This window comes from Prosthecobacter sp. GW821-HT29F12 (genome assembly GCF_058803405.1).
Genome location: NZ_CM179517.1, coordinates 4530057 through 4584817, shown reverse-complemented (window position 1 = coordinate 4584817; position 54761 = coordinate 4530057). Strand labels below are relative to the sequence as shown.

The window sequence follows — 54761 nt, the reverse complement described above, 5'->3', positions numbered from 1 at the left end:
GCGAGTGGAACGCGGAGATTTACACTTGGGAAGGTACGCTGGGCAAAGGCCGTTTCTGGGTGGCCAAGGATTTCCCGAAACACGCTGAGATCAGCGCCATCAGTGACAAGCTCGGCAAGGTGATGGGCGGCGCGGTTTCCGGCATTTCACCGCAGGCTTCGGATTTCGACGGCATGGTGGTGAAATCCGAGATGACGATGATGGGCAAGAGTGTGGTCTCTCACCTGGTCTCAGCCAAAGAGGAGACGGTGGCTGCGGAGGAGTTTGTGCCGCCTGCCGGCTACAACGAAATGAAAATGCCCGGCGCGCCGAAATGAGCTACGGCGTCAGCACACACGCGTAGGCGGCGGTGTTGGAGCCGGGCATGGAGATGACCACGGGCTGCTGTGTCTGCCGCACGGCCAGAGTTCCAAGGACAAGCTGCAGGGCGCTGCTGGCCCCCATGCTTTCACCGAGGACGTACTTCGGACTGAGCACGGCGTCCCAAGTCCGCCCGGACCAGGCCGCGATCTCTGTGTGGTCCAGTTTCGAGATCCCGGTGCGGTCATTGATGAGCGTGGCCGGGCCTTGGCAATGCACCAGTGTTTGCGCAGCAAGTTCCGGCAGCAGGTCGCCGCGCTCCTGCCAGGAAAGGTAGCCCAGCGGGCCAATGATCTCGCTGACGCGTGGCCCGCCGCCACTGGCGGAGAGCAGGAGTGCTCCTGCACCTTCGGAGCCGATGAGCTTGGGGTGATAGTAGGTGAGCGCCTCAGCACTGAGCCAGTCGCATTCTTCCGCGGCGATGAGCAGGCAGTCCTCCACGATGCCGCTGCCGATCCAGAACGCGGCGGTGTCGAGTGCTTCCATGATGGAGTTTGGACTGCCTAGCAGCGTGCTGACCGCGCCATCAACTCCGAGGAAGGAGGCGACATGCGAGGCGGGCGCGTTGAACACGGTTTCAGGAAAGATCAACGGGCTGGCTTGGGCGGGATTTTGCAGCACCTCGTCGTAAAAGCGGCCGGTGTAGTTCACGCAGCCATTCATCATGACAAAGAGAATGCCCAGGCCGGGGGGCGGCGCAGAGGGGTCGTGTCCGGCATCTGCGAGTGCCTCCAGAGCCGCAGCCACAGAGTATCGGGTGATGGCGCTGGAGCGGCGCAGGCGCGGATGGCGCGCGACTTTTTCCGGCGGGGCAGGGGGGGCAAAGCGGGATTCGCAGGGCCAGTTCCGAACATCGCCGGGACGGGCGCAGGAGCGGGAGGGCAGCGGTGTTCCCGCCAGCACGGCCGCGTGCATGGCGGCGGCACTCCAGCCGGCAGAGCTGACGGCGCCGACACCACGAATGCGGATATTACGCGCGTTCATGCGGACCTCCTTTGCAGCACAAGTGTTGCATTGGTGCCGCCGAAACCGAAGGAATTCGTCAGCGCATAGTCGAGCGAAGCGCGCCGGAACTGGCGCACCAGATCAAAGTGAACAGCGGGATCGATCTCGCGCACGTTCAGGCTCCCGGGCAGCCACTGCCCCTGCAGGGCCATGAGGCAGATCACGGCTTCAACCGCTCCAGCGCCGCCGAGCAGATGACCCATGGAGGACTTGGTGGAGCTGACGGGAATCTTGGACACGGCATCACCCGCCCAGGCGGCGATGGCCGAGGCTTCAGCCACGTCGTTGAACGGCGTGCCGGTGCCGTGGGAGTTGATGTAGCCGATTTGAGCGGGTGAAACACCGGCCTGGGCGCAGGCCGTGGTCATGGTGCGGATGGCGGCTTTGCCAGCGGGATCCGGCTGCGTGAGGTGATGTAAGTCGGTGGCGGTGGCATAGCCGGAGACGTTTCCCAGGGCCGCGCTTTGGCGGACTTCTTCGGCTTCCAGCAGCATGACGGCGGCGCCCTCACCGAGTGCGAGGCCATCCCGCTGGGCATCAAAGGGGCGCGGGATGCCGCTGGGTGCGAGGGCGTGCAGGGTGTCAAACCCGGCAAACACGAGCTTCGCGAGCGCATCGTAGCCGCCTGCGAGCACGCGTTTGGCGCGGCCGGAGCGGATCATGTCCGCCGCCCAGCCGATGGCGTTGGCACCGGAGGCGCAGGCATTGGAAACGATGATGACCGGGCCGCGCCAGCCAAACTCGGCGGCGATGCTGCTCATCTGGCGCTGCGGCTGGTAATACTCGGCACGCGAAAGCTGGGTGGGGACGCGCGCGGCATCCTGATGCGCGTGTTCGAAATAGGCCTCTCCCAGAGGCATGGCCCCGGCGGAGGTGCCGATGACCATGGCGTCGATGCCTTCCATGTTCTCCCGGCCTGCCTGTGCCAGCGCCTCGCGGATGGCCATGAGCAGCATGCGCGTGCCGCGATCAAAGTAGGTCTGTTTGTGGGCGGGGATGCGGTGGAAGAGACTTTCTGCGGGCAGATCCACCACTCCGGCGGTTTTGGCGATGAATTCGCGGGTGTCGAAGAGATCGACCGGTTTGAAGGCGGTTCGGTCCGCTGCCAGCGCCTCTTCATTGGCCTGCCAGCCCATGCCCAAGGGTGAAACTATCCCCGCTCCGGTGATGGCGATGTTCTGACTTAAAGGTGGAGGCACTAGGGAAGACAGGATGAGATTCGTGGTGTGGAGGGTTGAACTGCTAACGCAAGTGTTCATTCTACCGCACGGCGCGGCCTATGGTTTACGCTTCGCCGCAAGGACTGCAAATGTTTGGTGAACGCTGGGATCGTATTGTGGCTGAGCGCGGCGCGCAGGCGGCTTTGTATCTTGCTGACGGACGTGCCACCACGTTTCGCGAGCTGGATGCCGAGGCGCGTGCCTTGAAGCCGACCGGTGATTACGTCTTGGTTCAGGGCGAGGTGCCACAAATTTTGCGCCTGCTGCTGGCGGGGTTTTTGTATGGTGTCCCGGTGCAGCTGGTGGAAAAAGACCGCTCCCGCCGCATTCCCGCCAGCCCGCCGCCTGCGGGTACGGCCCTGATCAAGCAGGCCGTGGGTGGCTCGGGGGTGCGCCGCTGCCAGTTTTTCACGTTTGATCAAATCGCCGCGGATGTGGACCGGCTGCATGCGGCGCTGGATCTCGGCTCACGCGGCACGGGGGTGGCGGCGATTTCCTGTGCGCATTCCTTTGGTCTGACGACGACGGTGCTGCAAACGCTGCTCAACGGGGTGCCCACCTGCTATGCGCCGCAGCCGTTTGCGCAGCCCTTGACGGAGGCGATGAAGCACCACCGGCGGGTGTTTCTGCCAGGAGTTCCAGCTTTGTGGAAGGCCTGGCTCAGGGGCGATGTCTGCTTTGACAACATCAGTCTGGCGATCTCCGCCGGATCTCCGCTCACGCTCGATCTGGAGCGCATGGCGCTGGAGCAGCATGGACTGAAGATTCACAATCTCTATGGGACGAGCGAGTGCGGTGCGGTGTCTTGGGATGAGACGCTCGATTTGCGTGAGGATGGTCGTGATATCGGAGCCCCCCTGCCGGGTGTGCAGACGCAGACCGATGCCGGGGGGCGTCTGGTGGTGACCAGCAGCTCCGTGGGGCTGGGGTATGATGACCAGCTGCCGCAGGAGAACTATGGGGCCGGGGTTTTCACCACCAGCGATCTGGTGGAGCGGGAGGGAGACCGCCTGCGCTTTGAGCGATGCACGGGTGCAGGCATCAATGTGGCGGGCCGGAAGCTCAGCCCCCTCGAGATTGCTGAAAAAATCATGCGGGCATCGAAGCTGGACCAGGTGACCATTTACGGCGCACAGAGCCGCGATCCCGAGCGCTGTCAGGACATCGTGGCGGAAGTCTGCCTGCCTCAGGCGGAGATTGATCCCGCTTTTAAAATCACGGCCTGTTCATTGCTCGCACCTTGGGAAGTCCCGCGTAAATGGATCGGCAGACCATGAACACCCGTTTACCATCCAGTGCCCTAAGGCGCATCACCCGGCTTTGCGCCAGGCGCCATGAGCGTTTTTATTCGGTGGTAAAGCTGCGTTCTGATCCCGTTTATGCCGCAGTCACCCAAGAACTGCTGGGCTCGCCGCTGCCGGTGCTCGATATTGGCTGCGGCATCGGCCTGCTGGCGTTTTATCTGCGTGAGTCAGGGTTTGCGCCTGCCATCGCCGGATTTGATTACGATGCGGAAAAAATCTCCTGTGCTCATGGCATGGTCTCGCTCAGCGACTGTGAAGGGCTCAGCTTTATGACCGGGGATGCACGCGCCGGACTTCCGGAATGCAGCGGGCATGTGGTGATCTTGGACATCCTGCAGTTTTTCACGCGGCAGGAGCAGGAGGCGCTGCTCAAAGTGGCGGCATCGCGCGTGGCGCAGGGGGGGAAGCTGATCATCCGCACCTGCCTGCAGAACGAGTCCCTGCGCTTCCGCATCACCGTGGCGGGAGACTGGCTGGCCAAGCTGACCTTTTGGATGAAGGACGCACCGGTGTGCTACCCGGACCGTGCGTTATTTGAGTCCGTGCTGGGCGCCGCCGGACTGCAGGTGCGGGTGCAGCCGCTATGGGGCGGCACGCCGTTCAACAACCATCTCGTCGTCGCTGAACGCGACTGAGGCCGGCGGCACGCAGGGAAGGCCGCTCGCAGCCATCATGGAAGCGACGGCCTCGGCCACTTCGACAGCCACGGGGGTTCCTTCATGGATCAGAACGATGGCACCTGCTTTCAAGCGGTGGGCGATGCGGCGGGTGATGGTGGGCACGTCTGTCAGCACGCCGTCAAATCCCCGCGCGTTCCACAGCATCATGCGCAGGCCCAGGGACTGGGCGATCAGTGCGGTGAAAAGGTTGTGATGGCCTGCGGGCGGGCGGAAAAAGCGCGGCGGCTGACCCGGGCAGAGGGCGGCCAGCGTCTCCTGGCAGCCTGCGATCTCGCGCCACAACCTGGCGGGGCGGAGCATCCAAAAGGTGGTGGCAGGATGCGTCTGCGTGTGGTTGCCGATTTCGTGGCCGCGCATGAGGATTTCGCGCACGAGCTGCGGATGTTCTGCGGCACGTTCGCCGACAAGAAAGAACAGCGCCTTGATGCGGTGACGGTCGAGGATGTCGAGAATCGCCGGGGTGTGCTTGGGGTGCGGACCGTCATCGATGGTGAGCAGCACCGGGTTTCCAGCCGGAGGCAGTTGTTTGATCATGCGGCCGAACAAGGCGCAGCGTGGCACCAGGGTGCCGATCATCATGGTGGTCAGGACGGTGCAAAACAGCAGCGCCGCCGCCAGAGGCTGCCCGCGCCCGATCAGCCAGATCACCACCGGTACAGGTCCGAGGGCCAAGGCGAAGCGAAAGTACGCACGCCGCAGGGCGCTGGCACGGACGGCCGCATTCATGCCGGATCGCGGGTGACGAGCGGTTCAAAGACAAACCATTGGTCCCAGTGCTGCAGAAGAAACTTATGCATCACCGGGAGCCAGGCGGCGCTGATCTCGGCGGCCTTGGCCTTGCGCCCGCCTTCGAAGAAAGGTTTGCCAATCTCAATGCGGTAGGCAAGCCGCCCCCTTCGGGTGAGGAAGACCGGGTAACAGGGCACGCCGGTCACCTCTGCGAGCACGAGAGGTCCACGCGGGATTTTAAAGGTCACGCCATCAATGTGGGCCAGTGAGGGGGTCACCTCACCCAGGACACGGTCGCCCTGCACGCAGACGACTTCACCTGCGAGGAGCAGCCGGCACAGCTCCATGCCGAGATGGCCGCCGGGTTCGTTGTAATGAACGTGGAGATTCGGCTCGCGGCCTTCTTCGTCACACAGCTCCTTGCTGCGCAGCTTTTTCAGCGAGTCCGAGGCCTCCGGCATGCGGACGGTATGGACGGGCCGGGTGAATTTGCGTGCGAAGAGGCTGGCACCGATGTCGTAGTTGCCGGAATGCACGGTGAAGATCAGGGCGCCTCCCGGGTGTTTTTCCAGATCCTCGAAGTCGCCTTCGCCAATGATCTCCCAGTCGATCTTGCGCTGGAAATGCAAATACCAAAGGCGGTCAAGATAGGTCAGCGAAAACTGGAGGAAGACCTGAAATCCTGCCAGACAGCTGGAGCCTTTGCCGGGAATGAGGGCGCTGAGATTGGCACGTATGGCCTCCCGCGGCTCCACCGCCAGGATGTAAGCGATCAAGGAGATGGGATAGGCGAACAGCGTGAAGACCGGTGCAGGCACCCAGCGCATGAGAGACAAGATCGCCTGGGTCCAGCATGCATCATGCAGACCCATGCGCGGGGGAGGGGGAGGCGCGGTCGGCTCGTGAGTTGCAGATTCGGCGGATGGCATTATTTAGAGGCGTACCATGGATGGGATGAAACGTTCTGTTTCGACTGTCACACCCGCTCCGACAACTGACTTTTTCAGCACTTGCACGCATGAATTCCTCCAACACCGATTACGACGTGGTCATCATGGGCGGTGCTTTCTCCGGCGCGTCGGCGGGAATGATGCTGAAACGCGAGCATCCGGAGATGAGAATCCTCATCGTAGAGCGCACGGTGCAGTTTGACCGCAAAGTGGGGGAAAGCACTTCCGAAGTGGCGGGCTGCTTCCTCACCCGCGTGCTGCATCAGGGACACCATCTGAGCGCGCATCACTACCAAAAGCACGGTCTGCGCATGTGGTTTTGCAAGACGCCTGAGGATGATGTGGGCTGCCTCACCGAGGTCGGGCCGCGCTATCAGTCACGGCTGCCCACTTTCCAGCTGGACCGTGCCATCCTTGACGAGCATCTGCTGAAGGAGGCCTGTGATTTCGGCTGCGAGCTGCTGCGCCCGGCCACGATCAAAACCATCACGCTTTCGGAAGACGAGGCGCCGCACACGCTGGAAATCATGCCGCAGGAAGGGCAGATGCGCACGGTGACCACGCGCTGGCTGATCGATGCCTCCGGCAAGGCTGCTGTGCTTTCCAGGAAACTCGGGCTGCATCAATCCTTGGAAAGCGAGCACCCGACCTCCTCCATCTGGTGCCGTTTTCGCAATGTGAACGGGCTCGACAGCTTCAAGAGCCGAAAGATGCATCCATCGCTGATGAAGGATGTCAGCCAGCTCCGCACCACGGCTACGAATCATCTCATGGGTCATGGCTGGTGGTGCTGGATCATCCCGTTGTCCGATGGCAGCTTCAGCGCCGGAGTCACGTGGGACCGGCGGTTTTTCACACTGCCGGAGGGGCCTTCGCTGCTGGCGCGCCTGCAGGCGCATTTGATGACGCACCCGATTGGCCGGCTGATGTTTGAAAACGCCGTGCCGGATGCCGATGACACCTTTTACTACAAGAACCTTGCGTACCGCTCCGAGCGCATCGCGGGAAACCGCTGGGTGATGGTGGGTGATGCGGCCGGATTCATGGATCCGCTCTACAGTCATGGGCTCGACTTCTGCGGCCACACGGTGTCTGCGGCGGTGGATCTGGTGCAGAAGAATCTGGCGGGTGAAAACACGCAGGCGATCACCGATTACTTGAACACGGCCTACCCGCGCAGCTACCGCATGTGGTTCAACTCCCTCTACAAGGACAAGTACTCCTACATGGGCGACGCGGAGCTGATCAATGCGACGTTTCTGCTGGACCTCTCCGCGTATTTCCTCGGCCCGGTGCGGGGGGTGTATGACAATCCGGATGATGAATGGATTCACATGCCGTACGAAGGGAAGGCGGGTGCATTTTTTGCCGGCTTCATGGCATTCTACAACCGCCGCTTCGTGCACCTCGGGCAGGAGCGGCGCCGCAAGGGCATCTATGGCCGCGCCAACAACGGGCACGTCTGGATGCCGTTCATGAGCCTGTCGCCAGACCACACCGCCGCGCGGTTGCTGTGGGCTGGGATCAAGGTCTGGATCAAGGCGGAGATCACCACCTGGCTGGCACCCACTGCGGCCAGAGAGCCGGTGATGGTGATGGAGAAGAAGCCGGTGGAGGCGTGACCCTCACTCCGCCACGAAAAACATCCCCGCGAACGTGTTGGGGGTGAACTTGGCGTCTGGTTTGGGATCCACGAGCATGTTGGAGATGTCGCCGTCGAGGTAGAGGGCATCTTCGCAGCCGAGGTGCTGAAAGAAGCGGGTGAATTGGTGAAACGTCACGCGGCCTTTCACGGCGTCTTCGCGATCGCTCATCACGAAGAGGATCTGGCCGTCTTTCCTGCGCACGCCCACGGCATTGCGCAGGCGTTTGTTGGGGGAGTTCACCTGGAAGGCGGGGTGGATCACGCCTTGGCGCAGCATGAGCGGGCCGGACTGCGTGGCGAGGCGCGGTTTGAGTCCGCTTTTGGCAAATTCCGCCGCTTCCATCACGCCTGGGCCGGTCTGGTCGTCGAGGTAGAAGACGCCGTTGGGCTTGAGGAAGAAGTTGCCCTCGCCTGCGTTCAGATTCAGCGGCACCAGCTCTTTGCCGGCGCAGATGGTGAGGCCGCAGGGTTTCGGGCCGCGTTCGTAGATACCAGCGTTGGTGGCGAAGATGATCTGTTTGTTGCGCGCGGCGAGCTGCCGGCGCAGGCCGTTGAAATCTCCCAACGGCTGGCCGTTGTCACCCAGCCAGGCGAGTTGAAGGCGCGACCAGTCGGCCTTGTCCACGCGGTAGAGGTGATAGCGCCCGCCTTCGTAATCCACCGTCTCAGCGCCGTGCAGGTGGGATGTGAGGGTGGCACAGCCGAAAAGGGTGAGGAGCCAGCGGGGAAAGATCATGCGACAGGATGCTGAATTCAGGCCATCGCACAACCATCTTGAACCCGGGGCGTATTGCCCCATGATGCCCCTCACATGTCCAGCAGTCTAGGCACCCTTTTCCACATCAGCACCTGGGGCGAATCCCATGGCATCGGCGTCGGCGTCGTCATTGACGGCTGCCCGCCACGCATCCCCCTCACCGTGGAGGACATCCAGGCGGAACTCGACCGCCGCCGGCCCGGTCAGAGCAAGATCGTCACGCCGCGCAAAGAGGACGACAAGGCGGAGATCCTTTCCGGCGTGCTGGATGGCCTCACGCTAGGCACGCCCATCGGCATTCTGGTGCGCAACACAGATCAGCGCCCCTCGGCCTACACGGAGATGCAGCAGGCCTACCGCCCCAGCCACGCTGATTACACCTACGACGCCAAGTATGGCATCCGCGCCGTGTCCGGCGGCGGACGTTCCAGCGCACGCGAGACAATCGGCCGCGTGGCTGCCGGTGCCATCGCGCGCAAGGTGCTGCAGCATTCGCTCAAGGGTTACGAATGCCTGGCTTACGTGAAGACGGTGCAACACATTGAAGCGAAAGTGCCCGTGGGCGCGGAGCTCACTTCGGCAGTGATCGAATCCAACATCGTCCGCACTTGTGACCCTGTGGCGGCGGAGCAGATGATCGAGCTCATTGAGAAGATCCGCAGCGAAGGCAACAGCGTGGGCGGCATCATTGAGTGCGTCGTGCGCGGCGTGCCGACGGGGCTTGGAGAGCCGGTGTTCGACAAGCTGGAGGCGGATCTCGCGAAGGCGATGATGAGCCTGCCTGCGACCAAGGGATTTGAAATCGGCAGCGGCTTTGGCGGCACGACGATGACGGGCCTGGAGCACAACGACGAATTCTACATGGACGGTGACAAGGTCCGCACTCGCACGAATCGCAGCGGCGGCATTCAGGGCGGCATCAGCAATGGCGAGGAGATCGTCTTCCGCGTGGCCTTCAAGCCTACGGCCACCGTGCTGCGCGAGCAGAAGACCGTGACCAACACTGGCGAGGACACGACCCTCTCCGCACGCGGCCGCCACGATGCCTGCGTGCTGCCACGCGCTGTGCCGATGGTGGAGGCCATGGTGCATCTGGTGCTGGCCGATCATTTCCTGCGCCAGCGCGCGATGAGGGGGTGATGGGATGCGATGGCTTGCCTGGCTCTTCACCGGCACGACGTGCCTGGCTGGCTATGGCGGGCCGTTGCCGGAAATCGCGGTGGGAACCGGCGGGCGGGAACTGGTGATCCAGAGTGTGCCGAGGCTCCCTGAAAAGGGAGATTCTCAGACGTTTCTGGTCGGCACGGTCACGGAGGTGGCTGCGGAGGAAGACCGCCAGCCGCAGCAGACCCGGCTCGCGGAGTCCTGCATGCTGCGAGTGGATTCCGCCTATGGGTATCTGGACCAAATCGCGGGCGTTGAAACGGCGGTGCTTCAGGCCAGCTACGAGCAATCACCTTACGTTCCAATTGATGAAGACTGGGGCAGGTTGTGGCATTTCAAGAAGGGGCAGAGGCTGATTGTGATTCTTCACCGGAGTGAAGGGTCGCCGTGCTTTGATGTGCAGGAGCTGATGGTTCTCGATGAGCGCACGGCTACGCTGCCGGAGATCCTGCGGCGGACTGCGATGTTACCGGAGGAGTTTACGGATGATGATCTGGAGGTGCTCAAGGTGGCTTCGCCCTTGTTGCATCGGCGATTTTTTGCCGAGAGTGCCGGAGCGCGTGCGATGCGTACCGAAGGGGCAAGGCGGATGCGTGATTGGATGATGGCAGCCGCAGGCATTTTCGCGCTGGTCGGGCTGGGGGCCTGGGGCATTCGCAAAAAGAGGAAGTGATCTGGGCAAGGCGGCGTTGGCGGAGCCATCCTGATGCAGGGCAGGCTGTGTGGGTGTGTCTGGCGCGTGATGGTTCCGCGTCATCCAGAGTCCGCGACGCCAAACGAGCTACTCTGGAGTGCAAAGGGCCATGGGCGTTGCCGTACGCTGGTGGATGGGCTGTCGCCACACCCAACCTGCTATGAGGGCTCTGTCAAAGATGTGTTGTTGTTTTCTTTGTCTTTCGTTTTTTTGGGACCTCTGCGGCGAGTGATTCGCCTCGTGTCGGGGGTGGGTTGTTGATGGGATTGGTGACGGCTTCCTCCAGCTAGGGCGCCTGGACTCAAGCGCTTTCCATCCTGCTATCCGCACGTGATCTCTGCGGATCAGTGCATGTTACTTCATTCGTTTGCGGCTGGAGGAACGGGCGGCGGCTCCATCTACGAGCCGGTCAGTTTCCACTGACCAGGTTGGGTGTCGAGCGCGCCGCGCCGTTCCAAAGGGTTGTCTCGGGGGAAAGGGGTGTCTGTGTTGGCGAGGGCTGTGTCTTGGGGCTTGATGTCGCGATGGGTTCACTCGGGTTTGGGGATGAGTCACTTCGCGTGCTCACCAGCACCGCGTCATGCGGCCGTCTTTGCTGCGATGAGTCCAAGGGCCTCCAGCGTGCTGCGTCCGGTGTTGAGCCGCCAGAGGTCCACGGCAAGCTCGCGCGCCAGGGCCACGGCGATCTTTTTCTTGCTGGCCGGAGCTCTGCCGCCATCGCCCTTCAGGCGCTCCACCACTTTGAGCAGCCGCTTCCATCCGGGCTGCAGCCGGATGAACCGCCACACCGATTCCACCAGCGCATGCCGCAGCCGGGGATTGCCATGTTTATTAATGCCGCCCTGCCTGCGTTTGCCGCCGCTGCTGTGCTCGCTGGGACACAGCCCGGTGTAGCTGCTGACCTGCCGCCGGTTGTTGAACCGGGTCCAGTCGAGCACTTCGTTTTCGATGATGCGTTCGGTGAGCGCTCCGAGCCCCTTGGGCCGCGACGTCGCCGCCGTGGCCCGCGCTTCGATCTCTGCTTCGCGCTGCGCGATGAGTTCATCAAGCTTCACGAGCACCTGGACAAGCGGCTCAAGCAGATCTTTGAGATGCTGCGGCAGCCGTTTGCTCAGCGCACTCCACGCGCCCTTGCGCCACCAGCGGCCGCTGACCTCATGCCCCTGGCTCATGCCATGGCTGCGGCCCATCGCGCCGAGGCGGCGCACCTCCCGCACAAAGCCTTCGCGCTGCCGTGTGATCAGCCGCCGCTGCTCCTGCTCCACCTCCGGCACGCGCACAATGGCCAGCGCGTGCTTGTTGCCGGCTTCATACCGGGCGAGGGCTTCGGCAAGTTCGCGCGCATCACGGCTGTCGGTCTTCACCCGCTCACCGTGCCGGTCCCAGTCCTGCGGGCGCACCACATGGCAGGTGATGCCCTGCGCCGCGAGCTGCCGCTGCAGCGTGTAGCCAAAGGGTCCGGCCTCGTAGCAGCACACGATGCGTTTGGCCTGGCTCTTCTGCTTGACCACCCAGGCCACCAGTTCCTGCGGCTTCATGCGCTGGGCGGGCTGCACGGTGGCGGCGTCGGTCTTGCGGCAGACCACGTGCTGGCGCAGATGCACGTCGATGCCGGAATGAATGATCTCGGGCAGCGGCGCAGACTGCGCGGCCGATGTCTCTGGCTTCACAGCGATGCTTGCGCCAGCCGGTTCCTTGCGGCTCAACGTCGTCTTCGCCGCTTTGCCGCTCTTGTTTGTCTTGATGCTTTGGGTAGTTTGCTTGGCCATGTGGGTGGTGTGTTCAGGGTTGCTTAACACTTCCTTCTTATCACCGATCCGCTTCGGTGACTCCGCCCACATGGTATCTACAGCAGAGGCTGCTTGATCCGCTCTCTCTTCAGCCACCGCTCCGCGACAAACGCCAGAAAAGCCCCGATGAACCCACCGCACAAATCAGCCGTCCAGTCCCACGCATCACCGCCGCTGCGACCCGGGGTGTAGGTTTGATGCCACTCGTCAAAGCCGCCGATGGCGCCGCAGAACAGCACCGAGGCGAGAATGGCGACCGTCGTGGCTCTGGCACGCCCCGCGAGGCGCAGGCTGAGCAGGAAGCACATGCCGCCGGCAGAGAAAAAGATCGTGTGTTCCAGCTTGTCCACGCCTTCAAAACTCGCAGGGGATGGCAGATGCGTTTGGGAGGACAGCCAGAACAGCAACCCGAACCACAGCACGACCAAAAAACGCCACAGGGCGGGAGAAGAGAGGAAGCGGGGCAGTGGCATTGTGCGCGGTGTATAGCAGACTTAGCACCCATTTCCATTTCAAGAAGATCACGATCTTGCTCCGCACATGCCTTCGATGGCGCCTCCATCCCTGCCCCACCTCCCACTCTTTGCGAGAGCGACCCATCCTTCCGCCTCCTGCAAAGCGATAGACAACCCCGGGGCTGCGCGTTAAACCTCGCCCGACCACTACAACCATCCTTCATGAAACTGCACCTCGCTCTCGCCGCCTTGTTCGCCGCCCTTTCCTTCGCCAGCGCGGAAGAAAAAGAAATCTTCAACGGCAAGGACCTCACCGGCTGGGAAGGCAACAAGGACCTCTGGAGCGTGCAGGACGGCACCATCACCGGCAAGACGCCGGCAGCTCCTGCGGATCCGGCAAAGCCCGACGCTCCGGTCAAGAGCATCCTCAAGCACAACACCTTCCTGGTCTGGAAAGGCGGCACCGTGAGCGATTTCGAGCTGACGTTTCAATACCGCATCGAAAAGGGCAATTCCGGCGTGCAGTACCGCAGCAAGGAGCTCAATGCCGGAGAAAACGGCCCCATCATCAGCGGCTACCAGGCTGACTTCGAGGCCGGCAAGACCTACAGCGGCATCCTCTACGAAGAGCGCGGCCGTGGCATCCTGGCCAAGCGCGGTGAAAAGACCGTGATCAAGCCCGCCGCCGACGGTAGCAAGAAGGCCGTGGTGGAAGTGACCGGCAGCGTGGGAGACAGCGCCGCCATCCAGGCCAGCATCAAGTCCGAAGACTGGAACGAGTACCGCATCGTGGCCAAGGGCAACCATGTGCAGCATTTCATCAACGGTCAGCAGACCATCGACGTGACGGATGAAGACACCGCCAACGCGCCAAAGGAAGGCCTCCTGGCCCTGCAGATCCACGCCGGCCCGCCGATGGTCGTGCAGTTCAAGAACTTCAAGCTCGTCGAAACGAAGTAGTCGTGCTTTGTTAGCCCCATCATGACCCGCCTGCTTTTCTCCGCGCTTCTCCTGCTCACCAGCGGCCTTGTCACCAAGGCCGCTGCAGACACCGAATACCTCGTCGTCAGCGGAGGGCCTGCGTCACGCGGGTTTGAGGATTTGCGCCGGCCCGGAGAGCAGCACGACCGCTGGTGGGGCAACTTCATCCGCACCGCCCGCGTGCGCATGCAGGAGATCCACAAGACCGTCCCTGCCAACACGCGCATCACCTGGCTGGTGTACCGGGACGCCTACGTGCGCCGCGCCGCCGCCGAGCACCAGCCGCTGACGCAGAACGTGGAATCCGTGACCAAGGCCTACCCCTACATCCATCTCGTATGGTTCCGCAGCACGCAGGAATTGATCAACTACATCAACAACGGCCAGTCCGGCCGCGGTAATCTCAAGATCTCCGGCTTCGAGTACTTCGGCCACTCGAACAAGTACAGCTTCATGTTTGACTACAGCTCGGACGTGTACGCCACCTCCACCGCGTGGCTGCATGAGAACGATCTGCGCAAGATCAGCCGCTGGGCCTTCAGCGGCAAAGCCTACTGCCAGAGCTGGGGCTGCCACACCGCCGAGAGCTTCAGCAAAGCCTGGAGACGCGCCACCGGCACCACCATGATCGGCGCCCAGGGCAAGACCGACTACTCCGACATGCACCTCCGCGACTGGCACGTAGGCCTCTCCAGCGGCGCACGCTGGGTGCGGTAACCACGAAGGACATCAATCCATCATGGTCCAAGCGTGTGCTTCAACGCATCAGGGATGGTAGGGAGGCGTTGTGCGCGTCCGTAGAATCCTTCGTCCCAGCGTGGGCTGCCACCTCATCGCTCCCCCCTTTTCAAACGCCTCCGCCTTGTGCTGTCGGAGGGTTTCAGGATGGCGCATCTTTTTGATCACCTGCGAAGCGACAGACCCGAAATCACGGACCCGCGCAGCGGTTCCCTACCCGCTCTGCGGCACACGCTGTTCTGGATGGCAGGGATGCGCTGTGCGCGTCCCTAGAAGACTTCGTCCCAGCTTGGGCTGCTGTCTCATCGCATGCGCCCTTTGAAAAGCTCCCGCCCGCCGTTGGCGCTGATGATTTGCACGACTTGTAGCGTTCGCACGCTCAACTCCGAAGCCTTATCAAACTCACCCCTACTACTACACACCCCACACAAACGTCACCGGCTTGTCGATGTCCGGGTGCACGCTGTGGTGCACGGGGCAGCCGAGGGCGGTGGCTTCGAGGAGCTTGCGGTCGGGGTGGTCTTCCGGCAGCGGGATCTGGATGGTGATGGGCAGGCGCACGATGCGGCGCGGGCTGTCCTCGCTCATGTGCTTTTCCACGCTGACCTTCATGCCGACGATGTCGTAGCCCTTCTGCTGGGCCTTGATGCCGATGACGGTGGCCATGCACGTGGCCAGCGCCGTGGCCACGAGGTCGGTGGGGCTGAAGGACTCGCCTTTGCCGTGGTTGTCCACCGGCGCATCGGTGATGAACTGGTTTTGCGATGGGCCATGCGTGGCCCGGCAGCGCAGGCCGCCTTCGTAATCGACGCTGATGGAGACGGCCATGGCGGGGGACGGTGAAAAATTACTGCGCGGTGAGGACGCCGTTCATGATGGCGACGTGTCCTGGGAAGGTGCAGAAGTAGGGGTAGTCACCGGCGGCAGGCACGGTGAACTCGATGGTCTCGCTGCTGCCGGGCTGAAGCAGCTTGGTGTGGGCGAGGATGTCCGGGGAGTCCGGGATGTAGCCTTTGTCCACCAGCGTCATGGCGCCCATGGCGATGCCCATCATCTTGTCCTTGGTGCCGAGCTTGCCGATCACGATGTTGTGCGGCTGAGGCAGGGTGGGGTGGGTGTTGGTGAAGGTCAGCTTGATCTTCTGGCCGGCCTTGGCGCTGATGGTCTTGGTGTCATAGGCCAGCGGGTTGGAGGGGTCCGGCTTGATGGTGATTTCAAGCACAGGCAGGTCAGCGGCGGCAGCAGCAGCAGCAGGAGCCGGAGCGGCGGCGGTACCAGCAGCAGGGGCAGGAGCAGCGCCGGGGGCGGCTGGAGCAGCGGCAGCCGGAGCAGCAGTCGCGGCTTTCGCTTTCGGACGCAGAGAGCCCAGGCCGTCAAAAATAAAGGCCAGCACCCACAGCAAAACAGCCCCGCCGAGAACTGATCCGATGATCAGATTGATAACAGACCAGATGGAGGAGGATTTTTCCGAAGTAGAGGAGGGCGCGGACATGGGCTAGTGGGTGGGGATTGAGCCCCCATCAGAGCACAGCAGCGCCTGAAAGCAACCGCCGTGTGCCTTACGGCTTCGCGCCCGCCGTCACCTCCGCCATCGCCCGACCGATCTGGGGTGAAATCAGGTCCAGCAGGTCATTGTGATGCCCGCCGGGAACGGCGTAAAAAGTCACCGCCTGCGGGTGGGCCGCCGCCAGCTCCGCCCCCATGCGCACGGGGATCACCTCATCCTCCGCGCCGTGAAAAATCACGAACCGCGCCCCGGCACCGGAGGCCACGTGGCGCAACGATGCGCGGTTGTTGAAGCGGTGCTGGTTCAGGTAGCACAGCGGCCAGCCGAGCACGATGCGGCCCATGTCCGTCATCGTGGTGAAGGGGGACATCAGCACCCCGCGCCGGATGTCCAGATCATCCGCCGCCATCAGGGCCGCCGCAGAGCCTAGGGAATGGCCCAGTACCGCCAGACGGGGCTGCAGTTCGGCCTGGGTGGTGTGCAGGTGCCTGGCCAGCGCCTCCACCGCCGCCTTGCCGCTCTCCCGGATTCGCGCCGGGCTCGGGGTGCCCTCGCACTCGCCATAGCTGGGATAATCGACCAGCAAATACGCAAAGCGGTCATCCCACGCGTTCGTGTCATAGAGCCAGTCGAGCGCCAGCGAGCCATTCCCGGCAAAGCACAGCCAGAGCGTCTGCGGCAGGCCGCTGGCAGGTCTGATCGGTGGGATGTAAAAAGCCGTCTGATGCCCCTGAGACGTCTCAAAGTGCACGCGCTCTCCTTTGTTGGCTTGCAGCATGCTCTCATACTCCGCCCGGTAAGGATTCGGGTGGTAGATCAGGCTGGACTGGCAGCTGAGCAGAAAGATCACCGGTGTGAGGATGAGTATGGCGACGAGGCGCAGCAGGCGTTTCCAGAGAGGCATGGGGATTCAGTCCGGGGAATAGGTTTTAGACTTCACCTTCCCGTTCTCGAAAACCAAAAAAATACCCTCGCAATTCGGTTCCGCTGAATGTTCCGGATGCATGAAAAACGTCAGGCTTTTCTCTTCATCAATGATGATCTGCGGCTTTTGGCGGGGGCCGCCTTCCGGGTAAAACTGCGTCTGCAGGGCCATGACCTCCTCCCGTGTCATGCCCAGCCGGATGCCTTCGTAGAAGCCTTTGTAGCTGCGGTAGCGGGCGTCCATCCACTCCGGATGCATGGCATACACCACCAGCCCGGCCGGGGCCAGCGTCATCAGGGCGATAAGCACCAGCAGCACCTTCAGCCCCCAGCTGCGCACCCGGAACACGGTGATCAGCATGATCACCGTGGCCACGGCACCGAGCACAGCCAGAATAACGATGGGATGGGTGGAGGAACTCATGCGCCTGGCATGCTGAGTGATGCAGCAGGGAAAGGCGATCAAAAAAATAGTCCCTCCCCTTCCCGCTTCAGCCCGATTTCAGTACCACCGAAACAAGATCGCATGGCGATGTACTCGTGAGCCATGCAACCTGCCGATTCCGCCACCACGTTTGAAGCCGCCGTCACCGACGCCGGGATGACGGTGCAGGGCCTAAATGCAGCCACCGCGCTGGCGCAGATGGAGGCCTTTTACCGCGATGTGCGGGCGGAGAACTGCATTCTGGATGAAGAGGGCGACACCCTGCACTGCCAGTGGGGTGTGAACGGGCAGGGCACTGAAAAAACCTTCCAGCTCGAGTTTTCCCGCCATTTCATCGAACCTGGAGACGAAGATGAGGACGGCATGAGCGAGCTCTCGCTGACCCTGACCTACGCTGCTGACCCAGACCTGATGGGTCTGGAGCCCGGCACCTGCCAGTGCAGCCTGCCCTCAGAGCTGCCGGAGTTTGAAAAATCCATCCGCGCCAGCCCGCCTTTCCAGACCCTGGCCACGCTCAAACCGCAGCAGACGGCGCTGGCATGGTGGTTGACGTGACACCTGCGGCAGGCCCCATCTGCTGCTGATAGCCCCGCCCGGATGCGGGGCGGGATTCGTATCCATAATGGGACGCGCACCAACCACCTCCCCTCAAGCCATGAAAACCATTCTCGCACTCATTGATTTTTCCGATGTCAGCCCTCAAGTCCTCGAGCAAGCCGAAGAGCACGCGAGAGCGTTCGGAGGGAATGTGGTTCTCGTCCACGTCGTGCCGCCGGAACCGCTGGTGGTGGATTTTGAGCCGCCCGCTGTCCCGCCGGACGTGTTCAAATCACGCCAGCAGCAGTTGTTCCTCATGCGCGACACCTTGATCGATCACGGGGTGCAGGCCACGGCGCAGGTGTTTGGCGGCCTGCTGCTGGAAACCGTGCTGGACCAGATCGCAAGCATCGCCCCCGACATCATCCTCATGGGCTCCCATGGCCATGGCGCGCTGTACCATCTGTTCGCCGGCAGCGTCACCACCGGCGTCATCCAGCATGCCAGCCGCCCCGTGCTGGTCATCCCGAGCGTGCCCGCCCCGGAGACCCATCTGGTGAAAATGGCCGCCAAGAAAGCCCAGCTCGCGCGGGTGGGCCCGCTGGGCGGAGTTCCTGCGCCGATTTGATGCAGGACTAAAAGGAGGATTGTTTGCTATCATCCCCCGCCGCCGCCCACCATGCCTGCATCCGGCGTGGTCATTCTGGCAGGATCCAGCGCCTCGTTCAGCTCCGCCTCTGTGATGCCCAGCTCTGCAAGCTGTTGCAGGCAGAGCTCGCGCACCGGTGTCCCCGTTTTGGCGCTCTGCTTCGCGATTTCAGCGGCCTTGTCATAGCCGATCTTGGAATTCAAACCGGTCACCATCGCGAGGCTGTGCTCGATGAAATTCGTGCAGCGCTCCCCGTTCGCCACGATGCCGTTCACACAGCGCGTGGCGAAGAGCGCCGTGGCATTTGTCAGCAACTCGATGCTTTCCAGCAGCGCGGCGGCGAGTGAGGGCATCATCACGTTCAGCTCCAGGTTCCCGTTGGCGGCGCACCAGGTGACGGTGGTGTCGTTGCCCATGACCCGGGCGCACACCTGCATGAGGCTCTCGCACATCACGGGGTTCACCTTGCCGGGCATGATGGAACTCCCAGGCTGAGTGGCAGGAAGCATGATCTCGCCGATGGCACACTGCGGGCCGGAGCTGAGCCAGCGCAGGTCATTGGCGATCTTGAAGAGGCTGGTGGCCACGGTCTTGAGCTGACCGCTGACTTCCACGAGGGCGTCCTTCGCCGACTGCGCCTCAAAGTGATCCTGCGCCTCCTTGAAAGGCAGGCCGGTTTTTTCAGCGAGCAGCGGTATGGCGCGGGCGGGCATCTCCGGGTGGCTGTTCAGTCCCGTGCCCACGGCCGTACCGCCCAGGGGCAGCTCCATGAGGGCGTTCAGCGCCTTGTGCACGCGGCTCACCGCCAGCTCCGCCTGCCGTGCGTAACCCCTGAACTCCTGCCCTAGGCGAACTGGCGTGGCATCCATCAAATGCGTGCGGCCGATTTTGAGCACCTCCCAGAACTCCTCCGCCTTCGCCGCCAGCGAATGCTGCAGCGTTTCCAGCGCCAGAAGAAGCCTCCGGTTCAACTCCTGCGCCACGGCGATGTGCACCGCCGTGGGAAAGGTGTCGTTGCTGGACTGCCCCATGTTCACATGGTCATTCGGATGCACGGGGTCCTTCGCTCCGAGGGGCCTGCCGACGATCTGGCAGGCGCGGTTTGCGACCACCTCGTTCACATTCATGTTCGTGCTCGTGCCGGAGCCGGTCTGATAGATGTCGATGACGAAATGCGCATCGTGCCTGCCCTCCGCCACCTCCAAGGCCGCCTGCTCAATGAGCGCCGCATTGTCCTGCGGCAGCAGTCCCAGTTCCTCATGCACACGCGCCACCGCCCATTTGATAAGCCCATAGGCGTGAATGACCGGCAGCGGCACACAGCGCCCGCTGACGGGGAAATTGAGCACCGCCCGCTGCGTGCTCGCGCCATAGAGCGCCTCCGCCGGCACGGCCATCGCCCCCATGCTGTCTGTCTCGGTGCGCGTGTTCATGGCAGAGGATACGCACGTCATGAGCGGAGGGGAAATGGCATTCACCCACCTTCCTCACCTCACCGGCGTCCAGCGCAGGCGGTAGAAATAACTTCCGGCGGTCTGGGTGGGCTGGAACGTGTGGGTGAAGGACGGGGTGGTGTCCGCAGTGCGGAAGGTCTGCTCAGGGGTCCAGGGATTGACCAGATTGGGGGAGCTTTCGAGGGTGTAACTGACGCGGGGATCCAGGCTGGAGACGTCCAAGAACACCTGTCCGCCGCTGACCCTGGGCACCACGGCAGGCCCACTGCCAAGCTGGGCATCCCAGGCCAGTCCGTATGAGGGGCTGCTCGAATTCACGGTGACGACGAGGACGTACTGGCCGGGCGGGAGATTGTAGCAAAAGAGGTGCTCCACATTGTCCACGCTGCTGGTGGAGGAATAAAGCGCGGTGGATCCGGGCGTGAAGTTGGTGGAGGCGTAGAGCTTCAGATTGAGGTCTGACAGAGTGCTGGTGTACGAGCCGGGAAAACCAACAACCGTGCGGTGCCAGGTGACAGCTGCGGAGAACGTGGTGGCGTAGCGCCCGACGGGGATGCTGAAGAAATAACGCCGGCCCGAAGAGTTGGTGGTGCTGGTGGAAAAATCCCAACCGCGTGAGGGAGATTCCGCACTGGTCGAAAACGCATGCTGGCCCGCCTGCTGGATGTAGTAGGCGTTGCGGATGTTCAGCTCGCCAGCGCCGAAGACAGCGTCATACGGTGTGGCATCGGACTGGCGCACCCACTGCGGCAGATTTTGTTTCGATGCTCCCGCCAGCATCTGCGCCTTGATGACCTGGGGCTTTTCCGCGTTGGTGTTGCCCAAGGCCACGGCGGACTGCAGCAGCGCCGCTCCTGCGCCTGCGATGGCCGGTGCAGCATAGCTGGTCTCCCCGACATTGACCACGAGATCGGGCTTCATGCGTCCGGAGCCATCCGTGTTGGTGCCGCCCAGGCTGTGGACGCCGGAGCGGAGGCCGGCGGTGAGGGCATGGTAATTGTTCCCCAGCAATGGTGGCAGCGCCCCGGTGTTATTGTCCAATGGCACGGTGACGATGCGGCCATCTCGATTGATGAGAAAGTCCAGACTCCGCAGCAACTGCGGGTCCGTGGTGGCGTCCGTGGTGCCTTTCCAACTGTGATTCTGCACCCGCCCCGGCAGGACTTCCGGGCCGGAGCCGGTGTAGATCCGGTTGATTAAGTCGAGCGCAGTGTAGTTGTGGATTTCCGTGGCTCCCTGAGCGATGCCGGTGCCATTGGCATAATAAAAGGAGGCCACAGACTGCGCATGGCTCAGCACCACCCCTGCACCGGACTCGGCGAAAAACGTTTTGCCGGTGTATGGACCGGCACCGGCAAACGAGCCGGGGCCGCCGTCCTGCGGCAGGTAGTTGGGCGGCGAGGTCTGATCATTGGCTTCGGACTGCATCAACACGATGCCTGTGCCAGTCGGCACAGCAGCCCCCAGCTCGGCGGCCAGCTGGGTGTAGCCGATGTCATCCCGCCAGTCCGCACGCACTCCCACCTGCGCCGCCAGCAGCAACACAGCAACCACGCAGAGGCGTGAGAATGGGGAAGTTTGGAGAACTGAGGGAATGATCACGCGGTGTTTTAAAGACAGCACTGACGCGCTGGCGTTTATCTAAAAGCAAAAAAGACCGCCAGTTGCACACCGGCGGTCTTTTGATTGAAACAACTTTGCTACTTTCAGAGCTGGGCGAGTTACTTCACCTCGGCCAGCACGCGCTTGATGTCAGCGGCCTGCTGGTCGGTGGCGGCCGAGTAGTCCTGCCAGACCACTTTGCCATCCTTGATGAGGAAGCAGCTGCGAGAGGCGAGTGAGAGCAGGCCTTTGAGCATCTTCTTCACCTTGAAGGCTTCGACGATCTTGCCTTCTGGATCGGCGATGAGGTCGTAGGGCAGCGTGAACTTGTCCTTGAACGCCTTCTGCGACTCCGCCTTGTCAAAGCTCACGCCGAGCACCTGCACGCCTTCTTTGGAGAGATCCGCAAAGGCATCCCGCAGGGAGCAGGCCTGCTTGGTGCAGCCGGGAGTGTCAGCCTTCGGGTAGAAGAAGACCACCGTCGGCCCCTTCTTGTACACATCGGCGAAGTTCACCGTGGCACCGTCCTGGTTGATGCCAGAGACCACCGGAGCGGGGTAGCTGACCTTTTCGCCTTCGCCAGCGTTGGCGGTTCCAAAGAGTGCGCTGAGCATGGACATGGTGGTAAGAAGGAAGAGACGCGTTTTCATGAGGGGCTACGGTTGGGATGGGTTATTCGATGCTGACTTTGATGCCGGGGATGGCGGCGCTGAGTTCTTTTACGCCGGGCTTGGTGGCCTTGGACTGCCAGAGATGGACATTCTTGAGGCTTTTGATCTTGGCCAGGTGCTTCAATCCGGCGTCCGTGATCTCGGTGCCGTAGAGATTCAGGGTCTCAAGTTTTTTCAGACCAATGAGCGATTCGAGGCCAGCATCGGTGATTTTCGTCTGGCGCAAATCGAGCGACACCAGGCGCGGCATCTGGCCGATCGTCTTCAAGGCGCCGTCGGTGATGATGGTGCGCCCCAGATCCAGTTGCACGATGTTTTCCTTGAGCGGCAGAATCTCGGCCACCTTGGCATCATCGCACTTCGAGACTCCCGTGAGGAAGTCCACCCGCACCAGCGGGCTGTCCACCTTCACCGGAGAGACCTGGGCACCGGCGGCCTTCGCCTTGGCCAGCACATCGTCAGACAGGGGCTTTACCTCTTTTTCAAGAGCGGCATAAAACAGATCATGCGGACGCGGCTTGTAAGGCTTCGCGGATTCCGTCATCGCTCCAGCGGGCATGCCTTCCACACTGCCCACCCAGCCGCCGAAGTCCGCGCCTTCCTCGATCCACTTCTTGAGCAGGGCGATTTCTTCCTTCGTCATGTCTTCACCCTTGGAGGGCATGTGGCCGTCGTCGTCCTTTGGCAGCGTCACGGACTCATAGATGCCGCTCTTGTCGGGGGCGCCGGGCGTGAGCACCGGGCCGTTTTCACTGCCTTTCAGAATGGCCCAGGAGGCATCCAGCCGCAGACCGGCCTTGGGCTCCTTCTTCTGGCCGTTTTCGACATGCGGAGCCTTGTGGCAATCAACGCATTTCTTAGTAATGACGGGCAGCAGGTCTTTTTCGAAGCTGACCGCTGAATAGGCTGAGGACGCAATCAGGCAAACGCTGATCATGCAGGGGAAACGAAACGTCGGGGTGGACATGAGGAGGGATGAAGGTGATAAGAACGGGATCGCTCGCGAGGCGCGTCAGCTCGCAAGATTTGGACAGGGATAACGCTTGCTTGTTCTCCTTGTTGCAGAGAATTAATGACAACCAACTTAGGACAATGAGCACACCTCCAAACGCCACGGCCCCCTCGTCATCCAAAGTCCAGATTGAAGCAGACACTCTCTTACGCCGCAATACTCTGGCCATCGTCATGGGTGGTGGGGCAGGCACGCGTCTTTTCCCTCTGACTGAAAACCGCGCCAAGCCCGCCGTGCCCCTCGCCGGCAAGTATCGCATCGTCGATATCCCGATCAGCAACTGCATCAATTCCGGGCTGCGCCAGGTGTACGTGCTCACCCAGTACAACAGCGCCTCGCTCAACCGCCATCTCGCCCGCACCTACCGCTTTGATCAGTTCACCCGCGGCTTTGTGGAGGTGCTCGCAGCGCAGCAGACTCCCGATGGTGAGCGCTGGTACCAGGGCACTGCCGACGCCGTGCGGCAGAACCTGCGCTACTTCCTCGAAGGCGACTACGACTACTACCTCATCCTCAGCGGGGACCAGCTCTACCGCATGGACTACCGCATGCTGATGCGCCAGCACGTCGCCACCAATGCGGACATCACCATCGCCACCATCCCGGTGGATGCCGAGGCCGCCACCGGGTTTGGCATCATGCACTCGGATGAAGAAGGGCGAATCTACGAGTTCATCGAGAAACCGAAGGACCCTGAAGTCCTCGAAAAGCTGCGCATCCCGCCTGCCACTTTGAAGACCATGGGCATTGATCCTGCCGAGTCGCGCTTCCAGGCCTCCATGGGCATCTACCTCTTCCACCGTGATGTGCTCATCGAGTGTCTCGACAACACGCTCAACGATTTCGGCAAGCACATCATCCCCACCGCGATCAAGAACAAGCGCGTCTTCAATTTCAACTTCCAGGGCTACTGGGAGGACATCGGCACCATCCGCAATTTCTTCGACGCCAACCTCGACCTCTGCCGCCTGGTGCCGCAGTTCGACTTCTTCGAAAGCTCCGCTCCCATCTTCACCCACGCCCGCTTCCTGCCTGCCACCAAGATCAATGGTGCCACCATTCGTGGTGCGCTGATCGCCGACGGCAGCGTGCTCACGGACGCCCACATTGAAACCGCTGTCATCGGCCTGCGCGCCAAGATCGAGCCCGGCACCACCATCCGTGACTGCATCATCATGGGTGCGGATTACTACGCCGGTGCCGTCGGCACCGATCCGAACCGCCCGCCTCCCGGCATCGGCCGCAACTGCCGCATCGAGCGCGCCATCATCGACAAGAACGTCCACATCGGCGACAACGTGGTCATCACTCCCGAAGGCAAGCCGGACAACATGGACGGCGAAAACTTCTACATTCGCGACGGCATCATCTGCATTCCGAAAGACGCCATCATCCCGTCCGGGACGTGGATCTGAGGCGCCCAAAAAAGTCCTAACACCTTCAGAAGCGGATGCGTTAAAACCGTATCCATGCAGCTTGCCGCCAATGTTTTTCTAGCGCTGGGCCTGTCCCTTGCCGCCGCGTTTTCCCAGTCCCCTGAACTCCGCACCTTCACCAATGCCCAGGGCAAGGCCGTGCAGGCAAAGCTCGTCGGCGTCAATGGTCCCAACGTAACGCTCGAGCTGGCCTCGGGGCAGAAGTACACCTTCGCCATCACGTCTCTCTCCGCCGCCGATCAGCAGTACATCAAATCGGCCGCCCTGCCTGCCGCAGCCGCTCCGGCAGCTGCAGTCCCTGCCAAGTACACCTTCAAGCCCGGCCCCAACGACAAACTCGAGCCCGCTGCGGTCAACGAAGTCGTCGGCCAGCCGTTCTTCGGCGAGGCTCCGCTCTGGACCTCCTCCGCCGAGGAAATCGCCGCCAAACTGAAAATCCCCCAGGAGTCTAAGACCAAGACGGCCAGCAGCTACCGCGCCTACACCAAGGACGACTACCAGCTCTTCGGCGCGCATCCCTACTCCGTGGCCATGTATGCGGAGAATGACAAGGTGACCAGTTTCTCCCTCGTCTTTGCCAACAAGGGCGACCTCTTCAGCGCCAAAGGCGGCGGAGAGATGCACTTCGACAAAGACACCCCGCCTGCCGAAGCGGAGAAAATCGTGAAAACGGCGATGGACAAGGATCTGACCGCGATCGCCGCTGCGCTCACCAAGAAACTCGGGGCACCAAAGGAAGCGCGTTTTGGCGAAGGGCCAAGCGGCATTGGTCGCCTGACCGTGCAGCGCTGGGACTGGCGCGGGCATGCCATCCTCCTGGCCGAGGCCAAGGGTGTGTATGTCGGCGTGCAAATTGTCACCACCGCCTTCGCCGATGCCGGTGGCAAGGTGGAGGACACCACGGACAAGATCATTCGCGCCCAGGTGCTGGCCAATCTGGAAAAGCGTTCGAACGGTGACGTCGTCATCGGGGACATACCCATGGTGGACCAGGGCCCCAAAGGCTACTGCGCGCCCGCCACCGCCGAGCGCGCCATGCGCCATCTCGGGGTGCCTGCGGACATGTACATCCTTGCCAACGCCGGCAATTCCGACTTCGGCGGCGGCACCACCGTCTCCGCACTCCTCGAAGGCATCGCCCCTCAGATCCGCAACAAGCGCCGCTCCTTTGACGCCTGGAAAGGTGAGCTCAAGCTCAAGGAAATCGCCAAATACGTCGACAAAGGCGTGCCGCTGATGTGGTGCCTTTACAGCACCGACAAGTTCAACGAAACCGCCAACCAGCGCACCAAGGAGCGCAAGGAGGTCACCAATTGGACCACCTGGAAGACCAAGGTCACAGCAGAATCAGCCTCCAGCCAGCTTTCGGCGGACACAAAGTTCGGTCATGTCGTCCTCATCGTTGGCTACAACAAGGACACCAACGAAATCGCATTCAGCGACAGCTGGGGAGAAGACTACAAGGAACGCTGGATCACCCTCCCCGAAGCCGAGCGAGTCTCCGCCAAGGAGTTCTACGTCGTGGGATTTTGAGACGGGGGCTGTACTTCTCTGAGCGTATGGCAACAGCGCGCTTGTAGATTTCATGTGGGCGGAGTCACCGATCCGCTTCAGTGACTCCGCCCACATGGTATCTACGAACGGATCTCCGCATCTCAGCTCAGTTGCGGGACAACTAAGCAACCTGCCTTTACTTCAGCGGAAACCACCACATCAACAGCGCGGTGAGGAAGACGTTCGCGAGGGCGAGTTCGAAGAACACTTTCCAGCCGAGGGCCATGAGCTGGTCAAAGCGGAAGCGGGGCAGGGTCCAGCGGATGATGATGAAGAAGACGATGAAGGCGAAGACCTTGGCGAAGAAGGTGCCGATGTGCAGCAGGCCGGTGTAGAGCGGGGTGGTGTCCGGCGTGTAATGCAGCTGCAGCGGGATGATTTTCTCCAGCAGCGGCCAGCAGGGGATGCTCCAGCCGCCGAGGAAGAGCGTCACGGCCATGCCTGAGCCGATGATCATCGCGGCGTATTCACCCATGAAGAAAAGGGCGAATTTCATCGAGCTGTATTCGGTGTGGTAACCGGCCACCAGTTCCGTTTCGCACTCGGCAAGGTCGAAGGGCAGGCGGTTCGTCTCGGCAAACATGGAGACGGTGAAGATGACGAAGGAGATGACGATGGGGATCAGCAGCACCCAGCGTGCGACGCTGAGGCCTTCGCCCCAGAGCGGCAGCAGCAGCCAGCCGTTCGCGTCCTGGAAGGCGGACATCTTGGTGAGGTTCAGTTCGCCGAAGATCATGAGCACCGGGATGATGGAGAGGCCCAGCGAGATTTCATATGAGATCATCTGCGCGCTGGCGCGCACACCACCGAGGAAGGGGTACTTTGAATTGGAGGACCAGCCGGCGAGGACGATGCCATACACGCCGAGGGAGGCGATGGCGAAGGTGAAGAGGGGTCCGATGCTCAGGTCTGCGATCACCATCTTGACCGGTTCGGCGATGCCGAGGAAGGACAGGTTCAATTCACTGCCGAAAGGAAGCACCACGCAGGTGAGCAGCGCAGGCACCACCGTCATGCAGGGGGCCAGCCAGTAGTAAAACTTGCGCACATGGGCGGGCACAAAGTCTTCCTTCAAAATGAACTTCAGTCCGTCTGCCGCCGCCTGGGCCAGCCCGCCGATGCCGAAGGGCTGCCAGTCTTTCTTGAAGCCCAAAAGCGTCAGCGGCACGCCCACGCGGTTTGGACCCACGCGGTCCTGGATCACCGCGGAGATGCGTCGCTCAAAGTAAACCGCGATCGAAACCAGCGGGAGGATGACCAGGAAAGTGAGAAACACGATCTTCCCCACCGAGACGGCGAGCGCAATGAGATCGAAAGTGGCGAGCGTGGGAGTGAACATCGGCAGGGCGATTATCAGGACGCAGCGAAGAGCAGCAACCCGATTTTGTGAAAAATTTCACAAGCGCCTTGTTTCGCCGTCATTGGGCAGGCTTTTGGGCATCTCACTTCACCGGATCGGTGAAGGAGCGCGGTTTCGGCGCAGGTCGCGTGCCCTGCTCATCTCCCATCGGTGCGATGTGCTCCGCGATGCGGAAGACCGCGAGGATCAGCTCCACCGTCACGCGGGCGACGATGAGATAGAGCAGGAAAGCCGCCGGGGCGACGATGATGCCCCACCAGCTGTAGAACAGCCAGGAGATGGCATACATGAGGGCCGCCAGCAGGCTCAGCACATACAGCATGCGCACAAGGTGCGGAGTGACGAAGCGCTTGAAGGAGAGATCCAGCACGAGGTCGAGCACGGCGCGGATCTGCTGCCACAGGCTGGAAAGCGCGGAACTGGAGGGGGGCTCGGCATTCATGGCGGCAGAGTAGGCTCTGGCCCTGCGGGCGCAACCCGCCAAATGCGCCGGAAGAGGGAACCTTGGGGCGGCGTTGGAATACTGGTTGCGTGTTTTGACAACCGCAGGCAGAATCCGCGCCTCTTTTTCCGCCCTGTGGCCAGGTGCATTAACAGAGAAGTTCATCGACAACCCAACACCGTCAAAGTCATGCCTGCGAAATCCAAGAAACCCGCAGTTAAGAAGCCCTCCGCCAAGCCCGTGAAAAAGGCTCCTGCCAAGGCGGTGAAGTCGAAGAGCAAGCCCGTTCCAGCCAAGGCCGCCAAGCCGGCGGTCAAGTCCAAGAGCAAACCCATTTTGAAGAAGGCGGCGCCGAAAAAGCCCGCCCCGAAGAAAACCTCCCCCATGCCTGTGAAGAAAACCGCCCCGACAAAAGCTGCCGCCAAGACACCTGCCCCCGCCAAAAAAGCCGCCACGAAAGCCGCTGCTCCCGCCAAGAAGGCTCCTGCCAAAGCTGAAAAGCCCGCCGCCAAGGCTGAGAAGCCTGCTGCCAAAGCCGCTCCCGCCCCAGCGCCAGCACCTGTGAAGGCCGCCCCTGTCGCCGCTCCGGCTCCGGTCAAAGCGACGAAGCCCTCCAAGAACACGCCCGCCCCGCTGGTTCCCAAAGGCCGCACCTCCGTTTCCACCACCGGCACGCCACGCTCACGCCTCAATCGTGAAGAAGAAGGCATCACCATCGATATCGCCAAGGGCCCGGTCAAGATGACTCCCTTCCTCAAGAAGCAGAAGCAGCGCCTGATCGAACTGCGCGACGCCTACCTGAACTCCATCGAAGGCGTGGCCAGCGAGACCATCCGCAATGAAAACGGCGACTCCTCCGCCTTCGGCATGCATCAGGCTGATGCTGGCAGTGACGCCTATGACCGCGACTTCGCCCTCAGCCTCCTCGGCAAGGAACAGGACGCCCTTTACGAAATCAACGAAGCGCTCAAGCGCATCGAAACCGGCACCTATGGCCTTTGCGAAGGCACCGGCGTCGATATTCCTGAAGAGCGCCTGGAGGCCATGCCCTTCGCCCGCTTCTCCGTCACCTATCAGGAAAAGCTGGAGCGCAGCCAGATGAGCGGCCGCTGGAGCCGCCCAGTACACTCCCTCTTCGGCCTCGACAATGCCGACGACGCCTCCGACGACGACAAGGACGATGATGACGCCGCTCCGAGCTCTTCGAACAACAACTCAGGCGAATCGCTTGACTTCTCCAAAGAGTGACCTAGCCTCTGCGCCCCAAATTTATGCCGCGAGAAATCATCACCCTTGAATGCACCGAAGCGAAAGCCGCAGGTATGCCGCCCTCCCGCTACGTGACCACGCGCAATAAGAAAAGCGTCCGCACTCCGGGCCGTCTTGAGAAGGTGAAGTTTAATCACTTCATGAAGAAGCGCACCCTTCACCGCGAAACCCGCTAATTTTTACCCCAGACTGCCATGCAACCGAAGACCAAAGAACGCATGTCCAACTTCCGTCGCGCGAATCGCAAGATGCCGCGCCGCCGAGTGGACATCCCGGTGGAGAAGATTTCCTACACCAATCCTGAGCTGCTCGCCCGTTTCACCACGGAATCCGGCAAGCTCATCCCCCGCCGCATCACTGGTCTTCCAGCCTGGCTGCACCGCGTGGTCGTCCGTGAGATCAAGCGCTCCCGCGCTGTGAACCTCATGGCGTGATTTTCCAGGGTCTGCCCGTAAAGGGTCCCTTTTGATCTGCTTCCCACTGTTGCATCACGCGGCAGTGGGAAGTTTCATTTCCAGCCTCGTCCATGTCCGCCCTTACCGACACGCAAAACGAACGCGATGAACGCCGTCTGCCCATTGATCGCGTGGGCGTGCGCAGCCTGCGCTTTCCTCTGAGCATCCGCGACCGTGATGCCGCCGTGCAGCACACCGTCGCCACCGTTTCCCTGGCCGTCGACCTGCCGCACCAGTTCAAAGGCACTCATATGAGCCGCTTTGTGGAGGTGCTGCATGCCCACGGCAAGGAACTGACCGTCTCCAACATCGTCGCCATGCCGCGTGAGCTGATGAAAAAGCTCCATGCTGACAAGGCGCACGTGGAAATGCGCTTCCCGTACTTCCGCGCCAAAAAGGCTCCGGTCTCCGGCGCTGAGGGTCTGCTGGACTACGGTGTGATCTTTGAAGTGAACACGGACAAGGAGAAGACCGACTTCGTCCTCACCGTGGAAGTGCCCGTGACCACGCTTTGCCCCTGCTCCAAGGCCATCAGCGCCCGCGGTGCGCACAATCAGCGCGGCACCGTCACCCTTGCCATTCGTTTCAGCGATCCCGTCTGGATCGAAGACCTGCTGGAACTGGTTGAACAAAGCGCCAGCAGCGAGCTGTACAGCCTCCTCAAGCGTCCCGACGAAAAGTTCGTCACCGAAGCCGCTTACGACAATCCTGTCTTCGTCGAAGACCTCGTGCGCAACATCGCCGTGAAAGCCAAGGCGCATCCGCGCATCACCTGGTTCCGCGTTGAAGCAGAGAATTACGAATCCATCCACAATCACAACGCCTGGGCGGTGATTGAAAGCCACACATCGCCATCATGAGTTACGTCACCGCCGTTCTGCCCACCGACCAGCCACCGCTGATGCACCAGGCGGTCGATGAGGCCGTCCGTCTGCTGCGTGAGGGTGAAGTCGTCGCCCTGCCCACCGAAACCGTCTATGGCCTCGCGGCCAACGCGCTCGATGCGGAAGCCGTGGCGAAAATCTTCGAAGCCAAGGAACGCCCCACCTTTGACCCGCTCATCGTCCATCTGGCCAGCAAGGAGCAGATTGATCTCGTGGCCGATGTGCCGCCTGAGATCGCTGTGACGCTGAAGAAAATGGTCGAGCGCTTCTGGCCCGGCCCCCTGACCATCCTGCTGCCCAAGAAGCCGATCGTTCCCGACCTCGTGACCGCCGGGCTGCAGACCATCGCTGTACGCGTCAGCTCCAATCCCATTTTCCGCCGCGTCATCACCGACCTCGGCAAACCCATCGCCGCCCCCAGCGCGAATCGTTTTGGCTCCATCAGCCCGACGTCCGCCAGTGCCGTGCTTTCGGAACTCGATGGCCGCATCCACCTCATCGTGGATGCCGGCGCCTGCATGTTCGGACTGGAGTCCACCATCATCAAGATCGAGCCCGGCAGCCCGAAGATGTTCATCGACATCGTGCGCCCCGGCCCCATCACGGCAGAGGATTTGAAAGCCTATGGCAAGGTGCGCTACACTACGCGCACCGTCGTCGATGAAGCCACCGCCGCACCCGGCCAGCTCGCTTCGCACTACGCGCCGAAGACCCCGCTGCGCCTGCTGGAGCGCCCTTCTGATTTCATCCCCGAAGAAGGCAAGCGCTACGCCCTCATGAGCTACCGTGGCGAAGAAAAGGACGGCTACCTCAATCTCTGCGAATGGGAGGAAGTGATGATGCTCAGCCCCGGCAATGGCAAGCTCCCAGAAGCCGCCGTGCGCTTCTTCTACGTCCTGCGCGCGCTCGACAAGCTCGGCGTCGATGAAATCATTGCAGAACCGTTGCATGAACATGGCATGGGAATCGCCATGATGGACAAACTGCGGCGCGCAAGCGGCCGCTACTCCTCATGAGCGAAGAAAAAAAAGACTCCAACTCTCAAGCACGGTCCACCGGGATCGTCTCCATTGCCATCCTCTGCAGCCGCGTGCTCGGCCTGGTGCGGGATCAGATGCTGAACGGCTTCTTCGGCTCCGCCTTCACCGGCATCTTTACCGCCGCCTTCCGCACGCCGAACATGCTGCGTGACCTGTTTGCCGAAGGCGCGCTCTCCACGGCCTTCGTCACCACCTTCTCCAAGAAGATGAAGACCGAGGGCGACGAAGCCGCCTGGGTGCTCGGACGCAAGATGATCTCGCTCTCGATCTGGTTCATGAGCATCGTGGCCATCGCGGGCGTGCTGCTCTCGCCGATCATCTTCCGCATCCTGACGCCCGGACTCAGTGAAGAGGCCAAGGTGCTCGGCATCTGGCTGGCGCAGATCATGTATCCCTTCATCGCGCTGGTCTCCGTCACCGCGCTGGTCATGGGCATGCTGAATTCGAAGAAGGTGTTCTTTATTCCCGCCGTCGCTTCGGCATTTTTCAATCTCGGATGCATTGTCGGTGGCGTCATCCTCGCATGGCTCATTGATCCTGGCTTCCGCCATGGTCACGTCAGTGAAAAAGGTCTCACCGGTTTCGCGATCGGTACCTTGATTGGCGGTGTGCTGCAGCTCGCCGTGCAGCTTCCCTCGCTCCATCGTGTCGGGTTTCGTTTTCGCTTCGACTTCGGCTGCAAAGACCCTGCGGTGAAGGAAGTGCTGCACCTCATGTGGCCTTCCATGCTCGCCGCCAGCGGCACCCAGGTCGCGGTGCTGCTCAATTCTATCTTCGCCTCCTACACACCGGGCAAGGAGTCGGCACTCGCCTGGCTGGCAAACGCCCAGCGCCTTCAGCAGCTTCCACTGGGTCTCTTCGGCGTCGCCGTGGCCACGGTCACGCTGCCCATGCTCTCACGCCTTGCCACCGAAGGCATGACACCCGCGTTTCGTGCTGCATTGGCCAAAGGACTGCGGCTGGTGCTCTTCCTCACGCTGCCCTGCGCCGTTGGCCTCACCCTGTTGTCACAGGAAATCATCTCGGTCATTTTTGAGCACGGCAAATTCAATGCGCAGGACGTGCAGAACACCGCCGCACCGCTGCAGGCCTATGCCTTTGGCCTGATCTTCTACGCCGCCATCAAGGTGCTGCAGCCCGCGTTTTACACCATCAACCGCCGCTTCATTCCCATGCTGGTCAGCATCGGCGTCATCGTGTTCACGGCCACGGTGAACTCCATCACCGTCTTCGTCTTCAAGTGGGATCACACCGCGCTCGCCTGGGCCACGGCGGTTGGTCTCTCGCTCAATTTCCTCACGCTGTACCTCTGCATGCGCAAGTTTGCCTCCGGGCTTGAAACGGGCTCGCTGGTGCAGTCGCTCATCAAGCTGCTCATCGGTATTGCCGCCATGTCCGCCGTTTGTTTCGCGGCCAAGTACACGATCATGGCGAACTGGTCGCACCTGAACTTCATGCTGCGCTGCGCCGGGCTTGGCGTCAGCATCAGCGTGGCCGCCGCCGCCTATTTCGCTGTCACCAAGAAGCTCCAGGTGGAGGAGGCCGGCGAATTTCTCTCGTTGCTAGGCCGCCGCTTTGGCAAGAAGTAACCGGCCATGCCGCTCCAACGCTTCTGGTTCCAGGTTGCCGCCTTCCTCGCCCTCGTCTGGGCCGGTGTGGGCGTGGTCATGTGGGTGACTGAGGACTCGGTTTTTTCGTCCGAGAAGACGCTGGCGCTCATGGCGAACGCGCCGTGGCTGGCGGATGAAGATCTAGCTGAGTCGCCGCGCAAAGCTTACTTGGACAAGGTCATCAACTCCGTCATCAAGCTCGACTTCAACCAGCGCAGCGAGATGCGTGAAGACGGCCTGGAAACCATGGACCACTTTTTCAAATCGCTGACCGATGAGGAAAAAGGCCGGTACGTGAACCGCACCGTGGAAGAAAACTTCAAGGCCGTGATGAAGGGCTTGGAAAAACTGCCCGCCGAAGATCGCCGTCGCATCATCGGCGGCATCCAGCGCGAGATGAAAAAGAAGGCTTCAAAGAACCCCGAAATGCAGATGATGCTGGATCAGAGTCCGGCGGATTTTGAAAAATCCTTCACCAAGGACATGGGCCTCTTCTTCAAGGAATCGCCGCTCTCCATGAAGCTGGAAATGGCCCCGATGCTGGAAGGCATGCAGGGGCGGATGCAAGGCATGCGGATGCGGTAAGTTCCCCTGTTCCTGCGGAACAGGGGATCTCTTGTTGCGCAGCAACAAGGCTATTTCTTCCACCCCATCGGCTGCGTCCAGGCCATTTCTTTCTGCCCTTCGAAAGAGGGATTTGCATAGGGCTTGGACGAGGTGATCACCGCGCGGAAATACAGCTCTTTGCCGCTGGGTTTCCACACGACTTCTTCGCCTTCAATCGTCGCGAGCGTCTTGCCAATGTCGTCCGAATACAGCAGGCGTGGTGGATGCAGATCATCGGCCACGGGAGGAGCGGGGCGGGTGGTTGGGTCGTAACCTTGCAGCGTGCCGCGAATCTGCGTGCTGTAGGTGACTCCGGGCTCCTTGTGAATGCGGATGCGCAGCTCGCCATCATTGAAGCTCACATCATCCAGAGTGACGCCGGAAGAGGCATAAAAGTCGCCCGCCTTCATGGCTTTGACGATCTCGGCAGGATCGAGCTTCGATGCGCGCACCATCACCCAGCCACGGCCGGGGCCGTTTTCCTCACCGTGATAGCGGTGGGAGTCATCCGTGCCCACGCCATAGAGTGGCGGTGCTTTGAACTCGGCGATGCGCAGCGTGTTGGCCACGTCCCAGATCTTTTCATGGCCCATGCGCGAGGCATCGCCCGGGTAGTTGATGGTGGGGTGGCCGTTGTAGATTTCCCAGAAGTTTTCCTCCAGCACTGAGGCGAGGTCTTCGGCTGAGAGCGCCCATTTGAAGTTCGGGTGATTGATGTGCGAGAGCATCGGCACGCCCAGGCGCTTGGACTGTTCGTTCACCATCTGCAAATTCGCACGCATCACTTCCTGAATGCTGCTGAGGTCTTTGACCGGCTTGATCACCTCCTTCAAATTCACGGCATTGAGATGAATTGGGATCTCGCCGAAGCCCGCGCTGATCTCTTCCGCCTGGACGAGCGAGAACTTCCCTGGCACCTCAAACTTGGGCCGGTACTCCTCCAGCTTCTTCAGCCGCACTTCGGTCACGCCGTCTTTTACACGCGTCGTCACCCATTCATCACCGAAGCGGGCGCGATACTTTTCCATCGTGGTCTTGCCCAGAATCCGGCGGCGTTTTTCAATAGCGGGCTCACTCATCCACACCTCTTTCGCCTGGAGTATGTTGTGGTCGGAGATGGCCAGGAAATCGTAGCCATGCTGCTTGTACCAGTCCGTGATCATCTCCGGAAAGTCATTGCCGTCGCTCCACAGGGAATGCGTGTGCGTGTTGCCCTTGTACCAGCGCGTCTGCTGGGCGGAGGCGGTGGAGATCAGGCTGAGGACAAGAAGACTGAAGAGGATTGGACGCATCACAGACGAACGCATCGAAACCACCGCATCTCACTTGGAATTTCGTGGTGCGATAACGATGGCATTGCGCACCGCCCAGCCGGGTTTTTCAAACTGAACGGCCCCCGATTCGCTGCGGCACCACAGGCCGGTGGAAGGACCGCCATCGAGATTGAGCGCACGGTTTACCTTCATCTCGGTGATGATGCCGGGAATGACGAGGATGTGGGCGAGTTCCAGCAGGCCGGTGCGTTTGGCGGTGCCGATGGCCCAGCGGCCTGCGGCATCCGTCATGATGAAGGTGCGGTGGTTGCGCGGTTCTTGTTCTTTGCCCGGTGGCACCGGCCATACGCGTCCCTCACTGACCAGCCACGGACTGCACTGCACGAATTCGCTGATGTCTGCCGCGTCTTGGAACTCGTTGCTCCATACGAGGGAGGTCTTGCCCTGCCTGCCCATCAGCCCGCCCACCCATTCTCCTGCGATGAATTTGTCGCTGCGAGTTCCTTCGGCGATTTCCAGCCCTACCGGGCCAAAGTTTCCACTGACGTTGAAGTAGCCGCCGTTGCAGACGGCCAGGGCTTTCCTGGCGTGACCGATTTCATCCAGCGACCAGGCGGTTTTCAGATTGTCATTGGCCACCACGTGCAGTTCGCACTGCTTCTCATCAAACACGACGAGCCTGATTTCCGCCTTGGCAGGCCCGGCGATTTGTTTGACGACATGGAAAGCTCCAGAGCTCAAAGGCTCGGCTTTGGACATGGAGACCAACCGCCACGGCTGTGCCTGAGCACTGCAAGTCAGCAGGAACAGGCAAAGCAGCAGCTTCATGGCATCACTGCTCCACCCGGAAGATGTGCATCGACATGCCGGTGGGGTGCAGCGCCACATAGTTGTCCGCGCCGCACCATTCGTAGGTTTGATTGTGCAGCAGGTCGGTGACTTTGAAGGGGCGGCTGCTGTCCAGGCCGAGGGCCGGCAGATCCAGATGAACCATGCCGATGGCAGGATGATGGGCATCGTGGCTGATGACGCAGAGGATGCGGTTGCTGAAGTCGGGCGTGACCTTGCTGTAGCAGAGCATCTGGCCGTGATCGGCGCCGTGGAAGCTGAGGTTGTCGTAGAGATGCATTGCTGGATTGTCGCGGCGGATCAGGTTCAGCATGCGGATGAAGGACGTGATGTTGCCCAGCTGATTGTAGTCGCGCTGCTTCAGCTCGTACTTTTCACTGTTGTCGTACTCCTCCTTGCCGGGATACGGATCGTTCTCACAGAGTTCGTAGCCGGAGTACATGCCCCAGCAGGATGAAAGGGTGGCGGCCAGCGCTGCGCGGATGCGGAACATCTGCGAATTGGCATTCTGCAGGTGGGCGGGCAGGATGTCCGGCGTGTTGGGCCAGAAATTCGCACGGTAGTACCAGCGCATGTCCGTGCGCGTGAGTTCGGTGGCGTATTCGGTGAGCGACTGGCGGTCTTCGCGCCAGGTGAAGTAGGTGTAGCTCTGCGTGAAGCCCACCTTGCCCAGCACCTGCATCATCTTCGGCTTGGTGAAGGCCTCGGCCAGGAAGAGCACGTCCGGGTCTTTGCGCTGAATGGTGGCGATCAGCTCCTCCCAGAACGCCACGGGCTTGGTGTGCGGATTGTCCACGCGGAAGATCTTCACGCCGCGATCCACCCAGAACTGCACCACGTCGATCAGCTCTTTCCACAGGTTGCGCCAGTCATCGCAATGGAAGTTCAGCGGGTAGATGTCCTGATACTTCTTGGGCGGATTCTCCGCATAGCGGATGCTGCCGTCAGGGCGCTTGTAGAACCACTCCGGATGATCTTTGACGTAAGGATGATCGGGCGAGCAGTTGAGCGCAAAATCGAGCGCGATTTCCAGTCCGCGCTTCTTCGCTTCCTTCACCAGCCATACAAAATCCTTCTCCGTGCCGAGCGCGGGTTCGATGTTGCGGTGTCCACCCGTCGGGCCACCGATGGCCCAGGGGCTGCCCACATCATCCGACCCGGCTGTGAGCGTGTTGTTTTTGCCTTTGCGGGCCGTGACACCGATCGGGTGAATCGGCGGGAAGTAGATCACATCAAAGCCCATGTGGGCTGCGTGGTCGAGACGGCCTAGGCAGTCGCGGAAGGTGGAATGTTTGTCGCTGCGGCCTTCGGCCCCACGAGGGAAGAATTCATACCAGGCGGAGAAGCGGGCGCGCTCGCGTTCTGCCGTGGCGCGCATCGTGTCTGAAGTGGTGGACTGGGAGCGGTCCGGATACTGATCCATCAGGCTCTGCATCTCGTCCGAAAGCAGCACGTCCATGAGATCCGCAGCTTTCATTGATGCGAGCAGATCCGCGCAATCTTCCAGCTGCGTCCCTGCAGTCGGCACGCCGGCGGCGCGTGCGCGCTTGGCGGCATCCCGCAGCAGTCGTGCCCCTTCCTGCGCCTCGATCGGCACATCCGGATCTTTGGCCTGCACCCGCACCGCAAATGTCTTTTTCCAGGAGCGGAAGGTGTCGCCCCATGCCTCAACGACATATTCCCAGCGTCCCGCTTTGGAAAAACTGCACTGTCCATGCCAGCGGTCATTTTCAGTCAGCTTCATCGGCGCTTCAAACCAGCGGCGCGAGCCCGTGAGCCGCCAGCGCAGCACCGCGCTCATCACATCGTGGCCGTCCTTGAAAATGTCACACCACACATCCAGCGGCTCGTCGATCACCCGTTTGACCGGATGCCTTCCGCCATCTAGGCAGGGATAGAAGTTCTCGATGACGACAGTGGGCGCATGGGTGACGGACATGGGGGGAGGGGAAGGTTTGCGGGGGGCGACGTCTGTTTACAGTCGATAGCGGTGGTTTTCAAAGACCTTCCGCTCCTCAGAGCATGTGGAGTTACGTGGGCACGCGCCTGCCTTGGCAAGGGAAACCATTCCAAACCACCGCAAACTCAGGCCAGCAGTGGTCGCAGCATGTCGCAAATCTCCGGCACTCGTACAAACGGATCTTCCTTGGTCTCAAACTCCAGCGTGAACCAGCCCTGGTAGTTGGCGTCGCGCATGATCTGGATCACACGTTTCACATCGCTGGGCTCACTGACGCCTTTGGCGGCACCTTTGCGGCTGATCTCCATCTTGAGCTGCACGTTGACGGCATAGGGGGCGATCTTGGCGAGATCGGCATACGGGTCTTCCGTGTGGAAGTTGCCGCTGTCCAGATTGATGCCGGCCCAGGGGCTCTTGGCGGCCTTGATCATCTTGATGAGGTTTTCCGGCTCGGCGACGATGCCGCCGTGGTTTTCCAGGCCGAGGAAGACACCCTTTTTGGCGGCGTAGTCGAGGCACTCCTGGTAGGATTCGAGGCAGTTGGCCACGGCCTGCTCCTCGCTGAGGTCCTTCGGCTGCGGCCCGGCAAACACACGGATGTGCGGTGCGCCCATGATCGCGGAGTAGTCGATCCACTTCTTCGTGTAAGCGATCTGTTCGCTGAGCTTCTCGCCTTTGGGCAGGGCAAAATTGTTGCCCACGGCAGTGCCGGCCAGCTGCACCCCGCGCAGGTAAGCGCGGCGTTTCACTTCAAGCAGGAAGGCCTCGTCCACATCCTTCGGGAAAAAGTAGCTGGTGACTTCCGCGCCGGGGACGTTGTTGTCGCCGCACCAGTCGATGAAATCGAGGATGCTCCACTGAGGCTTGCCGTCCTTCGGCTTCTGCTCCTTGTCACGCATCCACTGGAAGTACTCGCGGAAGCTGTAGGCTGCGACGCCGAGCTGCATGTGGCTCTTGCCGGGGCGCTTGATGGGCTCAATGGCAGGCAAGGTGGAGACGCTGAGCGCGCCAAGGCTGGTGGAGAGAAAATGACGGCGTGAGATCATGGCGGATGAAAGAACGGATGGAAAAGACAGGATTAACAGACTTCCACCTGCATGAACAAGATTTCTCTTTTCGCCGCCGCCCTCTTTTTCACCTCCCTGGCCCACGCCGAGCCCACCAAGGTCAAGCTTTGGCCCGATGGCGCACCGGGGGCGAAGGGGACGGAGGACAAGGATCAGCCCTTCATCAATGTCTGGGCCGCTGCCAAGGACAAAGCCAATGGGGCGGCTTTCGTCGTGTGTCCCGGCGGTGGTTACGGCGGGTTGGCGGCAGACCACGAAGGCGTGCAGGTGGCCAAGTGGTTCAACGGCCTCGGCGTTTCCGCCTTCGTGCTGCACTACCGTCTCGGCAGTCAGGGCTATCACTTTCCCACGCAGCTCATCGACGTGCAGCGCGCTATCCGCCATGTGCGGGCCAATGCCAAGGAGTATGGCATTGATCCGAACCGTATTGGCATCATCGGCTTCTCCGCAGGCAGCCATCTCACCTCCATGGCGGCCACGATGTTCGATGAAAAACCCGCCGGTGCGACGAATGACGCCGTCGATCAAGTCAGCGCCCGTCCCGATGTGGCCGCGCCGACCTATCCCGTGATCTCCATGATTGAGGACTACGGACACAAAGGCTCCCGCAAAAACCTGCTCGGCCCCGGCGACAACGACGAACTGGCCAAGCACGTGAGCACCGAAACCCGTGTCACCGCCAACACGCCGCCCATCTTCATCTTCCAGACCGATGAAGACACCGTGGTGCCTGCCGAAAATGCCGTGGCCTTCTATCTCGCCTGCCGGAAAAACAAAGTCCCCGCCGAACTTCACATCTACCGCCCTGGTCCGCACGGCGTCGGCCTGTTTCTGGGCGATCCGGTGCTCGGCACCTGGAGCGGGCATCTGCGTGACTGGCTGCGCAATCAGGGCTTCCTCAAGCCGATGAAGCGCACCGCCATCAACGGCAAGGTCACCGTGAATGGCAAGCCGGTGAGCTGGGGCAGTGTCATCTTCGCCTCAGACGATCCCTCCGCACCCGTGGCCTGTGCACGCGTCATGGGTGGAAAATTCAAGCTCGATGAAAAGACTGGTCCCATCGTTGGCAAAGTGAAGCTGACCGTCAGCTACAGTGCCGCTGATGTTCCGGGCTTGGAGACAGCGGATGGCACCGCAACCACGAAGGAGCAAAAGCCCGGCGCGGGTGAGTGGAGTCTCGATGTTGTCGAGGGCGCGAAGGATGTGGAGCTGGCGGTGACGCGTTGAATCTAGAGCAGGCCAAGCACCTCATAGAGAACCACGGCGAGGACGAGCAATGCTCCAGCCATCCAGCAAACGAGTGAAAACGTCGTGCGGGCTCTGGGCCAGCGCCATGCGACGATGCCGGCAATAACCGCGTTGAATGAGAGCCCCGCCAGGGTGGTGCCTGCAATCAGGATAAGGGTCCCGAGCCCGTTGGACTGAGGACCGGTCTCTTTGAAACCGACGATCATGGCGCCGAGCACCACCAGAGCCACAGGGGGTAGCGCCAGGGAGAGAGTGCTGTAAAATCGGGCGAGTGTGAGGAACATGAAATAGCGGGAGCTGTATGACAGCTCCCGAGACATTCAAAAAGACACCGCGCAGCGATGAGCCTCAGAACTTCTTGATAAGCAGCGCGGCATTGTGTCCGCCGAAGCCGAAGGAGTTGCTCAGGACGGCGTCCACTTTGGCCGGGCGGGCGGTGTTTGGCACCACGTCCACGTCCACCTCGGGGTCGAGGTTTTCGACGTTGATCGTGGGTGGCACCACCTGGTCCTTGATGGCGTAAATGGAGGCAATGAGTTCCACGCCGCCGGCAGCGCCGAGCAGGTGACCGGTCATCGACTTGGTGCCGGAGACCAGCAGTCCCTTCGTGGCGTATTCACCGAACACGCGCTTGATGGCGCGCAGTTCGCACAAATCGCCGACGGGGGTCGAGGTGGCGTGGGCGTTGATGTACTGCACATCCGTCACGTTCAGCTTGGCGTGGCGCAGGGCCATCTCCATGCACTTGGCCGCGCCCAGACCTTCGGGATGCGGGGATGTGAGGTGGTAGGCATCTGCCGTGGCGCCATATCCGACCAGTTCGGCGTAGATGGTGGCACCGCGCTTTTTGGCGTGCTCGAGTTCTTCAATGACGACCACACCGGCGCCTTCGCCCATGACGAAGCCGTCGCGGTCCTTGTCCCAGGGGCGGGAAGCGCGCTCAGGGTCGTCGTTGCGCATGCTCAGCGCCTTCATGTTGGCGAATCCGGCCAGACCGCAGGGGCGGATGGAGGCTTCAGCGCCGCCGCAGATCATCACGTCGGCATCGCCGAATTTGATGTTCCGCCAGGCTTCGCCGATGTTGTTGTTGGAAGTCGCGCAGGCCGTGACGATGGCCATGTTAGGCCCCATGAAGCCGTATTCCGCCGCGATCATGCCGCTGGCGATGTTCGAGATCATCATCGGGATGATGAAGGGGGAGACGCGGGAAGGGGACTTCGTCAGCAGCACTTCATACTGGGTTTCCAAGGTGCCGAGACCGCCGATGCCACTGCCGACCATGACGCCCACGCGGTGCGGGTCCAGGCTGTCCGGGTTCAGACCGGCGTCCTTGGCGGCCATTTTCGAGGCTGCCATGGCAAACTGGAAGTAGCGGTCGGCGCGGCGTGCGTCCTTGTGATTGTTGAAGTGTACGGTCGGATCAAAATCCACCACCTCGCCCGCGATCTTGCAGTCGTACTTTTCGGTGTCCATGGACTGGATGCGACGGATGCCGCTCTTTCCTGCCTGGATGTTCTTCCAAAAGTCATCTTTGGTATTGCCGACCGGGGAGATAACTCCCATGCCGGTGATGACTACGCGACGCTCGCTCATGTGTATAAATAGGGGTTGGTTCGAAAGTTCAGAGAACACGGATTGCACGGGGGGGCAAGGGAAAACATGGCAGCGAAAAGCTTGAGACCTGGGTGTTTTGGGTGTCATGCTCAAAGTGTGATTCGTTTGTCATCCTTTCTTGCCGCCGCTCTCTGGCTGACGCTGCCCGCCCAGGCGGCGCCGGATCCTGCCCTCATTCCGCCCGTGATGCGTGAGTGGATGGCGGCTGAGAAAGGCATTGGCAGCATCAAAGTCGCCTTTCAGCAGACCCGCACCACCCCTGCTCTCAAGGAGCCTGTGAGCACCAGCGGTCGTTTTTGGCGCATGACCGACGGCCGTTTTCGCCTGGAACTGGGATCGCCCGCAACGACGATCCTGGTCTTCGACAAGGAAACCGTGCGCCTCAAAGAAAGCGCGGACGCCTCCTGGCAGACCTTGAAGCCCGATGACAGCCGGGTGCGCATCTGGATGAAATTCCTCAGCGGCCGGGAAATGGACACTGAATCCCTGACGAACAATTTCACACTCAAGGTCACCCAGCAGGAGAAGAGCTACACCACCGTGGCCATGATTCCACGGCCGCTGCTCATCAAAAAGTATCTTCGGCAGCTCGACATGCAGATCGAGCCCGGCGGCAGGCGGCTCCTCGGCTTCCGCGTGGTGCAGGGAGACGGCTCCACGCTGCTGCTTAATTTTGGCCCGCCGGAGAAGCTTGTGGGCGATTTAGCTCAACTGTTTAGGCCTCAATAATCCCGGTTCAGCAGGTGGTCGGAAAGCTGGCGCAGCCGCAAGGCGGCGCCACCAAACACATCCAGCGCGCGGTGTGACACCTCGGTGAGGCGGTGCGCTTCTGCGCGGGAGGCTTCCAAGCCCATCAGCGCCGGGTAGGTGCTCTTTTCTGCCGCGATGTCCTTGCCGGCGCTTTTGCCGAGTTTTTCGCTCGTCTGTGTCACGTCGAGAATGTCGTCGATGATCTGGAAGGCCAGACCGGTGGCCATGCCGAATTCATGCAATGCCTGCATCTGCTCAGGGCTCGCGCTGGCGCTCATGCCGCCCAGCTTCACGCTAGTGGTGAGCAGTGCTGCGGTCTTGCCTTCATGGATGAAACGCAGGTCTTCCAAAGGAAGCTTTTTGCCTTCGCCTTCCAGATCCGCCACCTGACCACCCACAAGATGAAGGCTGCCTGCCGTGCGTGCGAGTTCCAGCACCATCACCGCCGTGGGATGAGTCGAGGACATGGGTGTCTTCGTCACCAGTTCAAATGCCAGGGCCTGCAGGGCATCACCCGCCAGCAGCGCGATGGCCTCGCCATAGACCTTGTGGCAGGTCGGCACGCCACGGCGCATGTCGTCGTCGTCCATGCAGGGCAGATCATCGTGAATGAGCGAGTAGGTGTGCAGGCATTCGACGGCACAGGCATTGTAAACGGCATCGTCCGCCGTGCCGCCGCAGGCTTCCGCCGCCGCTAGGCAGAGGATCGGCCGCAGCCGTTTGCCGCCTGCGAACATGCTGTGCCTCATCGCCTGGTGCAGTATCATCGGCCGCGTGTCCGAGCCCGGGATGAGACGGTTCAGCGCTGTATCGACAAACTGGCAGCGCTGGGCGAGGTATTCTTTGAGATCGGACATGGGGTGATTGTGAAGCCGTGAGTCCGCCTCAATTCAAGCGAGATTAACAGAAGAGGGAACCCGGGATAGGGTTCCATCGCCTCAATGGGGGTGCTTTCGCTGATTATGACTAAAGTCATGTAATGCTGGGAGTTGTCGCGAATAAGACAAATCTGTGAAAGATATGCCGATTCATGCTGTCAATAAAAGTGTCTAAATCATTCAACCATGGAGGTTTAAAGGTGGGAGGGGCACGTCCTGAAGGTAAGTATCTCTCCGCCAGTTGGATGGTTTTGGTCGCGGCTGCGATCCTGGCATGGATCAGCCTGATGCCCATCGCCTGGATTGGCTGTCTCATGATCCAAAGCAACATTGTTGCCAAGGCGACGAAGCTGATCGTGGTGGGATTGTTGACGTTTTTCTGGAATCTCTTTTTCCTCAAACGATTGTTATTCGACCTTTATCAGGAGGAGCGTCCTAAAAAGGAAATAGGCCACAACAGAGTGCAAGTCGTCGGAATTCTCGGCGTGCAAGCCCTGCTTGCTCTCATCTGCAACCATCTGGCCGGGTCATTCAATCCTATCGGTATGCAGCAATGGTTTTGGATGCCCGTGGCTGGTTTCGCTGGAGTGCTTTTGAGAAGGCGCCGGCACATGTTTTTGGTGCTGTTCATTACTCTGGCTATCTCCACCGCGCATGAATACACCATGCGTGGCCTGAATCCGGCGGTATTCTGGATGTGCGGCCAGATCTCCACCAGTGTGTTCATCATGGGCTGTTCCTTTGCGATGACGCAGGCGTCGAGGCAGCGCATGAACACGACGCGTCTGGCGGCGGAACTGCGCACCGCCAATGCTCAGCTCGAACTGCAGGCAGAGCAGTCGGCGTTGCTCGCCGTGGAGCAGGAGCGCAACCGCCTGGCGCGGGAGATCCATGACGCGGTGGGGCACAGCCTGACGGTGGTGGGGGCGCAGCTCGATGTTGCGGAGTCTTTGATGAAGCAGGAGCCCGCCCGTGCGCTGGACGCGGTCCAGAAGGCGCAGCGCGCCAGCCGTGAAGGGCTGGCGGAAATCCGACGTTCGGTGGCCTCCCTGCGTGCGACGCCGCAGGAGCAGCGCACGCTTGCCGAGTCGCTGACTTCGCTGATCACAGGTGCTGAACGGCCCGGGCTGAAGCTGGTGTTGCAGCAGTCTGGAAAGTCACGTGCGTTGCCATCTCTGGTGGAGATTTCGCTCTATCGCTGTGCGCAGGAGGGCATCACCAACGCGTGCCGGCATTCGGGTGCGTCGGAAATCGCGGTGCATCTGGATTTTACTTCGGATGCACGCATCATGCTAAGTGTGACGGACAATGGCCGCGGCTTCAGCCGAATCCCGGAAAACAGCCATGGATTGAAAGGCCTGCGCGAACGTGCGGCATTGCTCAATGGTGAGTTTTTCGCAGGAACGGAGCAGCAGGGTGGAGGCTGCTGTCGCATGATCATCCCTGCTTGAACGCATGAACTCACCCATCAAGACCCTTCTCGTTGATGATCAGGCATCGTTTCGTGAAGCGATGCACATCCTGCTTGAACTCGACAGCAGTGTGGAGGTGGTTGCCGAAGCTGCCAATGGCGAGGAAGCCCTGAAAATGACCGCAGAACACATGCCGCAGGTCGTGCTGATGGATCTGCAAATGCCGGTGATGTGCGGAGCAGAGGCCACCCGGCGCATTCGTGACAAGCATCCCGGCATACGGGTGCTGGTGCTCAGTGTCTTTGATCAGGAAAAGGATGTCTTTGAGGCTCTGCGTGCAGGTGCCTCCGGTTACATTCTCAAAAACACTCCGATGCCCCAAATGCTGGATGCCATCCGGGTCGTCGCTGCCGGCCAGACCTACCTGCAGCCCACCATTGCCACCCACGTGGTGGCGGAGTTCAACCGCCTCTCCCGGCCCATCGCGTTGAGTGGTGAGGAACGCCGCCTCGCCAGCATGCTCTCTGAGCGTGAAGTGGAGATTCTCCAGCATCTGGTGCGTGGCATGAGCAACAAGGAAATTGCCTCTGCCCTGAGCCTTACTGAAGGGACCGTGAAGAATCACATGACCCGCATTCTGGACAAGCTGCAGGTGGCCGACCGCACGGGAGCCGCGCTCAAGGCGCGTGATCTCGGGCTGGGCTGAAATTACCGCGCCAGCAGTTCCTCACCGCGATACATCACACGCTCGACCATGCCTTGCAGGGTTTTGTCGAGGAAGGGGGTGTTGATGCTTTTCGACTTCATGAAGCCGCGGCTGAAGGTGGTGGTGCGGGCGGGATTGAAGACGATGAACTCGGCGGCGCCGCCTTCCTTGATGGGAACGGGTGCCAGCTTCATGAGGCGGCGCGGCTCGGCGCTGTAGCGTGTGACGATGAGCTGCCAGCTCAGGATGTCTTTGGCGATGAAGTTGTCGTAGAGCGAGACCAGGGCGCTTTCGAGGCCGGTGATGCCGAAGGGGGCGCTGGCGAAGTCTTGGTTCTTCTCAAACGGTGTGTGCGGGGCGTGGTCCGTGGCGATGACATCGAACCAGCCGTCCTTGAGGCCCTGGAGCAGCGCGGCATTGTCCTCCGGCGTGCGCAGTGGCGGATTCATCTTGTAGTGAGTGTCGTAATCGCCGATGTGCTCATGATTGAACATCAGATGATGCGGCGTGATCTCGCAGGTGACACGAATGCCGCGATCCTTGGCACGTTTGATCGTGCGCATGCCTTCGATGGTGGTGACGTGCTGGATGTTGAGATGCACGCCGGTATATTCGGCGAGGCGGATGTCGCGTGAGATGCAGATCTCCTCGCTGATGTTCGGGATGCCGGGCAGGCCGAGCGCGTAGCTGATCTTGCCTTCATGCATGCAGCCCTTGCCGCTGAGCGCCTTGAGCTCGCAATGGCTGGCCAGCGGCAGGTCGTAATCACGCGCGTATTCCATCGCGCGCCGCAGCACCTGGGGGTTGTCCACGGCGTAGCCGTCATCGGTCAGCATGACGCAGCCGGCGGACTTCATGCCTGCGATGCCGGCGAGTTCCTCTCCCTTGCGGCCCTTGGTGATGGCCCCGCTGGTGTAGATGCCGGGGCCGATGCGCGTGCGGCGGGCGCTTTCCAGCACGCTGCGCACGACGCCCGCGTTGTCGATGGCGGGCGCGGTGTTCGGCATCATGACAAAGCCGGTGACGCCGCCATTGATGGCGGCCTCGGCGCAGGAGGCGATGTTTTCCTTGTCCTCTTGGCCGGGTTCCCGGGCATGGACGTGGATGTCAAAAAGCCCGGGCAGCAGAATGCGGCCGGTGCAGTCGATGATTTCCGCGTTTTCGACGCCGGTGATGCCTGATGCCACGCCGATAATCTGGCCGCCCTCGACGAGCACATCGGCTGTCTGAAGCTGGGGACTGTCTTCGCTGGCGATCTGGGCGTTGCGGTAAAGGCGTTTCATGCAGCCATGATGTCAGGCATGATTTCAGCCTGTGCAAGCCTGTGAAATGAGATCGTCGGAGGCGGGCGGCGCCCGCCCTGCTTATTACTTCTTCCGCACATACAGCAGCACCCGGTCGTGCGTGAGCAGGCAGAGGTCTAGGCGGCCGTCGCCATTGAGATCTAGCGCGGCATAGTCGTGCGGCTCGTTTTCGAGGCCCGTTTTGCCACGGAAATGAGGATCCGTCTCGAAAACACGGAAGTACATGGCGCTCTCCCATTTCTGCCCGGCGGCGGGCCGGAAGATTTCGATCACGCGGCTTTTGGCAGTGTCGATCAGGGCGATGTCATCCACATCTTCGCCGGAGAACGAAGCGGCCATGAGGTCTGAGGGCGTAGTGTCCTTCAATTCGCTGTCAAAGGTGGCCACAGTTTCGAGTTTGAGCGTGGAGCCATCCAAAGGTGCGAGTTGGAAGCTGGTTTTGCCAAGCAGCAGCAGCTTGGTGCTTTTCTCCGCAGTCAGCAGGACGCACTGCTCAGGCGTCATGGCGGGCAGCGCATGGGTGTGGTCCGCGCGATAGACGCGGTCGGTGCCGGCGGTGAGTTCGTGCAGCTTGCTGTGTGTGGCATCGATCAGCAGCACGGAGACCTTGCCGTCCTTGCGGGAGACCAGCGCGCTGTGCAGCTCGGCGGCGGCATCGGGGGCGTTGAACTGCTCCACGATGGTCGCCTTGCCATCGGCATCGACCTTGAATGCGCGCGCCAGCTGCTGATGGGCGATGATAATTTCCGCCTTGCCGTCGCCATCCAGATCGCCCGTGGTCAGAGCGGCGGGTGTGAGTTTGCTCACAAAAGAATCCGGGATGCCTTCGACGCGCTTGTGGGGTGCTTTGGCGTCCGTGGTGCTCAGCAGCAACTGCATGGGGCCGAGATTGGAAAACAAGGCGAGATCGCCACGGCCATCCTGATTGGCATCAACAACGCGGATGCCGTTGATGCGGCCGGTCTTGACGGTGAGCTCCTGAGTGGTGGCGGTGAAGTCTTTGGCTCCGGCGGTCTTGCGCAGCGTGACGAGCTGGGGCTTGGACTTGATCTCGGTGACGCAGAGAACGGCTGAATCGGTGGTCAGGGTGAGCAGGGTTTCTCCCTCTTTGGCCTGATAGATGATCTCGGGGTAAAGCAGGCGGTTGTCCTGCCAGTGGGCCACGCCAATGGACTGCTCTCCGGGGCTGAGCAGCACGAGCTCGGCTTTCTTGTCACCATCCACATCAGCGATGGCCAGGGACTCCACACCACTGAGGATGGGGAACTCGCGCCCCTCTCTGAAGGTGCCGCTGGCGCTGCCTTGAAACAACCAGGCGCGCGCTGCCTTGGGCTCGGACATAATGACGTCGGCATGCCCGTCGCCGGTCAGGTCACCGTAGGCCACGGCACCGTTTTTGGATTCCGTGGGCGGCATGGCATAGCGGATGGTGGCGGCGTGGTCGGAGTCGGGTTCGGCGGCGCCTTGAGTGAGCTTCGCGACTTCCACCATGTTCGTTTCATCCTGGATCCAGGCGACGCCGGATTTCTTGCCACCGAGGCGAATGGCATGCAGCCAGTGGCGCGCGGCGGGGATTTCGAGCCGCCATTCCTCGCCAAAGGTAGTGCCTTCATGCTGCAGACGGACGAGCAGCGCGTCACCGTCCGGGGCGGTGTAGAATAGGTCGGCACGTCCATCGTCGTTGAGATCGGTGCTGGCCAATCCAGCACAGCCGCCTTCGCCAAGGGCGTAGTTCTGCGGCTCAGCCCACTCGCCGGGCTTGGTTTGCAGCAGCACCATCAAACGTGTGCTGGTGAGCAGGGCGATGTCATCGCGCCCGTCACCGTTCAAATCGCGCGCGACGAGCACTTCCGTATCGTCTGCGGTGGAGTCGAGGGTGAACTCGCGTTTGGCAGCCCAGGCACCTTTGTCGTCCTGCATGCGCAGCACGAGTTTGTCCTCATCGGTGAGGAACGCGATGTCCGCCTTCTTGTCTCCATTCCAGTCACCCACGACGAGGGCAAGCGCGGCACGGCCAATGACGAGCGGTTGCTTGTCGAAGCGGGAGACTTCAAGGATCGGGTTCCAGCGGTCAGCGCGGGCGGATTTTTCCGGCGCGCCGGACTGCACGCCGTCCTTGCGCTGCAGGAGAAACTCGATGCGTGCCCGTGAGGCATTGACGATGGCGAGGTCGGTCAGGCCATCGCCATTGAAGTCAGCGGCATGCGGACTGGCGGTGTTCCAGTCGAGTTTTACGATCTCCGGGCCGTCGAAATACAGTGCGGGTTTTTCAGCAAGAACGCTGGTCGCAAAGAGCAACGGCAGGAAAGCGAGACGCATGGCGTGCGATGGGGTGGGGAGCTTACTTGGCCTCGACGGGAGTGGTCAGGTAGTGAACCTGAATGGAGTCCGGATGAGAGTACGTGGTGCTGAGCAGGCTGCCAAAGTAGCGCTCGAAGGTCTCATTGGATGGACGTGCACTGGCATCAAACCAGCCGCCAGCAGCTGCGGCGACCGTTTCTTCGGGTGTCAGGGCTTTCTTGCCGGGGCCTTTCTTTTTCGCGGCCGCCTTGCCCTTGGCTCCAGTTTTGCTTTCGAGCGTGGCGGCGGCTGTAGCGATCGTGTTCATCAGGCGGCCAGCATCCGTGACTCCGACGCCGCTGTAGTTTTTGGGAACGAGCGAGAGGAGATTCTGCACATGCGGATTGTCCCAGACGCTGGGGCCGGATGGATCCTTGATGCGACCCAGGACTTTGTTCAGCGTGTCCTGGCCGCCCACAGAGATGAACAGATACTTGCCGGTGTTGCAGAAGGCGACTTCGGTGGCGGCGTTGGCCGTCTGGGTCAGTTTGAGCGTGTTGATTTTGAAGCCGAGGTAATCGCTCTCCTCAAAGGCGCCGAACCCGGCGCCGACGTAGCGCTTCAGACCTTCGAGCGCGCCGCCGAGCTTGTCGGCATCCTTGATCTTGAAGCCCATGACCTGGCTTTCCTTGGTGCCACTGCCATCCTGCACCTGAATGACTTCATCGGCCAGGCTGCCGAAGAGATCCTCACGGATCTTGAAGCCCAGCTGGCCTTCGAGCTGAGGAATCTGCATCGTCACCATCATCGCCATGGGGCCAAGTTTTCCAATCATGCCCAGGAGGCCGTCATACACCGTGCCGAAATCCATGCGTGAAACACTGGCGGTCAGGATGCCTGCGGGGATGAAGGCGGGCAGCGTCACTTCGTTGCTGGAACCGCGCATCAAGGAGAGAAGTCCCGTGGGCTTCTGCAGATGCAGGATCGTCACGTCCATGCGTGACTGGGTGTCCGTCAATTCTGCGGTGATGGCAAAGGCCTGCAGTTCCTGCGCGCCGAGCATGTCCATGATCATCTTCGGCTTGAAGATGTCGAGTCCGCCGGCGGCAGCCTTCTCCCCGTTCGCTTTCTTTTTGGCCTCCGCAGCCGCGAACGCCTGCTCGCCGAGGTCGAGCAGCCTCACGCCGTTGAAATAAAGCAGCATGTCACCGCCGCCGTTGGTCACCTGGCCGACGCGGGAAAGGTGCTCGCGTGCGGCTCCAGGTGGATCACCGGCGTTGTTCTTCAGGGCGCCGATCATGTATTCCATGAGCGCGTGGGTGTTCGCCTCAATCATCACGTCTCCGACCACCGCCCAGGCCAGAATCCATGGCGCATCCGCAGCGTCAGACAGCGCGGCGATCTGCACACTTACGCCGCCGATGTCTTCGGTGCGGAGCTTGACGTCTGCGTTCTCCTTTTTCTTGGCTTCCACTTCGGCGAGCTTGTGGGCCTCGATCTCCTTCTGCTTGCCGGCGACTTCACACAGCGAAACGTTTGGCGGATTTTTGTCGAACTGGGTGATGTCTCCGATCACCAGAAAGCTCGCCAGCGCACCTGGATAATCCTTGAGTGTATCGTACATCCCGCTGCCGTAGGTGTCCTTGAAGAACTTGTCCCAGGGAGTGTCGCCGTCCTTGCGCATGGGGGCCATCCAGCGTTTGGCTTCGTCGTCCTGCATGAACTTCGCGTAGTTGCTCTTGTCCCAGTCGGTGAGCAGTTCCGGAGTGTTCTTGATGGCGATGACACCGACTGTGTCCTTGGGCATGAGATTGTACCATTGCTCCAGCCGATCGGCGGCGGAGGCGGGGAGGATGCTGGCAAGCAGCAGTGAAAAGAGGATGGAGGCGCGTTTCATAAAAGATGGAAGGAGGCGGATGATACCAAGTACAGAAAAATCAGCCGCCTGTGGTTACAGATTCCGGCTTAATTTTTTCCTGGGGTGGTGCAGGAGGAGGAAGATAGCGGAAGCCGCTGTTGGGATTACGCGGGTCAAAGGCAAAGGCCTCGCGATTTTTCAGAAAGAGCTTCAGCACATTCGAAGGAATCGAAAAGCCCAGGCCTTCGACGCCGACACCGGCGGTCTTCATGTTGTTCACACCCACGACCTCCCCGCGTGCGTTGAAGAGCGGCCCGCCGGAGTTGCCGGGGTTGATCTGCGTCGTGCTTTGAATGTACCAGCGGCCGCCACTCTCGCGTGCACGGATGCTGACGATGCCCTTGGAAACCGAGCGCTCCAGCCCCAATGGACTGCCAATGGCAAACACGTCCTGACCCTGCGTGAGGGCATCGGAGTCGCCCATGGGGACAAAAGGCAGGCTGGCCACGGCAGCGTCGTCGATCTGCAGAATGGCGAGATCAAGGAAGCCGTTCATGGCGATGATCTTCACCTTCGTGAACTGCTGCTTCTCCAGGCCGTCGGGCTTTTTGCGATACACCACCACGGTGATCTCGCGCTCCCCGGCGATGACGTGCTGGTTGGTGATGACGTAGCCGAGCTTGTTGATGATGAAGCCGGAGCCGAGACCGGAGGCCGTTTGAATCTGCACCACGGACTCCGCCACGCGCTGGACGTTCTTTTCCACCGTCATGGCTTCGCGGGCAGGCTCCACGAAGTAGATGTCCTCGCCTTGTACGGCGGCGGTTTTGGTGCCGGATGTGAGGGCTTTTTCCAAAATAGAAATCTCCGAGCGCGGCACGGTCAGGACGGTATGGCCGAGATCCAGCACCACGGCGTCTTCACGGTCCTTGAGCACTTCGCCGCGCAGTTCAGCGCCGTTTTTGAGCACGATCTTGACGTTTTCCGCCGACAACGATGAGGCCGCAAGGCAGGCCGCCACCAGGATTCCGAAGCTCAGGTTGTTTCGCATTACGGATTCAAACTCTAGCGGACGAGTTTGAGGATACGAGTTCTTTTTGCATATCTTGACTCGACGAATCTCCGCGCATCTCATGCACCGATGCCCGCCAACGCTCTCATCTCCGCTGCCCAGACCCTGCGCGAAACCCTGCGCCCGCTGCGCTTTGCCGCGCCGGTCGAGTATGTCTATCAGCCGCTCGACTACGCCTGGGTGCCGCATGAGGCCTACCTGCGCCGCTTTGGCAGCACTCACAAAAAGGTCGTGCTCGTGGGGATGAACCCCGGCCCCTTTGGCATGACGCAGACCGGCGTTCCCTTCGGCGAAATCGCCGCCGTGCGCGACTGGATGGGCATCCACGAGCCGGTGGGCAAACCGGAGCGCGAACATCCGAAGCGCCCCGTCGTCGGCTTTGACTGCCCAAATTCCGAAGTCAGCGGCAGACGCCTGTGGGGCTTGTTTGCCCAGAGGTTCGGCAAAGCGGAAGCCTTCTTTAAAGACCACTTCGTCGCCAACTACTGCCCGCTCGTTTTCATCGAGGCCAGCGGGCGCAACCACACGCCGGACAAACTGCCCGCCGCCGAAACCACCGCCATGGAAGCCGCCTGTGATGCACATCTGCGCGCCGTCATTGCCGCCCTGCAGCCCGAATGGGTGATCGGCGTGGGAGCCTTCGCCGAAGAGCGCGCGAATCGTGCGAAGGAAGCCATGCAGGGCAGCTTCAAAACCGGCCGCGTGCTGCACCCCAGCCCGGCCAGCCCCGCTGCCAATCGCGACTGGGCCGGAGCCGCCACGAAGCAACTGGTGAAGCTGGGCGTGTGGGAGTGATTCATACTTGCCCGACGCGCGGGGTTTTAGCCAGCCGTGCCGCCGCTGCAACAACTCCGCCGCAAGAGCGTTCAAGATTGTATGAACGAGATTCGCAACCTGACGTGCATGCTCGTGTTGATGTGGGGCTCTGTGTCGGTTGGCCACGCGGATGACAAGCTCCCAGCGGCGGCGAATCCTGCCGAAGCTGCCAGGCAAGCTCCGGCGAAAACTGCGGAGCCGGTGAAGCCACCGAGCGAGACGGAACTTCGCGCCGGCATCACCAAGAGCCTGGGCTTTATTGAGAGGGAAGGGGAGGAATGGATGACTGCCAAAAACTGCAACGGCTGCCATCACATGCCGGAGATGCTCTGGAGCCACCGCGAGGCGCAGCGGCGGGGATTTGCCGTGGATGCCAAAAAGTACGAGGAATGGCTGGCATGGGCTGTCGAGCGTGCAACGGACAAGCGGCCGGGGCTTGAAGATGCCGCGCTGATGATCCTGGCCCTCCCGGAGCGGTCCGCGCCTGAATTGACCAAACTGATCGCTGCTGAGCAAAAGCCGGACGGTTCATGGAGTCCCGCCGGGCAGTTTTCCGGCATGCAGAAACGGGGCGCGGGTGATGCGCAGGCCAACGCCCTACGCCTCCACCTGATCGCTCTTGCCACTCCGCAGCCGGCGGCACCCGAAGTTGACGGAGTGCACGCAAAGGCCGCCCCAGCGCTGCAAAAGAAGGACGCGCCCACCACCATGGAGTCGCTCGTTTTCCGCACGCTCTATGCACGCCGCTTTGGCAAGCCGGAGGATGCCCAAACTTTGATCAAAGACATCGTCAAACGGCAGCGCGGCGATGGAGGCTGGAGCTATATCCTTGGCGAAAACATGAGTGACGTTCTCGCCACCGGCCAGGTGCTCTATGTGCTGCAGGAAAATGCTGCGGATTCATCCGCAGCGAACGCCATTGCACGTGCCCAGCTCTGGCTGCTCCAGACCCAGCGCGCAGATGGCAGCTGGCCCATCGACATCACGCATATCAGCCAGATTGACCGCAGCGGCCCTGCCAAAGCGAAATCCTTCAAGGATGCCACCGGCATTTACACCTACTGGGGATGTTCGTGGGCCGCTCTTGGTCTGCTGCAGGGGGTGCCGGTGAAGTAATCCGTTGTGAGTCAATAAGCAGGTCGGTGCTTGCCGCGTGCGAAAAGATCGCCTAATTCTCGCCCCTTATGTCAGCCATCCCCGCCGAATTTTCCGGAGTCACCGCCGTCACCAAAGCGAACGTCTATTTTGACGGCAAAGTCGTCAGCCACAGCATTTTGTTTCCTGATGGCAGCAAGAAAACCCTGGGCCTCATCTATCCCGGTGATTTCCATTTTGGCACCGCCAAGGCGGAGCGCATGGAGATTGTGGCCGGTGACTGCGTCGTGAAGCTTGATGGCGGCGATGCCAAAACAACCTACACGGGCGGACAGTATTTCGATGTTCCTGCCAACAGCGGCTTCGACATCAGCGTCAGCTCCGGCATCTGCGAATACATCTGCTCTTTCCTGGATTGAGCCGGCTTTTATGGGTGGCGTCAGCATCTTCACACATTCTTAACTCACCCATCAAGGGCGTTCACTGGAGGCGAGAACGTTTCTGATGATCCTCCCGCCGTCATGAACGACACGACAGACAAGCCCGGCCTCCACAAGCATTCCACCACCACCCTCGTCATCGCGGCGCTGGGTGTGGTCTTCGGCGACATCGGCACCAGCCCGATCTACACTCTCAAGGAGTGCTTCAG

At 61.2% G+C, this 54761-nt stretch carries 55 protein-coding genes (2 of these 55 cut by a window edge); 27 read left to right on the top strand and 28 right to left on the bottom strand.

The window, feature by feature from the left end:
* On the top strand, positions 1 to 317 hold the final stretch of the coding sequence (locus AC3RLQ_RS18870) for a DUF4412 domain-containing protein (protein ID WP_493030200.1). The gene continues 328 nt to the left of window position 1, outside the view; 317 of the gene's 645 nt are visible here — the last part of the coding sequence; its start codon lies beyond the left edge, outside the window; the stop codon is at positions 315 to 317.
* Between the two features lies 1 nt (position 318).
* Here the strand turns inward: AC3RLQ_RS18870 and AC3RLQ_RS18865 are convergent, their stop codons facing one another.
* Together AC3RLQ_RS18865 and AC3RLQ_RS18860 are read right to left on the bottom strand one after the other, a co-directional pair.
* Entirely contained in the window at positions 319 to 1344 is a 1026-nt protein-coding gene (locus tag AC3RLQ_RS18865; protein WP_493030199.1) for a hypothetical protein, read from the bottom strand.
* Positions 1341 to 2564, bottom strand: a complete 1224-nt coding sequence (locus AC3RLQ_RS18860; RefSeq protein WP_493030198.1) for a beta-ketoacyl-[acyl-carrier-protein] synthase family protein — start codon at positions 2562 to 2564, stop codon at positions 1341 to 1343. Before AC3RLQ_RS18860 ends, AC3RLQ_RS18865 begins: the two co-directional genes overlap by 4 nt.
* An 80-nt stretch (positions 2565 to 2644) precedes the next feature.
* On the opposite strand from AC3RLQ_RS18860, the gene AC3RLQ_RS18855 reads away from it, so the two are divergent.
* Positions 2645 to 3862 carry an AMP-binding protein gene (locus AC3RLQ_RS18855; RefSeq protein ID WP_493030197.1) on the top strand — a complete coding sequence of 406 codons (1218 nt, stop codon included), beginning with the start codon at positions 2645 to 2647 and terminating at the stop codon, positions 3860 to 3862.
* Complete coding sequence (locus AC3RLQ_RS18850; protein ID WP_493030196.1) at positions 3859 to 4524, top strand: class I SAM-dependent methyltransferase; 666 nt, start codon at positions 3859 to 3861, stop codon at positions 4522 to 4524. Before AC3RLQ_RS18855 ends, AC3RLQ_RS18850 begins: the two co-directional genes overlap by 4 nt.
* Here AC3RLQ_RS18850 and AC3RLQ_RS18845 read toward each other — a convergent pair.
* Together AC3RLQ_RS18845 and AC3RLQ_RS18840 are read right to left on the bottom strand one after the other, a co-directional pair.
* Entirely contained in the window at positions 4471 to 5295 is an 825-nt protein-coding gene (locus AC3RLQ_RS18845) for a polysaccharide deacetylase family protein (protein ID WP_493030195.1), read from the bottom strand. The genes AC3RLQ_RS18850 and AC3RLQ_RS18845 overlap by 54 nt on opposite strands.
* Complete coding sequence (locus tag AC3RLQ_RS18840; protein ID WP_493038743.1) at positions 5292 to 6170, bottom strand: LpxL/LpxP family acyltransferase; 879 nt, start codon at positions 6168 to 6170, stop codon at positions 5292 to 5294. The genes AC3RLQ_RS18845 and AC3RLQ_RS18840 overlap by 4 nt, the downstream gene beginning before the upstream one ends.
* A gap of 146 nt (positions 6171 to 6316) precedes the next feature.
* Between AC3RLQ_RS18840 and AC3RLQ_RS18835 the strand changes: the two genes are divergently transcribed.
* Positions 6317 to 7870, top strand: a complete 1554-nt coding sequence (locus AC3RLQ_RS18835; protein ID WP_493030194.1) for an NAD(P)/FAD-dependent oxidoreductase — start codon at positions 6317 to 6319, stop codon at positions 7868 to 7870.
* A 3-nt stretch (positions 7871 to 7873) separates the two neighbouring features.
* Here AC3RLQ_RS18835 and AC3RLQ_RS18830 read toward each other — a convergent pair whose 3' ends face one another.
* A complete protein-coding gene (locus tag AC3RLQ_RS18830) occupies positions 7874 to 8629 on the bottom strand; it encodes a phosphodiester glycosidase family protein (RefSeq protein ID WP_493030193.1) in 756 nt (251 codons plus the stop codon).
* Positions 8630 to 8704: 75 nt separating this feature from the next.
* On the opposite strand from AC3RLQ_RS18830, the gene aroC reads away from it, so the two are divergent.
* Both aroC and AC3RLQ_RS18820 read left to right on the top strand, forming a co-directional pair.
* Positions 8705 to 9790, top strand: a complete 1086-nt coding sequence (gene aroC, locus AC3RLQ_RS18825; protein WP_493030192.1) for a chorismate synthase — start codon at positions 8705 to 8707, stop codon at positions 9788 to 9790.
* A 4-nt stretch (positions 9791 to 9794) separates the two neighbouring features.
* A complete protein-coding gene (locus AC3RLQ_RS18820) occupies positions 9795 to 10487 on the top strand; it encodes a hypothetical protein (RefSeq protein WP_493030191.1) in 693 nt (230 codons plus the stop codon).
* Positions 10488 to 11086: 599 nt separating this feature from the next.
* On the opposite strand, the gene AC3RLQ_RS18815 is transcribed toward AC3RLQ_RS18820, so the two are convergent.
* Positions 11087 to 12277: an IS110 family RNA-guided transposase gene (locus tag AC3RLQ_RS18815; RefSeq protein WP_493030190.1), complete on the bottom strand. Its 1191-nt coding sequence runs from the start codon at positions 12275 to 12277 to the stop codon at positions 11087 to 11089.
* Positions 12278 to 12354: 77 nt separating this feature from the next.
* Positions 12355 to 12771, bottom strand: coding sequence for a VanZ family protein (locus AC3RLQ_RS18810; RefSeq protein ID WP_493030189.1), 417 nt, complete (start codon positions 12769 to 12771; stop codon positions 12355 to 12357).
* Between the two features lie 204 nt (positions 12772 to 12975).
* On the opposite strand from AC3RLQ_RS18810, the gene AC3RLQ_RS18805 reads away from it, so the two are divergent.
* Positions 12976 to 13713 (top strand): 3-keto-disaccharide hydrolase, encoded by a 738-nt coding sequence (locus AC3RLQ_RS18805; RefSeq protein WP_493030188.1) that lies wholly within the window; start codon positions 12976 to 12978, stop codon positions 13711 to 13713.
* Positions 13714 to 13734: 21 nt separating this feature from the next.
* Positions 13735 to 14451, top strand: coding sequence for a hypothetical protein (locus AC3RLQ_RS18800; protein WP_493030187.1), 717 nt, complete (start codon positions 13735 to 13737; stop codon positions 14449 to 14451).
* Positions 14452 to 14886: 435 nt separating this feature from the next.
* Here the strand turns inward: AC3RLQ_RS18800 and AC3RLQ_RS18795 are convergent, their stop codons facing one another.
* From AC3RLQ_RS18795 to AC3RLQ_RS18780, 4 genes are all read right to left on the bottom strand, one after another.
* Positions 14887 to 15300 (bottom strand): OsmC family protein, encoded by a 414-nt coding sequence (locus AC3RLQ_RS18795; protein WP_493030186.1) that lies wholly within the window; start codon positions 15298 to 15300, stop codon positions 14887 to 14889.
* Positions 15301 to 15319: 19 nt separating this feature from the next.
* Positions 15320 to 15964: a plastocyanin/azurin family copper-binding protein gene (locus AC3RLQ_RS18790; RefSeq protein ID WP_493030185.1), complete on the bottom strand. Its 645-nt coding sequence runs from the start codon at positions 15962 to 15964 to the stop codon at positions 15320 to 15322.
* Between the two features lie 67 nt (positions 15965 to 16031).
* On the bottom strand, positions 16032 to 16883 hold the full coding sequence (locus AC3RLQ_RS18785) for an alpha/beta fold hydrolase (RefSeq protein ID WP_493030184.1): 852 nt from the start codon (positions 16881 to 16883) through the stop codon (positions 16032 to 16034).
* A 6-nt stretch (positions 16884 to 16889) separates the two neighbouring features.
* Positions 16890 to 17327, bottom strand: a complete 438-nt coding sequence (locus AC3RLQ_RS18780; RefSeq protein WP_493030183.1) for a hypothetical protein — start codon at positions 17325 to 17327, stop codon at positions 16890 to 16892.
* Positions 17328 to 17450: 123 nt separating this feature from the next.
* On the opposite strand from AC3RLQ_RS18780, the gene AC3RLQ_RS18775 reads away from it, so the two are divergent.
* Positions 17451 to 17903, top strand: a complete 453-nt coding sequence (locus AC3RLQ_RS18775; protein ID WP_493030182.1) for a hypothetical protein — start codon at positions 17451 to 17453, stop codon at positions 17901 to 17903.
* 100 nt (positions 17904 to 18003) lie between these two features.
* Positions 18004 to 18513, top strand: a complete 510-nt coding sequence (locus AC3RLQ_RS18770; protein WP_493030181.1) for a universal stress protein — start codon at positions 18004 to 18006, stop codon at positions 18511 to 18513.
* A 29-nt stretch (positions 18514 to 18542) separates the two neighbouring features.
* On the opposite strand, the gene AC3RLQ_RS18765 is transcribed toward AC3RLQ_RS18770, so the two are convergent.
* From AC3RLQ_RS18765 to AC3RLQ_RS18750, 4 genes are all read right to left on the bottom strand, one after another.
* Entirely contained in the window at positions 18543 to 19967 is a 1425-nt protein-coding gene (locus tag AC3RLQ_RS18765; RefSeq protein WP_493030180.1) for a class II fumarate hydratase, read from the bottom strand.
* Positions 19968 to 20021: 54 nt separating this feature from the next.
* On the bottom strand, positions 20022 to 21590 hold the full coding sequence (locus AC3RLQ_RS18760; RefSeq protein ID WP_493030179.1) for a hypothetical protein: 1569 nt from the start codon (positions 21588 to 21590) through the stop codon (positions 20022 to 20024).
* Between the two features lie 119 nt (positions 21591 to 21709).
* On the bottom strand, positions 21710 to 22240 hold the full coding sequence (locus AC3RLQ_RS18755) for a peroxiredoxin (RefSeq protein WP_397381800.1): 531 nt from the start codon (positions 22238 to 22240) through the stop codon (positions 21710 to 21712).
* A 22-nt stretch (positions 22241 to 22262) separates the two neighbouring features.
* Positions 22263 to 23228, bottom strand: a complete 966-nt coding sequence (locus AC3RLQ_RS18750) for a c-type cytochrome domain-containing protein (protein ID WP_493030178.1) — start codon at positions 23226 to 23228, stop codon at positions 22263 to 22265.
* 125 nt (positions 23229 to 23353) lie between these two features.
* Between AC3RLQ_RS18750 and AC3RLQ_RS18745 the strand changes: the two genes are divergently transcribed.
* Both AC3RLQ_RS18745 and AC3RLQ_RS18740 read left to right on the top strand, forming a co-directional pair.
* Positions 23354 to 24688, top strand: coding sequence for a glucose-1-phosphate adenylyltransferase (locus AC3RLQ_RS18745; protein ID WP_493030177.1), 1335 nt, complete (start codon positions 23354 to 23356; stop codon positions 24686 to 24688).
* A gap of 54 nt (positions 24689 to 24742) precedes the next feature.
* A complete protein-coding gene (locus AC3RLQ_RS18740) occupies positions 24743 to 26242 on the top strand; it encodes a C39 family peptidase (protein WP_493030176.1) in 1500 nt (499 codons plus the stop codon).
* Positions 26243 to 26399: 157 nt separating this feature from the next.
* Here the strand turns inward: AC3RLQ_RS18740 and AC3RLQ_RS18735 are convergent, their stop codons facing one another.
* Entirely contained in the window at positions 26400 to 27602 is a 1203-nt protein-coding gene (locus AC3RLQ_RS18735) for a complex I subunit 1/NuoH family protein (RefSeq protein ID WP_493030175.1), read from the bottom strand.
* Positions 27603 to 27705: 103 nt separating this feature from the next.
* Entirely contained in the window at positions 27706 to 28065 is a 360-nt protein-coding gene (locus tag AC3RLQ_RS18730; RefSeq protein ID WP_487679329.1) for a DUF4282 domain-containing protein, read from the bottom strand.
* 189 nt (positions 28066 to 28254) lie between these two features.
* Here AC3RLQ_RS18730 and AC3RLQ_RS18725 point away from each other — a divergent pair, with 189 nt between their 5' ends.
* The 7 genes from AC3RLQ_RS18725 to AC3RLQ_RS18695 all read left to right on the top strand — a co-directional run bounded on the left by AC3RLQ_RS18725 (position 28255) and on the right by AC3RLQ_RS18695 (position 33908).
* The gene (locus tag AC3RLQ_RS18725) at positions 28255 to 29313 is read left to right on the top strand and encodes a TraR/DksA family transcriptional regulator (RefSeq protein ID WP_493030174.1); all 1059 of its coding nucleotides are present in this window, start codon (positions 28255 to 28257) and stop codon (positions 29311 to 29313) included.
* A gap of 23 nt (positions 29314 to 29336) precedes the next feature.
* Positions 29337 to 29510: a 50S ribosomal protein L33 gene (rpmG, locus tag AC3RLQ_RS18720; protein ID WP_294397372.1), complete on the top strand. Its 174-nt coding sequence runs from the start codon at positions 29337 to 29339 to the stop codon at positions 29508 to 29510.
* A gap of 18 nt (positions 29511 to 29528) precedes the next feature.
* Positions 29529 to 29768: a 30S ribosomal protein S18 gene (gene rpsR / locus AC3RLQ_RS18715; RefSeq protein WP_294397375.1), complete on the top strand. Its 240-nt coding sequence runs from the start codon at positions 29529 to 29531 to the stop codon at positions 29766 to 29768.
* 92 nt (positions 29769 to 29860) lie between these two features.
* A complete protein-coding gene (gene folE2 / locus AC3RLQ_RS18710) occupies positions 29861 to 30649 on the top strand; it encodes a GTP cyclohydrolase FolE2 (protein ID WP_493030173.1) in 789 nt (262 codons plus the stop codon).
* On the top strand, positions 30646 to 31689 hold the full coding sequence (locus AC3RLQ_RS18705) for an L-threonylcarbamoyladenylate synthase (RefSeq protein WP_493030172.1): 1044 nt from the start codon (positions 30646 to 30648) through the stop codon (positions 31687 to 31689). The genes folE2 and AC3RLQ_RS18705 overlap by 4 nt, the downstream gene beginning before the upstream one ends.
* Positions 31686 to 33302 carry a murein biosynthesis integral membrane protein MurJ gene (gene murJ / locus AC3RLQ_RS18700; RefSeq protein ID WP_493030171.1) on the top strand — a complete coding sequence of 539 codons (1617 nt, stop codon included), beginning with the start codon at positions 31686 to 31688 and terminating at the stop codon, positions 33300 to 33302. The genes AC3RLQ_RS18705 and murJ overlap by 4 nt, the downstream gene beginning before the upstream one ends.
* Positions 33303 to 33308: 6 nt before the next feature.
* On the top strand, positions 33309 to 33908 hold the full coding sequence (locus AC3RLQ_RS18695; RefSeq protein ID WP_493030170.1) for a hypothetical protein: 600 nt from the start codon (positions 33309 to 33311) through the stop codon (positions 33906 to 33908).
* Between the two features lie 50 nt (positions 33909 to 33958).
* Here AC3RLQ_RS18695 and AC3RLQ_RS18690 read toward each other — a convergent pair whose 3' ends face one another.
* The 4 genes from AC3RLQ_RS18690 to AC3RLQ_RS18675 all read right to left on the bottom strand — a co-directional run bounded on the left by AC3RLQ_RS18690 (position 33959) and on the right by AC3RLQ_RS18675 (position 39058).
* Positions 33959 to 35221, bottom strand: coding sequence for a CehA/McbA family metallohydrolase domain-containing protein (locus AC3RLQ_RS18690; RefSeq protein WP_493030169.1), 1263 nt, complete (start codon positions 35219 to 35221; stop codon positions 33959 to 33961).
* 30 nt (positions 35222 to 35251) lie between these two features.
* The gene (locus tag AC3RLQ_RS18685) at positions 35252 to 36031 is read right to left on the bottom strand and encodes a phosphodiester glycosidase family protein (RefSeq protein ID WP_493030168.1); all 780 of its coding nucleotides are present in this window, start codon (positions 36029 to 36031) and stop codon (positions 35252 to 35254) included.
* 4 nt (positions 36032 to 36035) lie between these two features.
* A complete protein-coding gene (locus AC3RLQ_RS18680; protein WP_493030167.1) occupies positions 36036 to 37991 on the bottom strand; it encodes an alpha-1,4-glucan--maltose-1-phosphate maltosyltransferase in 1956 nt (651 codons plus the stop codon).
* Between the two features lie 146 nt (positions 37992 to 38137).
* Complete coding sequence (locus AC3RLQ_RS18675; protein ID WP_493030166.1) at positions 38138 to 39058, bottom strand: sugar phosphate isomerase/epimerase family protein; 921 nt, start codon at positions 39056 to 39058, stop codon at positions 38138 to 38140.
* Positions 39059 to 39109: 51 nt separating this feature from the next.
* Here AC3RLQ_RS18675 and AC3RLQ_RS18670 point away from each other — a divergent pair, with 51 nt between their 5' ends.
* Positions 39110 to 40306, top strand: a complete 1197-nt coding sequence (locus tag AC3RLQ_RS18670; RefSeq protein ID WP_493030165.1) for an alpha/beta hydrolase — start codon at positions 39110 to 39112, stop codon at positions 40304 to 40306.
* A 2-nt stretch (positions 40307 to 40308) separates the two neighbouring features.
* Here AC3RLQ_RS18670 and AC3RLQ_RS18665 read toward each other — a convergent pair whose 3' ends face one another.
* Together AC3RLQ_RS18665 and fabF are read right to left on the bottom strand one after the other, a co-directional pair.
* Positions 40309 to 40611 (bottom strand): hypothetical protein, encoded by a 303-nt coding sequence (locus AC3RLQ_RS18665; RefSeq protein ID WP_493030164.1) that lies wholly within the window; start codon positions 40609 to 40611, stop codon positions 40309 to 40311.
* Positions 40612 to 40675: 64 nt separating this feature from the next.
* A complete protein-coding gene (gene fabF, locus AC3RLQ_RS18660) occupies positions 40676 to 41920 on the bottom strand; it encodes a beta-ketoacyl-ACP synthase II (protein WP_493030163.1) in 1245 nt (414 codons plus the stop codon).
* Between the two features lie 126 nt (positions 41921 to 42046).
* Here fabF and AC3RLQ_RS18655 point away from each other — a divergent pair, with 126 nt between their 5' ends.
* Positions 42047 to 42670 carry a LolA family protein gene (locus AC3RLQ_RS18655; RefSeq protein WP_493030162.1) on the top strand — a complete coding sequence of 208 codons (624 nt, stop codon included), beginning with the start codon at positions 42047 to 42049 and terminating at the stop codon, positions 42668 to 42670.
* Here AC3RLQ_RS18655 and AC3RLQ_RS18650 read toward each other — a convergent pair.
* Complete coding sequence (locus AC3RLQ_RS18650) at positions 42664 to 43548, bottom strand: polyprenyl synthetase family protein (protein WP_493030161.1); 885 nt, start codon at positions 43546 to 43548, stop codon at positions 42664 to 42666. The two genes, AC3RLQ_RS18655 and AC3RLQ_RS18650, sit on opposite strands and share 7 nt — an antisense overlap.
* Positions 43549 to 43856: 308 nt before the next feature.
* On the opposite strand from AC3RLQ_RS18650, the gene AC3RLQ_RS18645 reads away from it, so the two are divergent.
* Positions 43857 to 45020: a sensor histidine kinase gene (locus AC3RLQ_RS18645; RefSeq protein WP_493030160.1), complete on the top strand. Its 1164-nt coding sequence runs from the start codon at positions 43857 to 43859 to the stop codon at positions 45018 to 45020.
* Between the two features lie 4 nt (positions 45021 to 45024).
* The gene (locus AC3RLQ_RS18640) at positions 45025 to 45687 is read left to right on the top strand and encodes a response regulator (protein WP_493030159.1); all 663 of its coding nucleotides are present in this window, start codon (positions 45025 to 45027) and stop codon (positions 45685 to 45687) included.
* 2 nt (positions 45688 to 45689) lie between these two features.
* On the opposite strand, the gene AC3RLQ_RS18635 is transcribed toward AC3RLQ_RS18640, so the two are convergent.
* The 4 genes from AC3RLQ_RS18635 to AC3RLQ_RS18620 all read right to left on the bottom strand — a co-directional run bounded on the left by AC3RLQ_RS18635 (position 45690) and on the right by AC3RLQ_RS18620 (position 52180).
* Entirely contained in the window at positions 45690 to 46970 is a 1281-nt protein-coding gene (locus AC3RLQ_RS18635; protein WP_493030158.1) for a dihydroorotase, read from the bottom strand.
* 84 nt (positions 46971 to 47054) lie between these two features.
* Positions 47055 to 49310, bottom strand: coding sequence for an FG-GAP repeat domain-containing protein (locus AC3RLQ_RS18630; RefSeq protein ID WP_493030157.1), 2256 nt, complete (start codon positions 49308 to 49310; stop codon positions 47055 to 47057).
* A gap of 22 nt (positions 49311 to 49332) precedes the next feature.
* Complete coding sequence (locus tag AC3RLQ_RS18625) at positions 49333 to 51168, bottom strand: hypothetical protein (protein ID WP_493030156.1); 1836 nt, start codon at positions 51166 to 51168, stop codon at positions 49333 to 49335.
* A 40-nt stretch (positions 51169 to 51208) separates the two neighbouring features.
* Complete coding sequence (locus AC3RLQ_RS18620; RefSeq protein WP_493030155.1) at positions 51209 to 52180, bottom strand: trypsin-like peptidase domain-containing protein; 972 nt, start codon at positions 52178 to 52180, stop codon at positions 51209 to 51211.
* A gap of 90 nt (positions 52181 to 52270) precedes the next feature.
* Here AC3RLQ_RS18620 and AC3RLQ_RS18615 point away from each other — a divergent pair, with 90 nt between their 5' ends.
* The 4 genes from AC3RLQ_RS18615 to AC3RLQ_RS18600 form a co-directional block, all read left to right on the top strand.
* Positions 52271 to 52996: a uracil-DNA glycosylase family protein gene (locus AC3RLQ_RS18615; protein WP_493030154.1), complete on the top strand. Its 726-nt coding sequence runs from the start codon at positions 52271 to 52273 to the stop codon at positions 52994 to 52996.
* Between the two features lie 81 nt (positions 52997 to 53077).
* Entirely contained in the window at positions 53078 to 54133 is a 1056-nt protein-coding gene (locus AC3RLQ_RS18610; RefSeq protein WP_493030153.1) for a prenyltransferase/squalene oxidase repeat-containing protein, read from the top strand.
* A gap of 68 nt (positions 54134 to 54201) precedes the next feature.
* Entirely contained in the window at positions 54202 to 54531 is a 330-nt protein-coding gene (ppnP, locus tag AC3RLQ_RS18605; protein ID WP_487679371.1) for a pyrimidine/purine nucleoside phosphorylase, read from the top strand.
* A gap of 102 nt (positions 54532 to 54633) precedes the next feature.
* On the top strand, positions 54634 to 54761 hold the start of the coding sequence (locus AC3RLQ_RS18600; RefSeq protein WP_493030152.1) for a potassium transporter Kup. It continues 1819 nt past the right edge of the window; only the first 128 of its 1947 coding nucleotides appear in the window; it begins with the start codon at positions 54634 to 54636; its stop codon lies off the right edge, out of view.

Coding starts and splice junctions, on each gene's coding strand:
- AC3RLQ_RS18670 (WP_493030165.1), top strand. CDS start 39,110: ATGAACAAGATTTCTCTTTTCGCCGCCGCCCTCTTTTTCACCTCCCTG.
- AC3RLQ_RS18695 (WP_493030170.1), top strand. CDS start 33,309: ATGCCGCTCCAACGCTTCTGGTTCCAGGTTGCCGCCTTCCTCGCCCTC.
- AC3RLQ_RS18690 (WP_493030169.1), bottom strand. CDS start 35,221: ATGCGTCCAATCCTCTTCAGTCTTCTTGTCCTCAGCCTGATCTCCACC.
- AC3RLQ_RS18850 (WP_493030196.1), top strand. CDS start 3,859: ATGAACACCCGTTTACCATCCAGTGCCCTAAGGCGCATCACCCGGCTT.
- AC3RLQ_RS18635 (WP_493030158.1), bottom strand. CDS start 46,970: ATGAAACGCCTTTACCGCAACGCCCAGATCGCCAGCGAAGACAGTCCC.
- AC3RLQ_RS18835 (WP_493030194.1), top strand. CDS start 6,317: ATGAATTCCTCCAACACCGATTACGACGTGGTCATCATGGGCGGTGCT.
- AC3RLQ_RS18820 (WP_493030191.1), top strand. CDS start 9,795: ATGCGATGGCTTGCCTGGCTCTTCACCGGCACGACGTGCCTGGCTGGC.
- murJ (WP_493030171.1), top strand. CDS start 31,686: ATGAGCGAAGAAAAAAAAGACTCCAACTCTCAAGCACGGTCCACCGGG.
- AC3RLQ_RS18845 (WP_493030195.1), bottom strand. CDS start 5,295: ATGAATGCGGCCGTCCGTGCCAGCGCCCTGCGGCGTGCGTACTTTCGC.
- AC3RLQ_RS18640 (WP_493030159.1), top strand. CDS start 45,025: ATGAACTCACCCATCAAGACCCTTCTCGTTGATGATCAGGCATCGTTT.
- AC3RLQ_RS18785 (WP_493030184.1), bottom strand. CDS start 16,883: ATGCCTCTCTGGAAACGCCTGCTGCGCCTCGTCGCCATACTCATCCTC.
- rpsR (WP_294397375.1), top strand. CDS start 29,529: ATGCAACCGAAGACCAAAGAACGCATGTCCAACTTCCGTCGCGCGAAT.
- AC3RLQ_RS18775 (WP_493030182.1), top strand. CDS start 17,451: ATGCAACCTGCCGATTCCGCCACCACGTTTGAAGCCGCCGTCACCGAC.
- AC3RLQ_RS18810 (WP_493030189.1), bottom strand. CDS start 12,771: ATGCCACTGCCCCGCTTCCTCTCTTCTCCCGCCCTGTGGCGTTTTTTG.
- AC3RLQ_RS18630 (WP_493030157.1), bottom strand. CDS start 49,310: ATGCGTCTCGCTTTCCTGCCGTTGCTCTTTGCGACCAGCGTTCTTGCT.
- AC3RLQ_RS18645 (WP_493030160.1), top strand. CDS start 43,857: ATGCCCATCGCCTGGATTGGCTGTCTCATGATCCAAAGCAACATTGTT.
- AC3RLQ_RS18865 (WP_493030199.1), bottom strand. CDS start 1,344: ATGAACGCGCGTAATATCCGCATTCGTGGTGTCGGCGCCGTCAGCTCT.
- ppnP (WP_487679371.1), top strand. CDS start 54,202: ATGTCAGCCATCCCCGCCGAATTTTCCGGAGTCACCGCCGTCACCAAA.
- AC3RLQ_RS18840 (WP_493038743.1), bottom strand. CDS start 6,170: ATGGGTCTGCATGATGCATGCTGGACCCAGGCGATCTTGTCTCTCATG.
- AC3RLQ_RS18745 (WP_493030177.1), top strand. CDS start 23,354: ATGAGCACACCTCCAAACGCCACGGCCCCCTCGTCATCCAAAGTCCAG.
- AC3RLQ_RS18735 (WP_493030175.1), bottom strand. CDS start 27,602: ATGTTCACTCCCACGCTCGCCACTTTCGATCTCATTGCGCTCGCCGTC.
- AC3RLQ_RS18685 (WP_493030168.1), bottom strand. CDS start 36,031: ATGAAGCTGCTGCTTTGCCTGTTCCTGCTGACTTGCAGTGCTCAGGCA.
- rpmG (WP_294397372.1), top strand. CDS start 29,337: ATGCCGCGAGAAATCATCACCCTTGAATGCACCGAAGCGAAAGCCGCA.
- AC3RLQ_RS18790 (WP_493030185.1), bottom strand. CDS start 15,964: ATGTCCGCGCCCTCCTCTACTTCGGAAAAATCCTCCTCCATCTGGTCT.
- AC3RLQ_RS18795 (WP_493030186.1), bottom strand. CDS start 15,300: ATGGCCGTCTCCATCAGCGTCGATTACGAAGGCGGCCTGCGCTGCCGG.
- AC3RLQ_RS18620 (WP_493030155.1), bottom strand. CDS start 52,180: ATGCGAAACAACCTGAGCTTCGGAATCCTGGTGGCGGCCTGCCTTGCG.
- folE2 (WP_493030173.1), top strand. CDS start 29,861: ATGTCCGCCCTTACCGACACGCAAAACGAACGCGATGAACGCCGTCTG.
- AC3RLQ_RS18750 (WP_493030178.1), bottom strand. CDS start 23,228: ATGTCCACCCCGACGTTTCGTTTCCCCTGCATGATCAGCGTTTGCCTG.
- AC3RLQ_RS18780 (WP_493030183.1), bottom strand. CDS start 17,327: ATGAGTTCCTCCACCCATCCCATCGTTATTCTGGCTGTGCTCGGTGCC.
- AC3RLQ_RS18650 (WP_493030161.1), bottom strand. CDS start 43,548: ATGTCCGATCTCAAAGAATACCTCGCCCAGCGCTGCCAGTTTGTCGAT.
- aroC (WP_493030192.1), top strand. CDS start 8,705: ATGTCCAGCAGTCTAGGCACCCTTTTCCACATCAGCACCTGGGGCGAA.
- AC3RLQ_RS18805 (WP_493030188.1), top strand. CDS start 12,976: ATGAAACTGCACCTCGCTCTCGCCGCCTTGTTCGCCGCCCTTTCCTTC.
- AC3RLQ_RS18625 (WP_493030156.1), bottom strand. CDS start 51,168: ATGAAACGCGCCTCCATCCTCTTTTCACTGCTGCTTGCCAGCATCCTC.
- AC3RLQ_RS18730 (WP_487679329.1), bottom strand. CDS start 28,065: ATGAATGCCGAGCCCCCCTCCAGTTCCGCGCTTTCCAGCCTGTGGCAG.
- AC3RLQ_RS18665 (WP_493030164.1), bottom strand. CDS start 40,611: ATGTTCCTCACACTCGCCCGATTTTACAGCACTCTCTCCCTGGCGCTA.
- fabF (WP_493030163.1), bottom strand. CDS start 41,920: ATGAGCGAGCGTCGCGTAGTCATCACCGGCATGGGAGTTATCTCCCCG.
- AC3RLQ_RS18770 (WP_493030181.1), top strand. CDS start 18,004: ATGAAAACCATTCTCGCACTCATTGATTTTTCCGATGTCAGCCCTCAA.
- AC3RLQ_RS18755 (WP_397381800.1), bottom strand. CDS start 22,240: ATGAAAACGCGTCTCTTCCTTCTTACCACCATGTCCATGCTCAGCGCA.
- AC3RLQ_RS18705 (WP_493030172.1), top strand. CDS start 30,646: ATGAGTTACGTCACCGCCGTTCTGCCCACCGACCAGCCACCGCTGATG.
- AC3RLQ_RS18610 (WP_493030153.1), top strand. CDS start 53,078: ATGAACGAGATTCGCAACCTGACGTGCATGCTCGTGTTGATGTGGGGC.
- AC3RLQ_RS18725 (WP_493030174.1), top strand. CDS start 28,255: ATGCCTGCGAAATCCAAGAAACCCGCAGTTAAGAAGCCCTCCGCCAAG.
- AC3RLQ_RS18855 (WP_493030197.1), top strand. CDS start 2,645: ATGGTTTACGCTTCGCCGCAAGGACTGCAAATGTTTGGTGAACGCTGG.
- AC3RLQ_RS18680 (WP_493030167.1), bottom strand. CDS start 37,991: ATGTCCGTCACCCATGCGCCCACTGTCGTCATCGAGAACTTCTATCCC.
- AC3RLQ_RS18675 (WP_493030166.1), bottom strand. CDS start 39,058: ATGATCTCACGCCGTCATTTTCTCTCCACCAGCCTTGGCGCGCTCAGC.
- AC3RLQ_RS18615 (WP_493030154.1), top strand. CDS start 52,271: ATGCCCGCCAACGCTCTCATCTCCGCTGCCCAGACCCTGCGCGAAACC.
- AC3RLQ_RS18815 (WP_493030190.1), bottom strand. CDS start 12,277: ATGGCCAAGCAAACTACCCAAAGCATCAAGACAAACAAGAGCGGCAAA.
- AC3RLQ_RS18830 (WP_493030193.1), bottom strand. CDS start 8,629: ATGATCTTTCCCCGCTGGCTCCTCACCCTTTTCGGCTGTGCCACCCTC.
- AC3RLQ_RS18740 (WP_493030176.1), top strand. CDS start 24,743: ATGCAGCTTGCCGCCAATGTTTTTCTAGCGCTGGGCCTGTCCCTTGCC.
- AC3RLQ_RS18800 (WP_493030187.1), top strand. CDS start 13,735: ATGACCCGCCTGCTTTTCTCCGCGCTTCTCCTGCTCACCAGCGGCCTT.
- AC3RLQ_RS18765 (WP_493030180.1), bottom strand. CDS start 19,967: ATGAACACGCGCACCGAGACAGACAGCATGGGGGCGATGGCCGTGCCG.